At 39.8% G+C, this 57671-nt stretch carries 48 protein-coding genes, 1 tRNA gene, 2 pseudogenes and 1 riboswitch (2 of these 52 cut by a window edge); of the genes and pseudogenes, 22 read left to right on the top strand and 29 right to left on the bottom strand.

What is annotated here, in order from left to right; translation table 11 throughout:
• From gltB to AC1M87_RS06325, 10 genes and pseudogenes are all read right to left on the bottom strand, one after another.
• Positions 1-1680: the 5' portion of a glutamate synthase large subunit gene (gltB, locus tag AC1M87_RS06370; protein WP_481593251.1), read on the bottom strand. It extends 2796 nt beyond the left edge of the window; only the first 1680 of its 4476 coding nucleotides appear in the window; the start codon lies at positions 1678-1680; its stop codon lies beyond the left edge, outside the window.
• A 413-nt stretch (positions 1681-2093) separates the two neighbouring features.
• Positions 2094-2939: a hypothetical protein gene (locus tag AC1M87_RS06365; RefSeq protein ID WP_481593250.1), complete on the bottom strand. Its 846-nt coding sequence runs from the start codon at positions 2937-2939 to the stop codon at positions 2094-2096.
• 14 nt (positions 2940-2953) lie between these two features.
• The gene (gene aroB / locus AC1M87_RS06360) at positions 2954-4033 is read right to left on the bottom strand and encodes a 3-dehydroquinate synthase (RefSeq protein ID WP_179998859.1); all 1080 of its coding nucleotides are present in this window, start codon (positions 4031-4033) and stop codon (positions 2954-2956) included.
• Positions 4034-4058: 25 nt separating this feature from the next.
• On the bottom strand, positions 4059-4601 hold the full coding sequence (gene aroK / locus AC1M87_RS06355) for a shikimate kinase AroK (protein WP_035263975.1): 543 nt from the start codon (positions 4599-4601) through the stop codon (positions 4059-4061).
• A gap of 36 nt (positions 4602-4637) precedes the next feature.
• Positions 4638-6371 (bottom strand): annotated as a pseudogene (locus AC1M87_RS06350) (type IV pilus secretin PilQ); the annotation flags it as partial.
• Positions 6372-6728: 357 nt separating this feature from the next.
• A pseudogene (locus AC1M87_RS06345) lies at positions 6729-6950 on the bottom strand (AMIN domain-containing protein); the annotation flags it as partial.
• Between the two features lie 196 nt (positions 6951-7146).
• Entirely contained in the window at positions 7147-7674 is a 528-nt protein-coding gene (locus AC1M87_RS06340) for a pilus assembly protein PilP (protein WP_035263973.1), read from the bottom strand.
• A complete protein-coding gene (locus AC1M87_RS06335) occupies positions 7674-8402 on the bottom strand; it encodes a type IV pilus inner membrane component PilO (protein ID WP_179998861.1) in 729 nt (242 codons plus the stop codon). Before AC1M87_RS06335 ends, AC1M87_RS06340 begins: the two co-directional genes overlap by 1 nt.
• Positions 8399-9025: a PilN domain-containing protein gene (locus tag AC1M87_RS06330; RefSeq protein WP_179998862.1), complete on the bottom strand. Its 627-nt coding sequence runs from the start codon at positions 9023-9025 to the stop codon at positions 8399-8401. The genes AC1M87_RS06335 and AC1M87_RS06330 overlap by 4 nt, the downstream gene beginning before the upstream one ends.
• Positions 9025-10083 (bottom strand): pilus assembly protein PilM, encoded by a 1059-nt coding sequence (locus tag AC1M87_RS06325; RefSeq protein ID WP_035263966.1) that lies wholly within the window; start codon positions 10081-10083, stop codon positions 9025-9027. Before AC1M87_RS06325 ends, AC1M87_RS06330 begins: the two co-directional genes overlap by 1 nt.
• A 168-nt stretch (positions 10084-10251) precedes the next feature.
• On the opposite strand from AC1M87_RS06325, the gene ponA reads away from it, so the two are divergent.
• A complete protein-coding gene (ponA, locus tag AC1M87_RS06320) occupies positions 10252-12777 on the top strand; it encodes a penicillin-binding protein PBP1a (RefSeq protein ID WP_481586733.1) in 2526 nt (841 codons plus the stop codon).
• 32 nt (positions 12778-12809) lie between these two features.
• Here the strand turns inward: ponA and AC1M87_RS06315 are convergent, their stop codons facing one another.
• The 9 genes from AC1M87_RS06315 to AC1M87_RS06275 all read right to left on the bottom strand — a co-directional run bounded on the left by AC1M87_RS06315 (position 12810) and on the right by AC1M87_RS06275 (position 23248).
• Positions 12810-13619 (bottom strand): putative RNA methyltransferase, encoded by an 810-nt coding sequence (locus AC1M87_RS06315; protein WP_481593249.1) that lies wholly within the window; start codon positions 13617-13619, stop codon positions 12810-12812.
• A 71-nt stretch (positions 13620-13690) separates the two neighbouring features.
• Complete coding sequence (gene mraY / locus AC1M87_RS06310) at positions 13691-14809, bottom strand: phospho-N-acetylmuramoyl-pentapeptide-transferase (RefSeq protein WP_092767279.1); 1119 nt, start codon at positions 14807-14809, stop codon at positions 13691-13693.
• Positions 14810-16213 (bottom strand): UDP-N-acetylmuramoyl-tripeptide--D-alanyl-D-alanine ligase, encoded by a 1404-nt coding sequence (locus tag AC1M87_RS06305; protein ID WP_481593248.1) that lies wholly within the window; start codon positions 16211-16213, stop codon positions 14810-14812.
• A gap of 9 nt (positions 16214-16222) precedes the next feature.
• Positions 16223-17719 carry a UDP-N-acetylmuramoyl-L-alanyl-D-glutamate--2,6-diaminopimelate ligase gene (locus AC1M87_RS06300; RefSeq protein ID WP_481593247.1) on the bottom strand — a complete coding sequence of 499 codons (1497 nt, stop codon included), beginning with the start codon at positions 17717-17719 and terminating at the stop codon, positions 16223-16225.
• Positions 17720-17726: 7 nt separating this feature from the next.
• Positions 17727-19556 (bottom strand): penicillin-binding protein PBP3, encoded by a 1830-nt coding sequence (gene ftsI, locus AC1M87_RS06295; protein WP_481593246.1) that lies wholly within the window; start codon positions 19554-19556, stop codon positions 17727-17729.
• Between the two features lie 9 nt (positions 19557-19565).
• Complete coding sequence (gene ftsL, locus AC1M87_RS06290; protein WP_035263955.1) at positions 19566-19910, bottom strand: cell division protein FtsL; 345 nt, start codon at positions 19908-19910, stop codon at positions 19566-19568.
• Positions 19910-20833, bottom strand: a complete 924-nt coding sequence (gene rsmH, locus AC1M87_RS06285) for a 16S rRNA (cytosine(1402)-N(4))-methyltransferase RsmH (RefSeq protein WP_481590426.1) — start codon at positions 20831-20833, stop codon at positions 19910-19912. Before rsmH ends, ftsL begins: the two co-directional genes overlap by 1 nt.
• 184 nt (positions 20834-21017) lie before the next feature.
• A complete protein-coding gene (locus AC1M87_RS06280) occupies positions 21018-22034 on the bottom strand; it encodes a sulfate ABC transporter substrate-binding protein (RefSeq protein ID WP_481589159.1) in 1017 nt (338 codons plus the stop codon).
• A gap of 239 nt (positions 22035-22273) precedes the next feature.
• Positions 22274-23248 carry a sulfate ABC transporter substrate-binding protein gene (locus AC1M87_RS06275; protein WP_481591513.1) on the bottom strand — a complete coding sequence of 325 codons (975 nt, stop codon included), beginning with the start codon at positions 23246-23248 and terminating at the stop codon, positions 22274-22276.
• 404 nt (positions 23249-23652) lie between these two features.
• On the opposite strand from AC1M87_RS06275, the gene AC1M87_RS06270 reads away from it, so the two are divergent.
• The 5 genes from AC1M87_RS06270 to AC1M87_RS06250 all read left to right on the top strand — a co-directional run bounded on the left by AC1M87_RS06270 (position 23653) and on the right by AC1M87_RS06250 (position 26704).
• Positions 23653-23967 carry a DUF4179 domain-containing protein gene (locus AC1M87_RS06270; RefSeq protein ID WP_481593245.1) on the top strand — a complete coding sequence of 105 codons (315 nt, stop codon included), beginning with the start codon at positions 23653-23655 and terminating at the stop codon, positions 23965-23967.
• Between the two features lie 127 nt (positions 23968-24094).
• Positions 24095-25603, top strand: coding sequence for a glutamate--tRNA ligase (gltX, locus tag AC1M87_RS06265; RefSeq protein ID WP_481589160.1), 1509 nt, complete (start codon positions 24095-24097; stop codon positions 25601-25603).
• 114 nt (positions 25604-25717) lie between these two features.
• Positions 25718-25793, top strand: a tRNA-Glu gene (locus AC1M87_RS06260).
• 105 nt (positions 25794-25898) lie between these two features.
• Positions 25899-26240 carry a zinc-ribbon domain-containing protein gene (locus AC1M87_RS06255; RefSeq protein WP_481593244.1) on the top strand — a complete coding sequence of 114 codons (342 nt, stop codon included), beginning with the start codon at positions 25899-25901 and terminating at the stop codon, positions 26238-26240.
• Between the two features lie 158 nt (positions 26241-26398).
• Positions 26399-26704: an SEL1-like repeat protein gene (locus AC1M87_RS06250; protein ID WP_051586493.1), complete on the top strand. Its 306-nt coding sequence runs from the start codon at positions 26399-26401 to the stop codon at positions 26702-26704.
• Between the two features lie 51 nt (positions 26705-26755).
• Here AC1M87_RS06250 and ettA read toward each other — a convergent pair whose 3' ends face one another.
• Positions 26756-28417, bottom strand: coding sequence for an energy-dependent translational throttle protein EttA (gene ettA / locus AC1M87_RS06245; protein ID WP_481593243.1), 1662 nt, complete (start codon positions 28415-28417; stop codon positions 26756-26758).
• A gap of 298 nt (positions 28418-28715) precedes the next feature.
• Between ettA and AC1M87_RS06240 the strand changes: the two genes are divergently transcribed.
• The 4 genes from AC1M87_RS06240 to AC1M87_RS06225 all read left to right on the top strand — a co-directional run bounded on the left by AC1M87_RS06240 (position 28716) and on the right by AC1M87_RS06225 (position 31969).
• Entirely contained in the window at positions 28716-29993 is a 1278-nt protein-coding gene (locus AC1M87_RS06240; RefSeq protein ID WP_035263942.1) for an O-acetylhomoserine aminocarboxypropyltransferase/cysteine synthase family protein, read from the top strand.
• A gap of 241 nt (positions 29994-30234) precedes the next feature.
• Positions 30235-31122, top strand: coding sequence for an SDR family NAD(P)-dependent oxidoreductase (locus tag AC1M87_RS06235; protein ID WP_179998874.1), 888 nt, complete (start codon positions 30235-30237; stop codon positions 31120-31122).
• 116 nt (positions 31123-31238) lie between these two features.
• Positions 31239-31538 carry a hypothetical protein gene (locus AC1M87_RS06230; protein ID WP_035263939.1) on the top strand — a complete coding sequence of 100 codons (300 nt, stop codon included), beginning with the start codon at positions 31239-31241 and terminating at the stop codon, positions 31536-31538.
• A gap of 113 nt (positions 31539-31651) precedes the next feature.
• A complete protein-coding gene (locus tag AC1M87_RS06225; RefSeq protein ID WP_092767300.1) occupies positions 31652-31969 on the top strand; it encodes a hypothetical protein in 318 nt (105 codons plus the stop codon).
• Positions 31970-32027: 58 nt separating this feature from the next.
• Here the strand turns inward: AC1M87_RS06225 and AC1M87_RS06220 are convergent, their stop codons facing one another.
• Together AC1M87_RS06220 and AC1M87_RS06215 are read right to left on the bottom strand one after the other, a co-directional pair.
• Positions 32028-34223, bottom strand: a complete 2196-nt coding sequence (locus AC1M87_RS06220; RefSeq protein ID WP_481593242.1) for a bifunctional SulP family inorganic anion transporter/carbonic anhydrase — start codon at positions 34221-34223, stop codon at positions 32028-32030.
• Positions 34224-34418: 195 nt separating this feature from the next.
• Positions 34419-36785 (bottom strand): Tex family protein, encoded by a 2367-nt coding sequence (locus AC1M87_RS06215; RefSeq protein ID WP_481593241.1) that lies wholly within the window; start codon positions 36783-36785, stop codon positions 34419-34421.
• Between the two features lie 482 nt (positions 36786-37267).
• Here AC1M87_RS06215 and ompR point away from each other — a divergent pair, with 482 nt between their 5' ends.
• The 3 genes from ompR (at position 37268) to AC1M87_RS06200 (ending at position 41326) form a co-directional block, all read left to right on the top strand.
• Positions 37268-38032, top strand: coding sequence for an osmolarity response regulator transcription factor OmpR (gene ompR, locus AC1M87_RS06210; RefSeq protein WP_035263934.1), 765 nt, complete (start codon positions 37268-37270; stop codon positions 38030-38032).
• A 107-nt stretch (positions 38033-38139) separates the two neighbouring features.
• Complete coding sequence (locus tag AC1M87_RS06205; protein WP_481593240.1) at positions 38140-39600, top strand: ATP-binding protein; 1461 nt, start codon at positions 38140-38142, stop codon at positions 39598-39600.
• Positions 39601-39808: 208 nt separating this feature from the next.
• A complete protein-coding gene (locus AC1M87_RS06200; protein WP_092767310.1) occupies positions 39809-41326 on the top strand; it encodes an acetyl-CoA hydrolase/transferase family protein in 1518 nt (505 codons plus the stop codon).
• A gap of 397 nt (positions 41327-41723) precedes the next feature.
• Here the strand turns inward: AC1M87_RS06200 and phoU are convergent, their stop codons facing one another.
• Both phoU and abuO read right to left on the bottom strand, forming a co-directional pair.
• Positions 41724-42449, bottom strand: coding sequence for a phosphate signaling complex protein PhoU (gene phoU, locus AC1M87_RS06195; RefSeq protein WP_035263928.1), 726 nt, complete (start codon positions 42447-42449; stop codon positions 41724-41726).
• 96 nt (positions 42450-42545) lie between these two features.
• The gene (gene abuO / locus AC1M87_RS06190; RefSeq protein WP_481593239.1) at positions 42546-43886 is read right to left on the bottom strand and encodes a multidrug efflux outer membrane protein AbuO; all 1341 of its coding nucleotides are present in this window, start codon (positions 43884-43886) and stop codon (positions 42546-42548) included.
• A gap of 279 nt (positions 43887-44165) precedes the next feature.
• Here abuO and AC1M87_RS06185 point away from each other — a divergent pair, with 279 nt between their 5' ends.
• The 7 genes from AC1M87_RS06185 to AC1M87_RS06155 all read left to right on the top strand — a co-directional run bounded on the left by AC1M87_RS06185 (position 44166) and on the right by AC1M87_RS06155 (position 50856).
• Complete coding sequence (locus AC1M87_RS06185) at positions 44166-45218, top strand: hypothetical protein (protein ID WP_481593238.1); 1053 nt, start codon at positions 44166-44168, stop codon at positions 45216-45218.
• Positions 45219-45258: 40 nt separating this feature from the next.
• Positions 45259-45378: riboswitch (TPP riboswitch) on the top strand.
• 87 nt (positions 45379-45465) lie between these two features.
• Positions 45466-47361, top strand: a complete 1896-nt coding sequence (gene thiC, locus AC1M87_RS06180) for a phosphomethylpyrimidine synthase ThiC (protein WP_481593237.1) — start codon at positions 45466-45468, stop codon at positions 47359-47361.
• A 73-nt stretch (positions 47362-47434) separates the two neighbouring features.
• Positions 47435-48061 carry an NUDIX domain-containing protein gene (locus tag AC1M87_RS06175; protein WP_481589168.1) on the top strand — a complete coding sequence of 209 codons (627 nt, stop codon included), beginning with the start codon at positions 47435-47437 and terminating at the stop codon, positions 48059-48061.
• 3 nt (positions 48062-48064) lie between these two features.
• Positions 48065-48871: a 3',5'-cyclic-AMP phosphodiesterase gene (gene cpdA, locus AC1M87_RS06170; RefSeq protein ID WP_481589169.1), complete on the top strand. Its 807-nt coding sequence runs from the start codon at positions 48065-48067 to the stop codon at positions 48869-48871.
• Between the two features lie 206 nt (positions 48872-49077).
• Positions 49078-49599 carry an RNA polymerase-binding protein DksA gene (gene dksA, locus AC1M87_RS06165; protein ID WP_481593236.1) on the top strand — a complete coding sequence of 174 codons (522 nt, stop codon included), beginning with the start codon at positions 49078-49080 and terminating at the stop codon, positions 49597-49599.
• A 59-nt stretch (positions 49600-49658) separates the two neighbouring features.
• On the top strand, positions 49659-50522 hold the full coding sequence (gluQRS, locus tag AC1M87_RS06160) for a tRNA glutamyl-Q(34) synthetase GluQRS (protein WP_481593235.1): 864 nt from the start codon (positions 49659-49661) through the stop codon (positions 50520-50522).
• 79 nt (positions 50523-50601) lie between these two features.
• Positions 50602-50856 carry a zinc-ribbon domain-containing protein gene (locus AC1M87_RS06155; RefSeq protein ID WP_481593234.1) on the top strand — a complete coding sequence of 85 codons (255 nt, stop codon included), beginning with the start codon at positions 50602-50604 and terminating at the stop codon, positions 50854-50856.
• A gap of 16 nt (positions 50857-50872) precedes the next feature.
• Here AC1M87_RS06155 and ftsW read toward each other — a convergent pair whose 3' ends face one another.
• The 5 genes from ftsW to AC1M87_RS06130 form a co-directional block, all read right to left on the bottom strand.
• Positions 50873-52069, bottom strand: a complete 1197-nt coding sequence (gene ftsW, locus AC1M87_RS06150; protein WP_035263915.1) for a putative lipid II flippase FtsW — start codon at positions 52067-52069, stop codon at positions 50873-50875.
• Positions 52070-52079: 10 nt separating this feature from the next.
• A complete protein-coding gene (murD, locus tag AC1M87_RS06145; protein ID WP_481593233.1) occupies positions 52080-53435 on the bottom strand; it encodes a UDP-N-acetylmuramoyl-L-alanine--D-glutamate ligase in 1356 nt (451 codons plus the stop codon).
• Positions 53436-53585: 150 nt separating this feature from the next.
• The gene (locus AC1M87_RS06140) at positions 53586-53834 is read right to left on the bottom strand and encodes a DUF6587 family protein (RefSeq protein WP_481593232.1); all 249 of its coding nucleotides are present in this window, start codon (positions 53832-53834) and stop codon (positions 53586-53588) included.
• A gap of 24 nt (positions 53835-53858) precedes the next feature.
• Positions 53859-55715 (bottom strand): ferrous iron transport protein B, encoded by a 1857-nt coding sequence (gene feoB, locus AC1M87_RS06135; protein ID WP_481593231.1) that lies wholly within the window; start codon positions 55713-55715, stop codon positions 53859-53861.
• The gene (locus AC1M87_RS06130) at positions 55712-55963 is read right to left on the bottom strand and encodes a FeoA family protein (protein ID WP_092767423.1); all 252 of its coding nucleotides are present in this window, start codon (positions 55961-55963) and stop codon (positions 55712-55714) included. The genes feoB and AC1M87_RS06130 overlap by 4 nt, the downstream gene beginning before the upstream one ends.
• A gap of 170 nt (positions 55964-56133) precedes the next feature.
• Between AC1M87_RS06130 and xerD the strand changes: the two genes are divergently transcribed.
• A complete protein-coding gene (gene xerD, locus AC1M87_RS06125) occupies positions 56134-57051 on the top strand; it encodes a site-specific tyrosine recombinase XerD (RefSeq protein WP_092767326.1) in 918 nt (305 codons plus the stop codon).
• Between the two features lie 109 nt (positions 57052-57160).
• Positions 57161-57671 carry the 5' portion of a DsbC family protein gene (locus AC1M87_RS06120; RefSeq protein WP_481593230.1) on the top strand. The gene runs 305 nt beyond the window's last position, so 511 of the gene's 816 nt are visible here — the first part of the coding sequence; it begins with the start codon at positions 57161-57163; its stop codon lies beyond the right edge, outside the window.

Raw genomic sequence — 57671 nt, 5'->3', positions numbered from 1 at the left:
TCGATCCGCATGCTCTGGACCTTGTTCAAATACATTTTGTTCACGACCCAAACATGTTTCTAAAGACATTACGATCGATTCACGTAATGGATCGATTGGTGGGTTAGTTACTTGAGCAAACTGTTGACGGAAGTAATCTGTTACATGGCGTACTTGACGAGACAATACTGCCATCGGCGTATCATCGCCCATCGAACCTACTGCTTCTTGACCACTTTCAGCGATTGGACGTAATAACTGATCTCGCTCTTCAAATGTCACCATAAACATTTTTTGAGCTGCTTTTAAAGCATCGCCTTTTAAGCCTTGATCACATAGATATTCTTCTAGCTCTGGGCTGCCTTGGATACGCACTGAATTTTCACGCAACCATTGACGATAAGGACGCATTTTTTTCAGATGATTACTGACGTCTTTAGTATCCAGCAATTTACCAGTGAAAGTGTCAATGACTAAGATCTGACCTGGTCCAACACGACCTTTAGATACTACGTCTTCTGGTTCATAACCCCAGACACCAATTTCTGATGAAAGTGTGATGTAACCATTCTTAGTAATTACCCAACGTGCAGGACGTAAGCCATTACGGTCAAGCATACAAATCGCATGACGACCATCTTGAATCACAAGACCTGCTGGCCCATCCCATGCTTCCATATGTTTAGAGTTGAACTCATAGAATGCACGTAAATCAGCATCTAAAGTTTCAACGTTTTGCCATGCTGGTGGAACGAGCATGCGTAGTGCACGGAATAAGTCCATACCTCCACCAACCAAGATCTCGAGCATGTTGTCTAAACTTGAAGAGTCAGAGCCAGTACGGTTTACGATTGGGTTAAGCTCAGTTAAACCTGGCAAGAGCGGGTTTTCAAACTTTGGTGTACGTGCCATCGCCCAGTTACGGTTTGCTGTAATGGTATTAATTTCACCATTGTGCGCTAAGTAACGGAAAGGTTGTGCCAATGGCCAACGTGGCAATGTATTGGTTGAGAAACGCTGATGGAACACCACAATGTGAGATTCCAAACGTGGATCAGCCAAATCTGTATAAAAATCTGCAATCGCTTCAGGCATCATTAAGCCTTTATAAGAGATCACAGTTGAACAAAGTGTTGTAACGTAGAATGAACTATCTTGACTTAATTTTTGTTCAGCACGACGTCGAGCCAAGAATAACTTACGGTTAAACTCAACTTCTTCAACACCCATTGGACAGTTAACAATTACTTGTTCAAATGCTGGCAAAGACTGCATCGCAATTGAGCCTAATGCTTCATTATTGGTTGGCACTAAGCGCCATGCAATTACACGCAAACCTTCTGATTCAATTTCTTTAGTCAGCACTTGTTTTGCATGTGCAGCAATTGCAGGATCTAGGCTAAGAAAAACTGTACCTACTGCAAAAATTTCACTGAGTGTAATATCACTTAAACGTTTTGCTTCTTCACGGAAGAATTGCTTAGGCATAGCCAACAGTAGACCACATCCATCACCCGTCTTACCATCTGCAGCAATACCACCGCGGTGCGTCATACAACTTAAACTATGAATCGCGGTCTTGACCAAGTCATGACTCGCATCACCTTGCATATGGGCGATTAATCCGAAACCACAGTTATCTTTAAACTCATCCGGTTGGTATAGACCTTTAGCGGGAGCTACAGTATTAGGCGATGGCATGTGCATAGCGTACCCTTCTTCAACATGGCCCTCATTGGGCAAAACTTATCTATTCTTCAAATACGATTTCTTTATAAAACAAAGACATGATTCTGTATGTCTTTCGTTATTGAACGTCTTTTCTGATTTAATTTCACAAATGTACGAGACGATTTGCACCCATTTAAAGCAGATCAATTTGACTAAATCGCACACTAAATTAAGGTCTTCGCTCCAAAATAGGGACAATTTACTTAATCAGTGCACCAATAAAGCAAAATCTATGCCAATATTTATTTATTCCGTGCAAGCGTTTTATTTCAATTATTTTGTCATTATTAACCGAAAAGGCACCAAATTAGAACCACTTTATCGCACCAATGATGTGCAAATTTATTATGCTTTCGTTTAATTTTGCGCCATTTTATACCATTTTAATTAAATGGATCACTAATTTGAGCCTCTTGATTCCGTTTATCCGTATTATTCTTTGAATTATCGCTCGAAATAGGGTCAACATTCGATTGCGAACGTCTCACATCAACCACATTTCCTGACTGATCTTTTCTTGTAATAGTCACATTAGTTGTTGCCTTAGCAGGATCAACCACAGGGGTTGGCTTAGGACGAACCAGCAAGGACTCATCAATCAATGGCACAGCCGCAGGTCGTAATTTAACTTCGTATAATTTTGCAGTTGTCAGTTCTTCAGATCCCATGTCATTGACTTGACCCACAAACTGATTAAAGCCAGCAACTTTAGGCGCCACAGAAGGTGGTAACTTTAAATCCAATCCATTTAAAGTTGTCTTAGCAGCACCTTCCCCCATAAACAGCCCATAACCCAAAATGTACTGTTCGACTTGGTCTTCACCACTCAAACGAAAATAAATGTATGATTTACGATCAGTTTGCTTATTAAGAAAACTTTTAATTACATCTTCATTGGTAACGCGAAATAGTTCGATAAAATAATTATTTTTATTGTCTTGAATAAACTTTGTGCCTCTAAATTCAGGCAAATGGTTTCCTGAAGCAACTTTACGCGCAGTTAATTCTAAAGGTCGCACTTGATCAGTCAGCCCACCCAAATAATTTGTTGCTGCCACCTTTTCTGGTTGAATCTGAACTTGAGTTTCTTCAAGTTGCTTAGACTGAGCAACCAACTCTTTGCTATCTGTCAAAATCCAGAATACAAAAGATGCGACTAAAAACAGTATGCCACCGATCAACCAAATATATTGTTGCGCTGTGCGTGGGGATGAGTGGCGTACCGTCATGAGAAAACCTAAGATTATGCTTGATTACGTAAAATCGCTTGTTTCATTAATTCCACATCAAACTCTTTGGTAATTACTGCTTGCCCTAGCGACTTCAAGAGCACTAAACGTAATTGACCGTTCAGGACTTTTTTGTCATGAGACATATATGCCAAAAATTCATCAAGTGGAATTTGAGGACATTTTATCGGTAATTTCGCACGTTGAATGATAATTTTTGTACGTTCAAGGTCAGCTTCTGTGATCCACCCCATTAAATAAGATAAATCTGCCGCCATCACCATTCCCGTCGCCACAGCCTCACCATGTAACCACTCACCATATCCCAGATAAGATTCAATCGCATGTCCAAAGGTATGACCTAAATTCAGTAATGCACGCTCACCCTGTTCTTTCTCGTCATTGGCTACAATTCGCGCTTTGTGTGCACAAGAGCGGTACACTGCTTCAGCAAGTAATTCTGGATGTTGTGCAACGAGACCATCCATGTTTTCCTCAAGCCATGCAAGAAAATCAACATCTCCTAATAGGGCATACTTAATGACTTCAGCCAAACCTGCTGACAACTCACGCTCAGGCAATGTTTTAAGTTGCGCCATATCCGCAAGTACGACCTGTGGCTGCTGGAATGCGCCAATCATGTTTTTGCCTAATGGGTGGTTGATTCCAGTTTTACCACCAACGCTCGAATCGACTTGCGATAGCAGCGTGGTCGGGACTTGAATAAAATACACTCCGCGTTGGAAACAAGCTGATGCAAATCCAGCCATGTCACCAATCACCCCTCCACCCAAAGCAAGCACTGTACAATCGCGGTTAAATCCTGCCTCAAGCAAGGCATCAAAAATTAAATTCAAATGTTCAATATTTTTATAACATTCACCATCAGGTAGAACACATGTCCCAACTTTTTTACCTAAACCTTCCACAGCTGATACATAGTGATCTAAATACAGCGGTTTAACCGTTTCATTGGTGACAATCATGACCTGTTGCCCATGAATATAGGGTTCAAGTAATTGTTGCGGATCTAAATCACTACCAATGAAAATAGGATAACGGCGTTCACCGAGTTCAACGAATAAGGTTTGCATGATGTTATAAGCCAATAAAACAAATTTAATTCAATTCTTTTGCGACAATCACATTAAGAATACGTTGTGCCAAATCACGCGCAGCACCTTGATTCGTTTCAATAATATGATGTGCAACTTCACGATACAGCGGATCACGAATATTCAATAATTCACGTAATTTCTGTTCAGGATTTTCGACTTGTAATAAAGGTCGATTTTTATCACGGTAGGTTCTTTGAAGTTGTATTTCTACGGGAGTATAAAGATAAATCACAATACCTCGATCTTTTAGATAAGATCGATTAATCGACTGAGTAACTGCGCCGCCACCCGTCGCAACAACTAAATTTTGTTTTGATGTTAAATCATCAATTACCAGTGACTCACGATGTCTGAATCCCTGTTCACCCTCTTTCTCAAAAATCCATGGGATGGTCGCCCCAGTTTTTCTTTCTATCTCATGATCACTATCAAGAAACTCTCGATGAAGTAAATCTGCAAGATGTCGACCAACGGTTGTTTTACCAGCTCCCATGGGCCCTACCAAATAAATATTCGGTAGGGTTTCAAACTCTTTGCTTGGCAAGGAGTCACCTATTGAATTGCTTTCATTGAAACTATATTAATTGTTTCTAGTTTGCCTGTCATTAACAATTCTTGGTGTCACAAAGATTAATAACTCACGCTTATTCTCTGTTTTACTGTCTTTACGGAATAGACGACCAACAGCAGGAATATCACCAAAGAAAGGCACCTTGGTTTGGTTAAAAATCGTTTCTTGCTCGAAAATACCACCTAACACCACAGTTTCACCGTTGTTCACAAGCACATTGGTATCAATTTGATTTTTATTCAAAATGATTTCACCATTCTGTGCATAACCTGCTGGTGAATCACTGGTAATATTCAATTTCATTTGAATTTTACCATCAGGTGTAATACTTGGCGTTACCTCTAAGCTTAACAATGCTTCTTTAAAGGAAGTCGTCGCCGTTGCAGCACCACCTGCAGTTTCAGTGGTTTGGTAAGGAATTTCCTGACCCGAAGCAACTTTCGCTTGCTGCTTATCAGCAGTGAGAACTTTTGGTGTAGAAATAACTTCACCGTAGCCATCAGCTTGTAGTGCCGACAACTCAAGGTCCAGCATAAAATCAGACATATTGATTAAACCAAATGCAATTTTACCTGCAGCCCCAGCCACACCTAAATCCACATTTAAGTTATCAGGACGTTGAATATTATAACGACCATCCTCACTTGGTGATTTTAAATCCCACAGCGTTTGATCACTACCACCAACCAAAAGATCATTATTGGTTGCAACACCTTTCGATACTACCCCCCATTTCACACCCATTTCTTTAGTGAAATCTGTGGTCGCACGTACAATACGAGCTTCGATCATGACTTGTTTTACAGAAACATCCAGTAAATCAATCATCTTGCGAATTTGATCAATTTTTTGGACTGTATCATTAATGATCAATGTATTGGTACGTGGATCAATTGAAACTGTACCACGTGGACTTAATAATGACCCGACACTATCCCCCAATGGGTCAGTTGTTGAATTTGTATTATTACCATTAGATGAACGGCTGTTACGACCTTCAGTAATCAACTTTTCAATATCTTCAACTTTGGCATAGCTCAATTGAATATATTCGGTTTGCAATGGTGCCAATTTCACACTTTGTGCAATGGCTTTCGCCTCTTCTTCTTCGGCTTTAATCAATTCTGGAACAGGTGCAATCCAAATCACGTTTCCGTTGCGACGCTTATCCAAGTTCTTGGTTTTCATTACAATATCAAGCGCTTGATCCCAAGGCACATCTTTTAAGCGTAATGTAATATTCCCTTGAACTGAATCCGAAGTCACCATATTAATGCCGGTAAAATCAGCCAACAATTGTAATACGCGGCGCACTTCAATGTCTTGGAAGTCGAGAGAAATCTTATTACCTGTATATTTCGGTGTACGATTTTGGCTGCTTAAGCCTTTTTTCTCTTCTGGGCGTTTTAGACTGATCGTTAACTTACCATCTGTTTGATAAGCCATATATTCGAAGCTACCACTCGACTGAATGGAAATTACACCATTCGACTTATCATTATAAGCGTCTACTGTAGAGACAGGCGTCGCAAAATCATTAACGTTTAAACGGCGCACCAAATGCGATGGAATTTTGTTACCGAGGAAACGCACCACAACTTTGCTACCTTGCTGTTGTACATCCACTGGTGTATCTGCTGTTTTTAAATTCAGTACAACTTGTCCCTCACCTGCACTACCGCGCTCAAAACCAATTTCTTGTAGTCCTTGTTCTACTGCTTGATAAGCGACAGGTGCTGGCGCTGTATACGCAACAGGCTGCTGATAAACAGGAGCTACTGGAGGTGGTACAGGTGCTGCAACTTGCTGACTAACCACTGATGTAGGTGGAGCGGCAGGTCTTAACACAGTAGGCGTTGGTGCAGTTGGTTTCAATACCTGCTGTGCTGCAACAGGAATCACAGGTGTTGGAGTTACAGGTGTCGTTGCCACAGCTGTAGCCGCAACAGGTGTAACGTTATTCGTCAGATTAGGACGTATGACTGGCTTTAAAACACTTGGTTTAGTCGTTGGTTCTGCTGCTTTGGCTTGTGTAACCACTGGCGCCGCTGGTGTTGCCACTTTCGCAGAGTTCGGATTATTTATTTTTAAAATAAAGGTATTGCCTTCAACACGTGTCGTGTAGCTACCTTTCTGCGTTAAATTGACAGTTAACCGTGAACGCTGATCATTAGAAATGACTTCAACTGAGTTTGCTTCAGTGGTCGACACAGGTATTTTAGTATTCGCCAGTGTTTGACCTGCCTGCATAAAATCCAAAACGAGTCGAGATGGATTTTCCAATTGATATGACTGTGGCTGTGGAGGTAATCCGTTAAACATGACACGGATTTCTGTTCCTTGACCTGGCACCTGCAAAGGCACAATATTGGTCATCGTAGTTTTAGCCGCCGCTGCCTGCATAACAGCTATAGAAACAGTGGTCATAGCGAATTGACGAAGAAAACGGTTCATATACTGTCGATCCCCACCCCAAAAATTTTGCATACTCTTTTTCATTGTTATTCCTTAACTCGTCTTAACCAACAGGCCCAAGCAACACTAAGCTTCTTGGTCTTTCGATATAACCATCTCGACCATCTGAAACAATTTCAATCAGATCGATTTGAGTCGGCGTTATCTTCACGATGCGCCCTTGGTTCATCCCCATGTAATTACCACGTTGCACACGCTCAATCTCACCATCAGGGGTTTGAATCAAAGCGAGAATCTGTCCATTGTTACGTTTTAAACTTCCTTTAAAGTTTAACGTTTCCAATGCATAGCTTTCTAAAGGCTGTGGTTGACGATTAAAATTAGGATAAACACGTTTACCCGACATGATTCTTAGCTCTGTTGCCAATGAGTTTGGCAAGAATGGACTTCGAAGTTGATGCGCCGAGTAAAGAAAATTTGGAACTGGATTAAATACAGGTGCCGGTTCTATCGGTAAAGGTGGTTGGCTACGAATATTCGCCATTTCTTGATTGACCGCATCAATACGCGAATCACATCCCACCATAGTCGCTGCAATAACTAATCCGCACAAAAGCTTAAATGATTTCATTATTGTCCTCCTGCTGGCATATCAGCTGGTGGAACAACCGCTGAACCTACCGTATCTTCAGTCGATGCAACATAACGATATGTTTTGGCTTTTAATGAATAATTGATCAGTGGAATATCAGATTTTTTATCTGTACTTGGCGTCGCTGTAATCACAAAATCATGCAAAGTCACGATACGCGGTAAAGACGCAATTCCACTCACAAAACGCCCAAATGAATGATAATCACCTGTCGTTTCTATCGAAATTGGCTGCTCAATGAAGAATTCTTGAGCCACTTCATTTTCGAGACGGATATTTTTAAATTTGAGTCCTGAATTCACACCTGTTAAGTTGATGTCCTCAACTAAACTTGGAATTTCTGTTTCTTTTGGCAATTGTTGTAATTGCTCATTGAAATTCATTTCCATTTGTTGCAACTGTGCTTGGTATTGCTGCAAATTACGGAGCTTAGAATCCTTTTCTTTAAACTCTGTCAGTAAATTTACCTCTTGTGCTTTAGCAAGATCAATGGATTCAAGTTTTGGTTTAATCACCAAAAAGTAACCAATAGCACAAACAAATAGGAAAATAAAAATCCAACAGGTAATTTTTACAGACAGTGGCCAACTACCGTAGTTATTGGAGTCCAAAGTATTAAATTGCTGAAAGAACTTTTCAACAGTCATGGACTTCTTTTTAGGTGCAGTGACGTCTGAATCAAAATCATTTAAATCATTACGACTCATGGTGCACCTCCCACATTATTCGCGTCCATATCTGATGTCGGTTGAGCAATTGCACCCAAGTCGACAGTCACGATAAATGTACCGTATGACTCTTCAACTCGAGGGATTACCGAACTTGGTGCTTTTTCCTTCACTTCTGGCGCAGCCAAGAATGAATTCATAAATGCATTTCGGTACCACTGGGAAGCTTCTAAACCACGTAATAACTCTGCTACCGCATTCGGGCTTTCAGCTTTACCTTCGATGGTAAATTTATTACCAGTACGGGTAAATTTCGTCAGATACACCGTTTCAGGAACAACACGTACCAATTCATCTACTAAACGCACAGTAACAGGTCGTTGACCTTCAAGACCTTGAATCAGTTTCATCCGCTCAATCACTGCATTTCGACGTTCTTGCAATCCTTCCAAGGATTTTAATTGAACGTCTAAACTTTGATTGGTGCTTACAATAAGTTGGTTTGCTTGTTCTTGGTCTTGCAATTTATGATTCAAGAAGAACCAAGCTGCTAAAACCGATAAAATCGCAAGTAATACCACTGCGATACAGATATAAACAAATTGCTTTTTTCGCTGTTCTCTTAGCTCTTCGCGCCAAGGGAGTAAATTAATTTTAGCCATTAATCAAAACTCCTCAATGCCAAGCCACACGCCACCAATAATGATGGTGCATCATTTTCTATTTTTTTCAGGTCGATTTGAGGAGAAAAGCCCATTTGTAAAAATGGATTAGCAATAGTGACGCGATATCCCAATTTTTGTTGCATCATTTTTGCAAGACCTGGGATATTGGCATTACCACCCGCCAATAAAATATGATCAATCTCGTTAAATTGAGAAGAAGAGAAAAAGAACTGTAATGAACGCGCTGCTTGTTGAATCACTGCATCAAGGAATGGCATTAAAACTTCTGTTTCAAAGTCATCTGGTAAGGTGTTGTCTTTTTTAGCACGCCCAGCTTCATCATAAGATAAGCCATAACGATTTTGCACATCTTGAGTCAATTGCTTACCGCCAAACACTTGTTCGCGCGTGTAAATAATTTTGCCATTTTGCATAACTGATAAAGTCGTCATGGTATGACCAATATCAAGAACACCAACAAGATTTGCACCAATCGGCAATGTATCTGCAAAGACTTCAAAACTACGTTCCAGTGCATAGCTTTCAACATCGGCAACTTTTGGGGTAAGGCCGACCAAATCCAATACTTCAATACGAGAGTCCACGTTTTCAGTACGTGTCGCAACGAGTAGAACGTTCACTCTGTTTGGATTGTTTAATCGCTCAGGAAGCACTTCAAAGTCTAAACTGACTTCGTCAAGTGGGAATGGGATATATTGCTCAGCATCCATACGAATCTGAACTTCACGCTCATCATCGCTCATGTCGGCATCCATCTCGATGACCTTGTGAATCACCATAGATGTAGGTACCGCAAAAGCAGCATTCGTCGATTGCGGATTTGCAATATTAATCGCGCGCTCTAAAGCATCAGCCACGTTATCCTGATTGAGGATGTTTTTTTCAACAACACTCCCATCAACCAATGGACTTAACCCGTAACTTTCAACCCAATAGCGACCGTTTTTAACTGATAGCTCTAATAGCTTAACAGAGGTCGAACTAACATCTACCCCCACTAACCCCTTATTTGGCTTACGATATAGTCTAAGCACAATGCAATTCCTATTATTTTTTTGTCCCCAACAACAGCACAATACAAACTAACTACACTTGGTCTAATTTTTTTGCGGATATAATAACTCAACTAACATTCTGTTAAATGAGAAGCTATACTGACCTTCTATTAGTTTGCCTTTAGCACCTATTAAAACTTACTTGTTATGAAAAAGCTATCTTGTTGTGGACAGATTCACCCTTTTTTTTTGCTGATTATCATTATCTTAGTCACAATTCCAATGGGCTTTTATGGAATGTATCTCTATATTGCACCATCTTTGCCAGAGATGACTGCTTTTAAGAAGGCTCCATTATTAAAACCGCTGCAAGTTTATACAGCAGATAACCAATTAATCGCAGAATATGGTGGCAAACTTTCTGTTCCAGTTGAATATGAGCAAATCCCACAAGATTTTATTCATGCTTTTTTAGCTGCAGAAGACTCTTCTTTTTTTGAGCATAGCGGTATTAGTTTTAAAAGTTTAGGACGCGCAGTCAGTGAATCGATCACGGGTTCTGACATTCAAACTGGTGGTTCTACAATTACCATGCAGGTGGCTAAAAACTATTATTTAACACCAGAACGAACTCTCAAGCGCAAACTCACCGAAATTTTCTTAGCACGTAAAATTGAACAAAAATTATCAAAAGAAGAAATTCTAACTCTCTACGTCAATAAAATTTTCCTCGGTAAAAATGCCTATGGTATTGCCGCAGCAGCAAAAATTTATTACAACAAGAATTTAGACGATCTTTCAATTGCCCAAATGGCAATGATTGCAGGATTACCTAAAGCACCCTCTAAGTATAATCCTGTGGCCAATCCTGAACGTGCGTTAGAACGTCGCAATTGGATTTTAGGTCGTATGCTACAGTTGGGTTATATCAGTCAAATTGAATATGAAGATGCAGTATCAGAGCCTATCGCTTTGGACATGCCTGATCGCGGTATTAACAATAAATTCCCTTATGTCGGTGAAATGGTTCGTTCTGAACTCGTCAAAAAATTTGGCGATCTCGCGATCGATTCAGGATATAAGGTTTACACCACTATTGATTACAATCGTCAAGCCTTTGCCGAAGAAGCAGTTCGTGTTGGTTTAGAAAGTTATGACCGTCGTCATGGATGGCGTGGTCCAGAAGCCCATGACAAACCCTTAAAAGACTTTGTACCATTTGCAAACACCTACCCTGCTGAAGTCACTAAAGTTTTAAGTAATTCTTTTGAAGCAACTTTACAAGATGGTTCATCAGTCACTGTTCCTTGGTCTGGCATGTCTTGGGCGAGACGCTATCGCAATGCCAATAGTGTGGGTGGTGCACCGAGCAATGCCTCACAAATTGTAAAAGTCAAAGATATTGTTCGTCTACGTCCAAATCAAAATCGTAGTATGTGGTCCTTGGTACAGGTGCCTCGTGTACAAGGTCAGTTAATTGCACTTAACCCAAATGATGGTTCCATTGTCGCGATCGTTGGTGGATATAATTTTTATCAATCGAAATTTAACCGTGCACTGCAAGGTTGGCGTCAACCTGGCTCTATTATCAAACCATTTGTCTACTCGCTTGCACTTGAACGAGGTATGACGCCGCATACCATGGTTAGTGATAATCCCATTACCATTGGTAAATGGTCACCACGCAATTCTGATGGGCGCTATCTGGGGATGATTCCATTACGTCGGGCTTTATATTTGTCACGTAATACTGTCTCTGTTCGCCTTTTACAAACAGTCGGTCTAGAACGTACTCGCCAATTGTTTATGGATTTTGGTTTGCAGGAAGATCAGATTCCACGTAACTACACGATTGCATTAGGAACACCTCAAGTACTCCCTGTGCAAATGGCAACAGGCTATGCCGCAATTGCCAATGGCGGTTTCCGCGTGCAACCTCACTTCATTAGCCGTATTGAGGATGCTTACGGCAAAGTGATTTATCAAGCCAATCCAGAATACGCATGTATTTCATGTATTAAATCTCAGAAGCAAGATACAACCTCTGCTGAAGCAACAACACCAGACGACGAAATTATTGAAGTTACCAATCAGTCTTTAGAGGATAAGCAACCCACTTTAACTGATGAAGAGCGTAGCCAATATCGTCAAGCACATCGAATTTTAAAATCCAGCTCAGCATTTGATATGGCGAATATTTTACGAGACGTAATTCAGCATGGTACTGGTCGCGCAGCATTAAAAATTGGTCGTGGTGATTTAGGAGGTAAAACAGGAACAACTAATGATGCAAAAGATGCTTGGTTCGCTGGCTTTAACGGCAATTTAGTCGCAGTTTCATGGGTAGGTTTCGACCAACCAACTACACTAGGTCGTCGTGAATATGGGGGTATCGCTGCTCTTCCAATTTGGAGTGACTTTATGGAGAAGTCTCTTGCCAATACACCATATGCTTGGGTAAGTTTAGATAAAAATGCAAAAGCTCCTTTAACTCGAGAACAACGTGGTCGTGTACATACATTAAACCATGAGCAAAAAGATAAAACTCCACCTTTAGCTCGTCCAATTTATCGCCCTGCTCCAGTGGTAGCACCAACGAATGATCGCGATTTTGATGATCTACCAGATAACGATCAACCGTTAACGCCGACGTCGTCGACACCACCGGATATGAATTCAACACCACAAGTTAAACGAGATTCAATCGAAAATTTGATTAATCAAGTTCAATAACCAAAATAAAGCCCTCTAAAAGAGGGCTTCTTTTAACTTTTCTTTTTTAAAATATAGATCTGAAACTCTGCACTCAGTTCAAATTTTTCAACTTGCTCTAATTGGTCACGCCGTTCAGGTTTGGCCTTATAAGCATATGGCGTCATTGCGATAAGACACTTTAGGTCATTTTGGTTCAACACCAATGGTGCCTGAATTAAGCTTTCATCAATTAACTCAAAGTGCTCGCTCAACTGTGCTACAAATTTATGTGGCTCATGTGCCTTTACTTCTTCAAATAGTGCTTCTCGCATTTTATATAAATGTTGTGGACCTGGGGTAACAACCATTAAATACCCCGATGGTTTTAATACACGTAATATTTCCGCCTCGGGAATAGGACTAAATAAACTGGTACATAAATCGATAGTCTCGCTTAAAACAGGCAACACAGCCCCCGTACCCACAACCCAAGTGACATTTTGATTTAATTTTGCTGCTACCTGAACTGCAGTTTTAGCAATATCCACCCCCACAACTTGTATCGCTTCAGCTTCCATTGCATTGGTGTAATATCCTTCACCGCAACCAATATCTAAAAGATTTTCAATACGTAATTCTCGGATTTTAGCAACGACAGCTTGCTGTAATGGCGCATAAAATCCCGCTGATAAAAACGACCGTCTAGCTTGAACAGACTCAGGGGTATCCCCTGGATTTTTACTATGTTTATGCTGTACGACATGCAAATTCACATAACCTTGCTTTGCAATATCGTAACTATGATTATTACTCTTGCAGCGCCATGTTTTCCCCTCAAGTGCCAATGCCTCGCGACAAACAGGACACATCAACAGATTCATCATTTTCTCCAAAAAATTTTAGCGATGAAAAAAAGTCGGCATAAGCCGACTTGATCTCATTTGATTCTTGCTTAGCGCAATTTTAAGGTCATTAGACCTAAAACTACTAGCATAATTGTGATAATCCAGAAACGGATGACCACCTGTGTTTCACGCCATCCTTTCTTTTCATAGTGATGATGTAACGGCGCCATAAGGAAAACACGTTTATTTCGCATACGAAGCGAACCGATTTGTAAGAATACAGAGACTGCTTCGACTACAAATACACCCGCCATAATTGCAAATACAATTTCCTGACGTACCATCACCGCAATAGTTCCCAGCATCGCTCCAAGCGACAAGGCACCAACATCCCCCATAAATACTTGTGCAGGATGCGCGTTATACCAAAGGAATGCTAAACCTGCACCTATCATTGCAGCACAAATAACAACGAGTTCAGATGAATATTTCACATAGGGAATATGTAAATAATTTGCAAAACGAACATCACCCGCCAGATAAGCAAATACCCCTAAGCCCGCCGCAACCAATACAATTGGCATAATTGCAAGACCATCTAAACCGTCAGTCAGGTTAACCGCATTAGACGCACCATTAATCACTAAATAAGTAAATATAATAAAGCCGATCCCTAAAGGGATTACCGATAAAGGAATTGTAAGATCTTTAAAGAAAGGGATCAGCAAATCCAACATATTCGCAGTGTGTACAGGATTAGTTTGCTGAGTCGCAATTACGTAGAGTGATATCCCTGCACCTAGAGAAGCGACAGATGTCCAAAAAAACTTCTTACGTGCTGGCAAACCTGCATTGTCTTTATAACGGATTTTAATCCAGTCATCAGCCCAACCTACGGCACCAAATATCACCATCACGCCAAGCACAATCCAAACATAAGGGTTTGAAAGGTCTGCCCAAAGTAAAGTTGAAATCCCAATAGAAAGCAAAATAAGGAGACCACCCATGGTTGGTGTTCCCATTTTTTTGGCATGGTTTTCCGGAGCGAAAGAACTTACCGCTTGGCCATATTTTAAAGCTTGTAACTTACGGATCATAACAGGACCAAGAACTAGGCCTATCGTGAGTGCTGTCAAGACACTGAGCAGCGCACGTAATGTTAAATAACGAACCACTTGGAACGAGCTGTGATAGCCGGAAAGTTGTTCAAATAACCATAACAGCATTTAGAGTTTCTCCATCAAATCTGCCATCAACGTTTCCATATGGGTATAACGAGAACCTTTGAATAAGAAACTCATTTTTTGCGGTTGATGTGTTTCGATTAGACTAATTAAAAATGGTAGAGCTTGCTCTTGATTGAGGAAAGCTTGTAACTTTTTCCCGTACTGAGTACTACGTGCGCCTTCCTGTGTTGCTGGTGCAAACTCACCAACAGCAACGACAAAGTTGAGTCCGCGAATCGAAACCAAATCTCGCCCGAGTAAATAATGTTGTTGAGCAGCAGTCGGACCTAACTCACCAATATCCCCAATCACCATGACACGAATACCTTCTTGCTGTGCAAGCACTTCACCCGCTGCACGCATCGACGTCGGATTGGCATTGTATGTATCATCGATAAATAAAAAATCATTTTTTTGAATAAAATTCAAACGCCCCTTTGCACCCACAGCTTGTTCTAAACCCGTGACAATATCATCCAAGCTGATATTTAATGACAATGCAAATGCAGCAGCTGCCAAAGCATTTTGAACATTATGCTCACCAGCAAAAGGTAAATCCACGGGTTGGACACCTACAGGCGTATGCAATTTAAATTGTGCACTTTGTGGATTCAGCTGAATATCTGAAGCATAGACATCGCCACCTTCTCCAAAACTTAAGATTTTTATTGTTTTTACACTTTGACGGATCTGGTCTATATAATCATCAGCTGCTGGCACGATCGAAGTTTCTGAAACATGACTATAGATTTCAGATTTAGCTTTACAAATTCCGTCACGCCCACCGAACTCACCAAGATGAGCTGTACCAATATTAATAATACCCGCAACATGAGGTTGAACGAGCTTCGAGGTATAGTCAATTTCTCCTTGATGACTTGCTCCGAGCTCCATCACTGCATATTCATGATCTGGTCGAAGCTCCAATAGCATCATAGGCACACCCAGATCATTATTGAGATTACCTCGCGTGATCAATGTCGGTGCTTTGCGAGCAAGAATACTACCAAGCATTTCTTTAGTCGTGGTTTTGCCGCTACTACCAGTCAGTGCGATAACTTTTAATTGCGCATGTTGAGCGCGACGAAATGCACCAAGCATACCTAATGCTAATCTCGTATCTGTTACCACCAACTGACAAATATCAATGTCTAAAGGCCGCTCAACAATCGCAATCTGACAGCCTCTTTCAGCCACTTGTTGAACAAACTCATGCGCATCAAAACGCTCACCTTTCAGGGCTAAAAAAGCATCCCCCGACTCCGCATGACGTGAGTCTGTCAAAATACGCTTTACTTCTCCAGTCGGTTTTTTATCATTCAACCAATACCCTTGAGTTGCAGCAACAAGATCAGACAAAGTCCATGGGTCAAGTGTCGCAGTACTTGTAGTAGATGTGTGCATAATGATTCCTTAGTCTGCTGGATAAGATGCTGGCTCAGTCGCATGCTGACCTTTAATGGCTGCTTGGACTTCTACCACATCATCAAACCAATGACGAACACCATCAATCTCTTGATAATTTTCGTGGCCTTTGCCTGCAATCACAACAATGTCACCTGCTTTTGCTGTTTTCACTACAAACTTAATCGCTTCACGACGATCATGAATTTCATGAACCTCTCTGTTCGAAAATTCAATTCCAGCCTTCATGTCAGCAAAAATTTGTTCTGGGTTTTCAGTACGTGGATTATCTGAGGTAAGCAATACAACATCTGCATGATCTAAAGCAGCCTGTGTCATTAATGGTCGTTTACCGCGATCACGATCACCACCGCACCCAAACACAGCCCATAATTGCTGTGAAACATGACGTTTTAATGTTTGAAGAACCTGAATTAATGCATCAGGAGTGTGCGCATAATCCACGACAAACAAACGATCTTGATCACGCAATACTTGCATACGCCCTGGCGCGCCTTTTAGCTGAGGAACTAAAGCGACTAACTGAGATAAATCTAAACCTGCCTGTTCAACAGAGATTAAGCTCGCAACCACATTTTCAATATTAAAATGACCCAATAACGGACTATGCACTAAATAGCTTTGGGTCTTGGTCACCAATTTAAAATGAACACCGTCTAAACTATATTGAATCTTTTCAACACGGTAATCCGCGGGTCGAGTGGTGGAGTAAGTCAAAATTTTAGGTTTTGCTGAATTTTGCTCCGCCGCTTTAAGCATGATATTTGCGTAAGCATCATCGATATTGATGATTGCAACTTTAAGACTCTCAAACTGAAATAAGCGTGATTTAGCTTCTGCATAGGCCTCTAAAGTCTTGTGATAATCCAAATGATCGCGACTTAAATTACTGTAAGCTGCAATTTCAATTGCCGTTCCATTGAGACGCCCCTGTTCAAGACCATGGGAGCTTGCTTCAATAGCAGCAAACTCAGCTCCCTGCTGAACATAAGTATGCAATTGATTTTGCATATGCAACGCATCTAACGTGGTATGTGTAGATGCTTCAAGGTGAGGTAAAATCCCATTCCCTGTCGTCCCCATCACCGCGCATGGGTGTTTGCTTAACACCAATAGCTCTGCAACAAGCCTTGAAATGGTCGTTTTACCATTGGTTCCCGTGACAGCCAATACTCGAAGTGGATTTACTGGCTGTGTCTGTTGCAAATAATCTTTCTGCCATTGTCCCATGAGCATACGCACATTCGGAACGATTAAACTTGGCGTTAAACCTAAATCTTGTTCTGAAATAATAGCCAAAGCACCAAGATCCAGTGCCTTCTGTGCATATTCTGCAGTTTTTTCAGGTTGAGAAAGACTGGTCAAAGCAATAAACACTTGTCCCGCTTCAACTTTATGACTATCCAACTGGAAGCCATTAAATGCTTGTTGCATCCATTCTGCTGGATGATCTACAGCGTAGATTTGTTGAAATGTAATCGACATTCATCACCTATGGAATGGATTTTGGAGTATCTAAGGGTTTATCCAACGGTACGTTTAATAGTCTCAGCGATTCCTGCATTACTTTTGCGAAAACAGGTGCTGATACAGTTCCACCATAATATGTGCCTTTTGGATTTTCGACCACGACGACCATCGCCAAACGTGGATCACTTACAGGTGCAACACCTGCAAATAAAGCTCGATATTCATTGGTCGAATAACCTTTACGGTCAGCACGTAATTTGTGTGCTGTACCCGTTTTACCTGCAACACGATAACCTGGTATTTGAGCACGAGTCGCTGTACCGCCTGGTAATGTTGCTGTCTCCATCATTAACAAGACTTGATCCGCAATTTTAGGATCAAGCATTTGTTCACCTTCAGGAGCTTCATCCAACTTGTACAAACTTAAAGGAACTTTCTTCCCTTTATTTGCCAGCATGGCATAAGCGTCTGCCAATTGCAGTACCGTGGCATTGAGACCATATCCATAGGACATGGTTGCAACTTCTGAAATATTCCATTTACTTGGCGGTAAGATCAGACCTGGACTTTCACCAGGGAATTTAACAGCCGAACGCTGTCCAAAACCAAGACGCTTATAGAACGTTGGTAAAGTCGGATAAGGCAAAGATAAGGCAATTTTCGCTACACCTACGTTGGAGGATTTTTGAATAATGCCACCTAAAGTAAGCGCTCCATAATTATGCGTATCACGAATTGTATGATTACCGACACGCATCGACCCTGGGGTGGTATTAACGACTGAGTTTGCAGTGTACTTACCACTTTCAAGCGCCATCGCCACCGTTAATGGTTTCATCGTCGAACCTGGTTCAAACGAGTCAACTGCACCGCGATTTCGCATTGCATCTTTATTGGATAAACTTTTTTTATCATTCGGGTTATACGACGGCCAACTGGTCATCGCTAGAATTTCACCGGTTTTGACATCGACCGCAATTGCTGTAGCAGAACGTGCATTATTTGCCACACCTACCGCGGTAAGCTCTCGATACATAATGTATTGCAATCGAGAATCAATACTGAGTGTAATATTTTCCCCAGCTTCAACTTCTTTAATAACTTCTGGAACTTGAACACGGTTACCATGCTTATCACGTACAATTTTCTGTTCGCCATTGACCCCTGCAAGCCGCTTATTCAGCTGCATCTCCAAACCTTCAATCCCTGTTCCCTCGGTATTGGTTAAACCAATGATTTGAGAGTTGGGTTGTGGTTGTGGGTAATAACGTTTATATGATTTTTCAGAATATACGCCAGCAAAATTGCGTTGTGCTAACAGAGCCGCTTGAGCAGGTGGTACTTCTTTTTTCAATACTAAATAACGTGAACGAGCTCGATCTTGAACACGCTTTTTGAGGTCAGCTCGATCCAACCCAACTGCATCTGCTAGCTCATCTAAATTCAGGTTTTCCTGTGGTAACTGATTTTTTAATTTACGACTGGTTGGATTCTTTTTTAACTCTTCAGTGATTTCATCAAAAGTTGCTTTAGTTTCAAAATAATGTTGAGGATCAATCACCACCTTCATAATCGGTGTGCTAATTGCTAATGGCACACCATTACGGTCGCTAATAACCCCTCGCATCGCACTTAATTTTTCAGTACGTAAAATTTTTGCGTTGGCTTTATTTTGCAAAAAGTCTTTGTTCACAATTTGAACATAAAAGGCACGTGCAACCAATACCACAAAAAATGTCAGGACTAAGCCCCACATTAAATAGAAACGCCACATATCTACAGCAACGGTTCTTTTCTGTGTAATGGGCTGCTGTTTTTTACGTGTTTGTTTTGTTTTGATTTTATCAACCATTCAGCGTGCCTATTGATTTTTCGCGGTTTCAGCAGGAAGTGAAATCACCACAGTCTGTGATGTTGGTGGTGAATACATACGTAATTGTGTCACTGCACGTGTCCCAATCTGTGCAGTCGCTCCAAATGTCTGTTGCTCAATAAGTAGACGACCCCATTCAGCATTGATGTCTTCAAGCTCACGCATATGCGTATTGAATTCACGAAAATCTTGACGATAAGAATAGACCTGATAGACCACCATAAATGCGCTCACCATGACCATAGCGGTTAAAATGCTATAGATCAGTATTTTTTTACGCACCAAGGGCGTTGCTACAGGTTCCTGTTGTTCTACGTCTTTTTCCTTTTTCATTATTCGCCTTTAAAATTTATACGCTCTGCAACTCGCAACCAAGCACTTCTAGAACGCGGATTTTGTTTCACTTCTTCTTCACTCGCGCGTACGCGATCAATTTTTTTCAAACGACGAGTTTCTTTAGGTTTCTGAGGTAAGCCCCAACCATCATCCTCAGCTAAAGTCGACTCTTTTTGAATAAATTGTTTAATAATTCGATCTTCTAAGGAATGGAAACTGATGACCGCTAATCGACCTCCATTATGAAGCATCTCCAGCGCTTCAGGTAAAAAAGCATGCACATCTTCTAATTCTTTATTGATTTCAATTCGAATTGCTTGAAATGTACGTGTCGCAGCATGCTTATTTTTTTCCCATTTCGGATGGGCAACTTTTACAATTTCAGCCAATTGACCTGTAGTCTCAATATAACCTGCTGCTTTAATCGCTTTCGCAATGCGGCGGCTATATCGTTCTTCGCCATACTGAAAAATAATATTCGCTAAATGCTCTTCATCTACTTCCACCAACCATTGCGCTGCAGTTAGGCCCTGAGAGTTGTCCATTCGCATATCCAGTGGACCATCTTTCATAAAGCTAAAACCACGTTCGGCCTGATCAAGCTGTGGTGATGACACACCCAAATCTGCCATAACACCATCGACAGTTTCAACACCGCGTTGATTTAGGGCTGTTTTAATATCTGCAAAACTTGCATGAATAATGGTAAATCTTGGATCTTCTTGTTCTAACTGAGCAGCCACAGCCAAAGCCTGCGGATCTTTATCAAAGGCATAGACACGAGAATGTTCATCTAATTTAGACAAGAGAAGTCGAGTATGACCTCCTCGACCAAAGGTGCCATCTACATAAATCCCTGTATTACGCCCACCCAATAGGGCATCTACAGTTTCATGAAGTAATACAGAAATATGCGACATAATAACGTTTCAGAACATCTAAAAATTTAACTGCACATTATTACCTTGTTTTAATAAAGCTCCAAACGACTTTTTGTAGGTAAATTTTACTTTCTATAGGCAAAACCGTTTCATTCACTGGAATGTTCAAATAAAAAAGCCTCACTTGGAGGCTTTTTTATTAATTTTCAATTACTTCAGTATATTAACGACGACTGTTATAAATCTGATCAAAAATCGCACCATTCACAAAATGTGCTTGTTGTGCTTTTGCCCAACCACCGAAAACCTCATCAATGGTGAATGTTTTTAACTTAGGAAATTGTTTTGAGTATTTTGCTAACACTTCAGCATTACGCGGACGATAGAAATGCTTAGCAGCCATCTCCTGACCTAATGGTGAATATAAATAGTTGATATAGCCAGTTGCCAACCATTTATTGCCATTTTTATCTACAGTACGATCAACGATGGCAACAGAAGGCTCTGTCAAAATAGAAATAGATGGATAAACAATATCAAACTGATCTTTGCCCAAGGCTTTTTGAGTGACCAGTGCTTCATTTTCCCAAGTGAGCAACACATCGCCAATTTTACGCTCAGCAAATGTCGTCATAGAAGCGCGCGCCGCAGAGTCCATCACTTTGACGTTATGGTACATCTTGCCAACAAAGTCTTTTGCTTTCGCTTCATTACCACCTGGTTGTTTGAGTGCATAACCCCAAGCTGATAAATATACCCAGCGTGGTAGTCCACCTGTTTTAGGGTTTGGTGTTATGATTTCTACACCCGGCTTAACAAGATCTTGCCAATCCTGAATTTTTTTAGGGTTACCTTTACGCACCATAAAAACAATGGTTGATGTATAAGGTGCAGAGTTATAAGGGAACTCTTTTTGCCATCCTTTATTGATTTGACCCGATTTCACGATCTCTTCAATATCATTTGCCAAAGCCAAAGTGACAACGTCGCCTTTCAAGCCATCAACCACAGAGCGTGCTTGTTTACCTGAGCCACCATGAGATTGTTTAAAGTTGACTTTCACTCCAGTTCTTGACTGCCAATATTGACCAAATGACTGATTAAACTCATCATAAAATTCACGAGTCGCATCATAAGATACATTCAGGAAATCACGTTGTGCTGCTTGAGAAGATACGCTGAACGATAAACCTGTTGCGAGTAAGCCCGCTGTAAGCAAGGCTTTAAATTGAGTTTTCATAGTCAAAAAATCTAGATATACATAATTAATCTAAATATATGAAATAAAATCATATTCATCAATTTAATTTGGACATGTGATTTACGTTATATTGCTACCATTTTTCTTTCAAGATTATGAATTAATTCATAAATCATCTTAAATACAGTCTATATTCAAATATATAGTATTTTATGGATTTCTTATAATTAAAAATGGATAGCATATCGCTATCCATTCACATAAGTTCTAAAAATAGATTATTTTTCTGCTGAAATTTGGTCGTAAATAGCGCCATTTACAAAGTGCGTTTGCTGCGCTTTCGCCCAACCACCAAATACTTTATCGATGGTAAATAATTGTACCTTTGGAAATTTAGTACTGTATTTAGCTGCGATTTTTTCATTACGTGGTCGAAAATTATGTTTAGCAGCTAATTCCTGCCCCAAAGGTGAATACAGATAGTTAAGATATCCTTTTGCGAGATTACGATTCCCATTTCTATCTACGGTTTTATCTACGATGGCAACAGAAGGCTCAGCTAGAATTGAAATGGATGGATAAATAATTTCAAATTTATCTTGCCCCAAACCTTGCGTCGCTAAGAGCGCTTCATTTTCCCAAGACAGTAAAACATCACCAATTCCACGTTCAGCAAAAGTCGTGAGTGATCCACGGGCTCCTGAATCTAACACTTTGACATTTTTGTATAATCGTTTGACTAACTCACGAGCTTTGGCATCATTTCCGGCAGGCTGTTTAAGTGCATAGCCCCATGCAGATAAATAAATCCATCGTGGCGCACCACCTGTTTTTGGGTTCGGGGTAATGATCTCAACACCTGGTTTGACTAAATCATTCCAGTCTTTGATATTTTTTGGATTGCCCTTTTTTACTAAAAAAACAATGGTAGATGTATAGGGTGCTGAATTATTGGGAAATTCTTTTTGCCAATTTTTATTGATATAACCTGCTTTTACAATTTCTTCAATATCATTTGCAAGTGCCAAGGTCACAACATCTGCTTGTAATCCTGTTGCTACAGCACGTGCTTGTTTCCCAGATCCACCATGAGATTGCTTAAATTGCACGTCTTGACCAGTACGTTTTTTCCAAAACTCACCGAAACTTTGGTTATATTCTTGATAAAATTCGCGAGTGGGATCATAAGAAACATTTAAAAATGATGTATTCGCCTGTGCAGTCATACTGAACAACAATGCCCCAATACTCATTGTGCCCAATAATTTATTGAAAAAGTGCTTATTCATTAAAATCTCTTTTTTATTACATTTATGAATTGCACTATATTTTTTATTTACTTCAGTCACAATGTATTCAATAGACGAATTAAATCATTGTAAATATCTAAATTTTATATACATTTTCTTCATATGAATTGCATTTTTATCACTTATACTCTCTTTAAAATTTACCGCATAACATCATATCTTCACCGAATCTCCATATTTTATTGATAAAAAGAGGCAAAATTTATTTCAGCTACAGGTTGAGTAACTTAAGGATTGTTGAATAAAAATTGTAAGAAAGTGTGATGCATTTGTACTTTTGTGAATTTTATGTTTAAAATGTAAACCTAATTACTCTTACAATAAATTCAAAATAGGGGAAAATTGAAATGAATTTGTGCTATTTACAAGCGTTCAGCTTAACTTTATGTGTTTTTGGTATGAGCCAGACACATGCAGCAGCGTTACAAAACCCTGCTAAATCACTACAAAACTCTAGTGTTGCTGAAAAGTCTTTAACACCTATCGAACGCGCATTGACTCAACAAAAACGTGAACGTGCTGAGAACAAACCTTCTTCAGAGATGGATCAGATTAAAGTGATCACCTCTATTAAGAATGCTCCAACGCAAAACTTTCTAGCATCGCAACACCAACAGTTTTCGCGTTTTTTACAAAGTTTATTTCCTCAGCACACATCTTAAGCACCATTTTTCTCAATCTCCCCAATTGAGCCAAATTTAGCCCAGTCCGATTTAATGAATTAATCATTAAGCCACTGGGCTTTTTGCTATAATAAAACCAATTTTTATTTGATAACTTTTTCTGGCTATGACAGTTCGTACTCGTATTGCACCATCTCCTACAGGTTTCCCCCATGTAGGTACTGCTTATATCGCATTATTTAACCTATGCTTTGCTCAACAGCATGGCGGTGAATTTATCTTACGTATTGAAGATACAGACCAACTCCGTTCAACACCTGAATCAGAAAAAATGATTCTCGATTCATTGCGCTGGTTAGGTTTAAATTGGTCAGAAGGTCCAGATGTGGGTGGCCCTCATGCGCCATATCGTCAATCTGAACGTATGGATATTTATAAAAAATATGCGTTAGAACTGGTTGAAAAAGGTCATGCATTCTATTGTTTTGCCACTGCTGAAGAATTAGATCAAATGCGTGCAGAACAACAAGCACGTGGTGAATCTCCTCGTTATGATGGTCGTGGTCTAAAACATACGCCAGAAGAAGTTGAAAGACGTTTAGCGGCTGGCGAACCGCATGTTATTCGCATGAAAGTACCTGAAGAAGGGATTTGTAAATTTAATGACTTACTGCGTGGTGAAGTAGAAATCCCATGGGCACAAGTTGATATGCAAATTCTGCTGAAAACCGATGGCCTACCAACTTACCACTTAGCAAACGTTGTTGATGACCATTTAATGGAAATCACTCACGTGATTCGTGGTGAAGAATGGATTCCATCTGCTCCTAAACACCAATTGCTTTATCAATATTTTGGTTGGGAAATGCCTGTGCTTTGCCACATGCCACTTTTACGTAACCCTGATAAATCAAAACTATCTAAACGTAAAAACCCAACTTCAATCAATTACTACAAAGATATCGGTGTATTACCAGAAGCATTATTAAACTATTTGGGTCGTATGGGTTGGTCAATGCCAGATGAACGCGAAAAGTTCAATTTGGCTGAGATGATCGAGAATTTTGACATCCAACGTGTATCGCTTGGGGGTCCAATTTTCGATGTAGAAAAACTCAATTGGTTAAACGGGCAATGGATCAAAGCACTTAGCCCTGCTGAGCTTTTAGATACTTTATTGGCGTGGAAGGCAGATCGTGCCAAGTTAGAAGAAATTGCAGCGGCAATTCAACCACGTATTAACCTATTGTCTGAAGCAGTGAATTGGTCAGCACATTATTTTAATCACTTCCCTACACTGTCTAAAGCACAATTCGAAAGTAAAAAGTTATCTGAAGAGCAAGTTCGTCAAAGCCTACAATTTGCAATTTGGCGCTTAGAAAGCTTATTTACTTGGAATAATGACACTGTTAGCCAAACGCTAATGGATTTAGCTGCACAAATGGAAATTAAATTACGTGACTTTATGCCTGCGTTCTTTATTGCCATTGCGGGTTCTACTGCTTCAACGCCAGTGATGCAAACCATGGTGACCATTGGTCCTGATTTGACTTTTGCTCGCCTGCGTCATGCACTCGAAATCGTTGGCGGTCCAAGTAAAAAAGAGCTTAAAGTATGGGAAAAATTGAATGAAAGCTTAAAATTGCCGAAAAATGATGCAGTTGATGAAGCTTAATTAAATTTTTTATTGACGCATGAGTGTTATATCCCTAATATAGCGCTCACACAGATTGAGCACTTAGCTTGATACCTAGATTGCTTTTATAGCATTAACTGTGTTGCCTCATAAGTCCCTATCGTCTAGAGGCCTAGGACATCGCCCTTTCACGGCGGTAACCGGGGTTCGAATCCCCGTAGGGACGCCAAATTCTAAAAAACCACTGACCTCGATCAGTGGTTTTTTTTCATCTATACATTTTTGATTTTAGTTTCGATGTTATAGAATTAAGCAAAAGAAATACGGAGCGCTCATGCAGTACCAATGCCCTAAATGTCAAAGTCGTAAAATTCTTCCTTTAGCAAGTGCCAATGCACCTGCTGTACGACCAAATGTTCCTAAAAGCTTAATTATCCTCGTACCCACTCTATTTTTACTCCTATTATTGGTCATTATTAGCCTTGTATTGATGATTTTTAGTAATGGTGCTGGTGAGACACTTCAAATTGCAACTGTGATCGTATTTTTAATTGCAGTGATAGCGGGTGTGATGTTCTGGAAAGATTTACCAGATTTCAAAATTTCGATGCAAGCCTTCATGCAATCTCAAAAGAAATGGAAATGCCGTGAATGTAATCACGAATGGGAAAATTAATTGTTTATTTTCATCAGTCCTAAAAGCTCATTTGAGCTTTTAGGACTTAAAATTAAATAAATTTAAATTTTATATATGAGTAGTAGACAAAACCTTCAAAAGAGCATAATTTAATGAAATAGATCTCATTTTTGCATGGATAAGCAAGGAGAACCATAATGATAATAAAACTATTTCAATCACTATTCTTTGATCTAAAACGTACTCGAACGGCTAATTTATCCAATCTCGAGCCATCCACATCCTTAAACCCTCGAAATCAAATGTGGTTATACCTACGTGATGCATTACGTGGGAATGCTGAAGCACAATATCAATTAGGTCTGAGTTACTTAAATGGTGAACTAGGTTTGGATCGAAATTATCAAATTGCTGAAAAATGGCTGAACCAATCAGCGAATGCTGGAAATGAAAATGCAAAAAGAACTCTACTTCAAGCTTATAGTCTTTTAGCATTTTCATAAAATTAATTCATAAAAAAACCAGCCTGAAGGCTGGTTTTTTATTAGATGGAATTAACCACCAATTTTGCGATATTTTTGGCGCTTAGCCACTAGATCATCGCCATCGCGTTTACGACGGTATTCTTCGAACTCAGCATAGTTTCCTGTGAAGAATTCTGGTGTTTCACCTTCGAATGACAAGATGTGCGTTGCAATACGGTCTAGGAACCAACGGTCATGCGAGATGACCATTACAGTACCTGGGAATACTAAAATTGCATCCTCAAGCGCACGTAAAGTTTCGATATCCAAGTCGTTCGATGGTTCATCGAGAAGGATAACGTTTGCGCCCATTTGTAGAATTTTCGCAAGTTGTAAACGGTTACGCTCACCACCTGACAATTGACCTACACGCTTCTGCTGATCTTGGCCTTTAAAGTTAAAACGACCAATATATGCACGTGATGCGATTTCATATTCACCAATACGTAAGATATCTAAACCGCCAGAAACTTCTTCCCAAACCGTTTTATTGTTATCTAAGGTGTCACGAATCTGACCCACGTAAGCCACTTTAACTGACTCACCTAGCGTTACCGTACCTGTATCAGGTTGTAATTCACCTGTCATCATACGGAATAGTGTGGTTTTACCCGCACCGTTCTCACCCACGATACCCACGATCGCACAAGGTGGAACAACAAAAGATAAATCTTTGTAAAGCGTACGATCACCAAACGATTTGCTGATACCTTCAACTTCCACAACCTTGTTCCCTAGACGTGGACCAGGTGGAATGTAGATTTCAGACGTTTCGTTACGTTGTTGGAATTCACGAGAGTTAAGCTCTTCAAAGCGTTCCATACGTGCTTTATTTTTCTTTTGCTGACCTTTTGCATTAGAACGAACCCATTCAAGTTCTTTTTTCAATGCTTTAGCAAAAGATTCTTCTTGCTTCTGTTCTTGCTCTAAGCGGGCATTTTTCTGCTCTAACCAAGAAGAATAATTACCTTGATAAGGGATACCCATACCACGGTCAAGCTCAAGAATCCACTCAGCAACGTTATCCAAGAAATAACGGTCATGCGTAATCGCAACGATTGTACCAGGGAAATCTTTTAAGAAACGTTCCAACCATGAAACAGATGATGCATCCAAATGGTTCGTCGGTTCGTCAAGAAGCAACATGTCTGGTTTAGACAAGAGCAAACGGCAAAGTGCCACACGACGGCGCTCACCACCTGACAATTTAATGACATCAGCATCCCAAGCTGGCAAGTTTAAAGCTGCCGCTGCTTGTTCAAGCTGGTTATTTAAGTTATGCGCATCCCAAGTTTGAATAATTGCTTCAAGCTTTTCTTGCTCTTTTGCAAGTGCATCAAAGTCGGCATCTTCAGCTGCATATTCAGCGAAAACTTCATCAAGACGAGCTAATGCATCAAGTGCTTCACGAACGCCATCTTCAACGTTGCCACGAACGTCTTTTGTTTCATCTAATGGCGGCTCTTGCTCAAGGTAGCCGATCTTGATACCTGGTTGTGCACGAGCTTCACCAGAGAAATCTTTATCTACGCCAGCCATAATACGAAGCAAGGTAGATTTACCTGCACCGTTTAAACCAAGAACACCAATTTTAGCGCCCGGGAAAAATGATAAAGAGATGTCTTTAAGGATTTCGCGCTTAGGCGGAACCATCTTAGAGACACGGTTCATCGTGTAAATATATTGGGCCACGTAGGACTCCTCTATAAAAAAAACAAAATCCGCTGTAAATACAAATCGCGGACAAATAATTAGGGAGCATTATACGATGAATACGATAAAAACATAAGCCATACGCCCGAACTTGCAAGGAATGTTACAAGATTATTTTTTCATCAAATTCACCATTCAAAGTGCACAAGAATATGGCTTTTAAATGAGCAACATATGAGAATTTTAGATAACTTTTTCAATATTTTATAAATTTTATAATATGATTAGGGTGCTATATTCTCATTGAACAATTTTTAAACCACAAGAAGATCTCAAAATGACATATAAGGACGAAACCCTCGCCATCCATGCTGGATACTCACCTGAACCAACGACTAAAGCAGTTGCGGTACCCATTTATCAAACGACGTCTTACTCATTTGATAATACGCAACATGGCGCAGACCTATTCGATTTAAAGGTCTCTGGGAATATTTATACACGGATTATGAACCCAACGACTGCTGTGCTTGAACAACGTATTGCAGCACTCGAAGGTGGGATCGGCGCATTAGCACTTGCATCAGGTATGGCAGCCATTACCTATGCCATTCAAACCATTGCTGAAGCTGGGGACAATATCGCTTCTGTATCTACACTTTATGGTGGTACATATAATTTATTTGCACATACGCTACCAAAACAAGGGATCGAAGTGCGCTTCTTCGATTATCAAAATCCAGAAAGTTTGCGAGCACTTGTTGATGAAAAAACTAAATTAGTCTTCGTTGAGTCTATTGGTAATCCTCTCGGCAATATTATTGATTTAGAAGCGATTTCTAAGCTTGCACATGAACTTGGCATTCCTGTGATTGTGGACAATACGGTTGCTACACCAGTGCTTCAAAAATCTTTTGAATTTGGGGCAGATATTGTTGTTCACTCTCTAACCAAGTACATCGGTGGACATGGTAATTCGATCGGCGGTATCATTGTTGACAGCGGTAAATTCCCTTGGGGTAAATATCCAGATCGTTTTAAAGCGTTAAATACGCCCGATCCAAGCTATCACGGCGTGAACTATGTCGAAGCGCTTGGTGAAGCAGCTTATATTGCACGTGCTCGTGTCGTGCCATTACGCAACACAGGTGCAGCGATTAGCCCACAAAATGTTTTCTTAATCCTACAAGGTTTAGAAACATTAAGTCTACGTATGGAACGTCATACTGAAAATGCTTTAAAAGTTGCTCAATATTTACAAGCTCATCCAAAAGTAAAATGGGTAAATTACGCAGGACTACCTGATCACCCGCAACATGCTTTAGCTCAGAAATACGTTAAGGGCAAACCTTCAGCAATTCTTTCATTTGGTGTACAGGATGGCTTAGCAGGCGGAACTCGCTTTATAGATGCACTACAATTATTCACACGATTGGTGAATATCGGTGATGCAAAAAGCTTAGCATGTCACCCAGCAACTACAACGCATCGCCAACTGAATGAAGAAGAGTTAAAAGCTGCTGGCGTTTCTACGGATATGGTTCGCTTATCTATTGGAATCGAACATGCTGACGATTTAATCGCCGACCTAGAACAAGCGCTCGCTCAAGTTTAATCTTGGTAATACATTAGAAATAAAGCCTCATGACTGGGGCTTTATCCTCATTTACCATATCGTCTTTTTCAATTATTTTATTCGTATTACCACAATAAAAAATTAGAGCATTTACTCTAACTTTTACAATAAATTCATAAACTTATGCCATGGTTTATTTTCATTTTTCCACTATGCTGATTTGTATGACACGTTTAAAAATACGTGTTCCACAATTCATTGCATTTACAGGGAGAATGAAGTGAATAAAAAATTAGAACAGCGTTTTAAAAAACGTGTCCATGGAAAAAATATTCTGATTACAGGCGCGTCCAGTGGTATCGGTTTAACTGTTGCACATCAATTGGCTGCGGCAGGTGCGCATGTATTATTGGTGGCACGAACTGAGGAAACTTTACAACAAGTAAAATATGAGATTGAGCAAAAAGGGGGAAAAGCTGACATTTTTCCTTGTGATTTGAATGATATGAGTTCAATCGATGCTGTAACGCAACAAATCTTCAATAGCGTCACACATATTGATATTTTAATTAATAACGCAGGTCGTTCGATTCGCCGTGCAGTCCATGAGTCCATCGACCGTTTTCATGATTTTGAACGCACGATGCAACTCAACTATTTTGGTGCTGTTCGCCTCATTTTAAATGTCCTTCCACATATGATAGACCGTGAACGTGGACATATTATTAATATTAGTTCAATTGGTGTATTAGCCAATGCTACACGCTTCTCTGCATATGTCGCTTCAAAAGCTGCATTGGATGCATTTAGCCGTTGCCTATCAGCTGAAGTCCATGCGCATAATATCGCTATCACCTCGGTCTACATGCCTTTGGTCAGAACGCCGATGATCGCTCCAACTAAAATATATAAATACGTGCCAGCACTTTCACCGAATCAAGCTGCAGATTTAATCGCTGGTGCTATTGTGAACCGTCCAAAAAAGGTAGCGACTGGTCTTGGAAAACTTGCATCAATTACTTATGCGATTGCACCTGATATTAATAATAAATTGATGTCGATTGGATTTAATTTATTTCCAAGCTCTACTGCTTCTGTCGGTCGCCAAGAGAAATTAAACATTGTACAGCGTGCATATGCCCGACTATTTCCTGGCGAACATTGGTGATCGAACAAGTTAATTTAAATACTTTGTGAAATGATCTTGTTACATTTTCACTGTGTGATTTTAATTATTCTTTAAGAATTAAACGCCATGATCAAAACATAAAATAGGAGTTTGTCATGGCTCAAATTTATTTTTTTAGATTATTTTTTCTAGCAGTTGCTGTTTTGATTTTTACTCAAATCATGAGCATGATTATTCAGCAACATTACTCATTCGACACCTTATTACAGCTAGGTTTATTTTTAATTTTGCTTGAGCTGGGATTCAACATAAAACCAGCCGATGCTCAAAATAAAACTGAATTGGATCAACAGCAGATGAATCATGCCAAAGCACCAAAGTCTTATGCATATCATTTGTCAAAAATAGGTTTAGGCACTATTGCATTCAGCTTGATCTTACCGAATCTTATTTAGTGCTAATCATGATTGGGTTCAAATCTAGGCGTAAAAAAAATTTTGAGATCATTCGTTAGGCGGCAGAGTTATGTTATAAACCTTGCATCTTATTGATTTTATGCTTTGTACTTATGCGTGGTTTAGCTTTAGTGCTGCAATGTGCAGCCATCGCATTTGCGATATTCCTCATTTATCAAGTTACTCTCGGTTTTTATACTCAAGAATTTAAAGTTTTAGACGTTGTTGCTGATGTGGGCACTATTCTCATCTGTATCGATCTTGCCGTATTCTTGTGGCATAGCCGCCAAACTAAAGCTGCCAACCTACAAGACTATGCACAAAAGATCGAACAATCAGTTCCAAAATTCGTAAAAATTTCACGAAAATTAGGTCATCTCGGGATTTTATTGATCTTAACCAGCTGGATTGTCCCCATGATTAATGGATAAATTAAAAACCTCCCATTTGGGAGGTTTTTAATATCACTTACTGATGAAATGAGATCATTTAAGATAAAAAGTTGACTTGACCAGATTTCACATCATAGATTGCGCCAACAATCCCAATCTCTTTACGCTCAATCATGTCTCTTAACGTGTCACTATTTTTAATAATATAATTAATATTATTTCGCACATTTAACACAGTTACAGCATCAATAAAATTGGTTGTAAGTTGATAATTACTCATATCATTTTTGACTGTTTCCGCCGCCTGCATAATCGGCTTCAAAAAATGCTGAACGTTCGGTGTATCTTTTAGTTGACTCAAATCCACCTTTTGCTCAAATAAATGACAAGCAGATCCTACCGCACCACAGTCCGTATGCCCCAATACCACGATCAGTTTTGAACCTTTGGTTTTACATGCAAACTCTAAAGAGCCCACGACTTTTTGACCAGCAATATTTCCAGCAATACGCAAACTGAATAAATCACCGATTCCTACATCAAAAATGCGCTCTGTCGGTGCTCTAGAATCCATACAACCCAACACTGCAGCAATAGGATGTTGCCCTGCATTTGACGTAACTTGAATTTGGCGAGCAATATTATGGTGTAAACGCTGATGATTAATAAAACGCAAGTTCCCGTCTTTTAGCATCTGTAAAACTTGATCAGGACTGAGCTGTTTTTGGAGTTCTTGCGTACTCACATCAAGATCGAGCTCGTCCTCTTTTATTTCAGGATAATGTGCTTTAAAACCTTGTAAATTAACTTTTATCCCCTGCTTTACCGCCACTTCACTTTGAAAGTCCTTAATAATTTGATAGATATCTGGATCAATATAATAGGTATTGGATGCATCGATTAGCACATTTTCATGCGGTTTAACTTTTTCTAAAGCGGTGACGAGTGCGGCACGATTTAAAAAACTTAAATTCGGTGCTAATTCAATACGGGTAAGTGAACCATGCAAGTGTTTTTCATGGATCACACGTACACCACGGTGTAAATGACTCTGTAAGATAATCAATAAACTGATCACTAGACCAATCATGATGCCTTTCAGTAAATCAGTTGCAATGATTGCAACTACCGTGACAATAAAAGGTAAAAATTGTTTCCAACCTTGCGCATAAATCCGTTTAAATAGGCTTGGTGTTGCCAATTTAAATCCAGTCAAGATTAAGATTGCTGCCAATGAAGATAGCGGTATCGCATTGATTAATGGGGTGAGCGCCACCACTGCAACAATCAGTAAAAAACCATGAAAGATTGCAGAAAATTTGGTTTTAGCCCCACTGGTTGCATTCACTGAACTACGAACAATGACTGAGGTAATCGGCATACCACCGATCAATCCTGACATAGAGTTTCCAACACCCTGTGCAAATAATTCACGATTCGGTGGTGATGAGCGCTTTTGTGGATCCATCTTATCGGCAGCTTCTAAATTCAATAGTGTTTCAAGAGAAGCTACCACCGCTAATGTAATTGCACCCGTATAAATTAAACTATTATTCCAATACGAAAAATCTGGAAACTGGAAAATCGTTTCTGAACCAGAAAAGATATTCGGAAGATTAATCAATTGTTGAGGGTTTACTGCATATGGAGAGCCGATTTTCAACATGATAAAGTTAAGAAGTCCAGCAAATATCACCACAATCAAGGCTGAAGGCAGCGGCAGTTTTTTTAATTTACTACTATCCCACAGTAGGATTAACGCAATACAACTTAGACCAATTAATCCTGAGCCAATATCAATATGACTCAGTACAGATAGAATTGACCATTGATCAATCAAAACAAAGCCTTTGACATCCAAACCAATCAATTTAGGTAATTGACTGATAATCAGTAGCAGACCAATCGCGGCAAGCAATCCCAAAATCACATTGGTGGGTACGAAATTTGAGAAAACACCTAACCTAAAAATACCAAATAATATTTGTAAAATTCCAGCTAAAAACAATGTGAACAAAAAGGCTTGATAATTACCTTGTAGTAATTCAATTTGGGTCAATACAATCGCCACTAAGCCTGCAGCGGGACCAGATACACTGATATGTGAGCCACTAAAAAAACCAACAACGATTCCACCAATCACGCCAGCAATAATGCCTGAAATGAGTGGTGCACCTGATGCATGAGCTATGCCCAAACAAAGCGGAAGTGCAACAAGGAAAACAACCAGACCTGAGAGCAAATCACGACTATAAAATCGAGGTTTCAGCTCTTTATTTTGAGATATACTCATGTTTAATTTCTCTTAATTATATGACTTATAAAGTTAAAAATAATTTTGAAGTGAATTGATTATTAAGTTTTTCTTATTGTTTTATACCATCTTAAAGTTTACATTTAAAATAAATCACCTTGATGTTCTTCATTTATTTAAAAACATAAGCATAAAAAAACCTCCCATATGGGAGGTTTTTTACCTGATTAAAGATTACTTCGAACCTTTAACCCCTGCTTGTAATAATAATGCACCTAAACCACCAATCTTCTGTTCTTGTGGTTTCTGCTGCTGAGGTTTTTTCGCATGTTGTGGGCGATCACCCTGTGGACGTGCTTGCTGAGGACGCTTCGCGTGTGGTTTACGCTCACCACGTTGCTCTTGCTGGCCATGAGTTTCACGACGTGGCTGGCGCGGTGCCTTCGCAGGTGCTTCAGATCCTGCAGGGCGCATCGATAAATTAACACGATTACGTTCCACATCAACTTGTAACACACGCACTTGAACAATTTGCCCTGGTTTCACAAACTTATGTGGATCAGAAATAAATTCATTCGCTAGTTCTGAAATATGAACTAAACCATCTTGATGAACACCAACATCAACAAATGCACCAAAGTTCGTTACATTGGTCACTACACCTTCAAGCTCTAAGCCTTCAGTCAGTTGTGAAACCTCAGTAATGTCATCACGGAACTTCGCTGTACGGAACTCTGGACGTGGATCACGACCTGGTTTTTCAAGCTCCGCCAAAACATCTTGGATCGTTGGTAAACCAAATTTGTCATCAACAAACTCTTCAGGTTTAACCTGACGAATGATTTCAGTATTACCAATAATATCTTTTACAGTGGTCGCTTTCGCTTCAACAATCTTGTTGACTAAACCATAAGACTCAGGATGAACTGCTGATGCATCCAATGGTTCTGAACCATCTTGAATACGTAAGAAACCTGCAGCTTGCTCAAAAGTACGCTCACCTAAGCGTGGTACTTTTTTCAAATCTTGACGATTATCAAAACGACCATTCTCTTTACGGTAGTCTACAATTTGCTGTGCTATAGATTTGTTTAATCCTGCGATGTAACCCAAAATCGCTGAAGATGCTGTATTTACATCTACACCGACTGAGTTCACACAGTCTTCCACTACAGCTTCGAGCGTTTTTGCCAAGCCTGTTTGATTCACATCATGTTGATATTGACCTACACCAATTGATTTAGGATCAATCTTCACAAGTTCAGCCAATGGATCTTGTAAACGACGCGCAATAGATACTGCACCACGAATCGATACGTCTAAATCTGGTAATTCTTGTGAAGCCAATTCAGATGCTGAATATACTGAAGCACCTGCTTCAGATACAGACACGCGCGTTAATTTAAGATCAGCATGAGCAGCCATCATTTCCGCAACAACAGCTTCTGTTTCACGACTCGCGGTACCGTTACCAATAGCAATTAGCTCAACATTGAATTCACGGCATAAACGTGCCAATTCATTGATCGACCCTTCTTTATCTTCTTTAGGTGCGAATGGATAAATCGTGCTGTGTGCCAATACATCTCCAGATGCATTCACGACAGCCAATTTCACACCTGTACGGATACCAGGATCCACACCTAAAGTAGTACGTGAACCTGCTGGTGCAGATAAAAGTAAATGACGTAAATTTTCTGCAAATACTTGCATTGCTTCTGCTTCAGCAGCCAAACGCTTTTCTGTCAGAAGTGAATGCTCAATTGTAGGCCGGACTTTGCCGAGCCAGAATAATTTTGCAGTTTGCTTCAGAAAATCTTGACGGGCTTGAGGTTGAACTTGATCAAGATTGTATTCAGTTTCAATGCGCGCCAAAGGAGCATCATTTTCACCATCAACTTTTAGACCGAGTACATTCTCTTGACGTCCACGTAACATTGCCAATAAGCGATGTGATGGAACTTTGTTTAAATTTTCAGAAAAATCGAAGTAGTCACGGAATTTTTTACCAACTTCTTTTTTCTCTTCACTAGCAACTAAGCTTTTTAACACTGCTGTTTTTGCAAACATCGCTTTAAGCTCTGTCGTGAGTGCAATATTTTGTGCCCAGTCATCAATGAGAATATGCTGAACAGCGTCTAATTGACTCTCTAAATCAGGATAATCTTCATGATTAAATCCTGCTAAAGCTTCTGCAGGTTCAACATTTTCATTATAGATTTTTTCAGCGATTGGGCCTAAACCAGCCTCTTTTGCTTTAAATGATTTACTCGTACGTTTTGGACGATACGGTGCGTAAATTTCTTCTAATGCATTTTTTGTTTCAACGGCATTGACGCGAGCTAACAAATCATCCGTGAGTTTATTTTGTTCTTTCAGTGATTCAATGACCTTTTCACGGCGTTCAAATAAATCACGAAGGTAAGTTAATCGGGTATCCAGTTGACGTAACTGCGTATCGTCTAAGCCTTGAGTTACTTCTTTACGGTAACGTGCAATAAATGGAACACTAGAACCTTCATCAATCAGCTTAATGGCAGCTTCTACTTGGTTTGGACGTACGGCAAGTTCACTTGCCAACTGCTGAACTAAGTCAGTCATCGTGTTAAATTCCACAAGGATAAGGACTAAAAGTTAGTGATTATAAAGACCGAGACTATAAAATCCACAATTGTTTTGAATATTTGCAATGAAATTTTAAATAAAAGTCTCAATTTTTCTAGTTTTATCTCCCAGAGAAAAATCTTCAGGTGAAGTCTCTGATCAATTATTTGAGTGTAATGCGTCATTGTGTCATCACTTTGACAATGAACTAAAACATTTAACTCTTTAAAATCACTTTATTTTTCTGATTTTGATGTAAATTTCTTGCTTTCAATAGCACTTCAAATTAGCTTCATATTGAATAGCGATTTTATTTTAAATTATTTGCCTAAAAACAGGTCAATACATGTTGTGATTTGGTTTCAGAACACACTTAAAATTGTAATTTTGAGCAATTTGATACATAGTCTTAACAAGAACTTAGGCATTATACTGAGACAAATGAATATTTATAAATACAACTTTTAAGGGAGTGCATCATGAGTTTAGTTGTACCTGCTGAAAATACTGATGTAGTACACAATGACACTGACAGAGTTGAACGCATTCTGGTCGTCGACGATGATGTGCGTCTTCGTACCCTTTTACAACGGTTTTTAGAAGATAAAGGTTTTGTGGTTAAAACCGCACATGATGCCACGCAAATGGATCGGTTATTACAACGTGAACTTTTCTCGCTCATCGTTTTAGATTTTATGCTTCCTGTAGAAGATGGTTTAAGCATTTGTCGTCGTTTAAGGCAGTCTAACATCGACACGCCTATTATTATGCTCACTGCACGTGGTAGCGACTCTGATCGTATTGCAGGGCTTGAAGCAGGTGCTGATGACTATCTACCAAAACCATTCAACCCAAATGAATTGTTAGCTCGTATCCGAGCTGTACTACGTCGACAAGTGCGTGAGGTTCCTGGGGCACCAAGCCAAAATGTTGAAGTGGTTTCATTTGGTCCTTGGTCACTCGATCTATCGACTCGAACATTGACTCGTGAGGGTCAAGTGGTGACCTTGACTACTGGTGAATTCGCAGTACTCAAAGCATTGGTGCAACATCCTCGTGAACCGTTGACACGTGATAAATTAATGAATTTGGCGCGTGGTCGTGAATGGGGAGCAATGGAACGTTCTATTGATGTTCAAGTCTCTCGTTTACGTCGTTTAATCGAGGAAAATCCGGCGCGCGCACGCTACATTCAAACGGTGTGGGGTGTGGGATATGTATTTGTACCAGATGGTGCAGAATAATTTTTTAAACAATGGACTCCGCCATCAATGATGTCGGGGTCTTTATTTTATGTATTAAACAATTACATGCACTTATTCTTTTTCAGCCCAAACTCTCAGGTTAGACCGTGAAACTTGATCCTATTGACCCACAAAAATTTAATGAGTTTGTTGCGTATTCAGAGCGAAAACGAACAAAATGGGAACGCTTTCTTGACAAAATCAAGCCGCGCTCCGCTGCAATGCGAACAACAGTTTTGGTTGTTTTTGTGGTGTTCTTTAGTCTGTTTATGTCACTTTGGTTTTTTTGGAAAACCCTCTATTTACCAGAGATTCAACAGCATGCACGCTACCTTGCGGTTGAACTCGAAATTATCAACAACCCCGACCTTCGAATTTTTCATGGTGACACTGAACTTGATGTTGACACATGGTTAAAACAGCGTGTTGGAATTGAATACGTTACAGACCCTGCTGCGTTCCCCAACCAGCGCGATAAAGTCATTGCTGAATTCTTTACGAACCAAGTTGAAAAACGTTTGGCCAAAGAACTCGACGTACCTGAAGTGACTGTCTATTTCCAATTTAAACCCAGCCCACGTATTTGGATTCAAACCCCAGAAATGAACGGGAATTGGGTTCAAGAGCCGTTAAAAACTTATGCGAATTATAGCCCCGAATTGATTTTGGCATGGTTTCTTGGCGTACCGCTGATTTCAGCCATGATTATCTTAACTTTAGTGAGACAGCTCAATCGCCCACTACGCCGACTGCAAAATGCAGCAAATAGCTATAGTAAAACTGGAAAAGCCCCCTATCTTGAGACGAACCACGGACCTTTGGAAATCCGCCAAGTCAACCAAGCCTTTAATCATATGATTTATACATTGGAGCTCACTGAACGTGATCGTCAAATTATGTTGGCTGGGATTTCACATGATTTAAGGACCCCGCTCACTCGAATTCGACTGAGTGCCGAAATGATGTCAGATGATGACTTCTTGAAAGAAGGTTTAATCTTTGATGTGGATGATATGGATGCCATTCTTAATCAGTTTATTTCTTACATGCGTGATGGTTCAGATGAAGACCTAAAAGAAACCAATATCAATACCCTTTTGCAAGAATTAGTTATTCAGTTTAAACCCCTGGATATTCGCTTTGAACCAGAAGAACTCCCACTGATTACTGCACGTTCGCTTTCCCTCAAACGCTTAATTGGTAACTTAATTAATAATTCTAAGCGTTATGGTGCTGAACCCATTGAGCTAAGTGCGAAAGTTGAGGGAGATCATCTAAAAATTTGTGTTGCTGATCACGGTGATGGAATCCCAGAAGATCAAATTGAAGACCTTATGCAACCTTTTGTACGTGGCAATGAAGCACGTACCATCCAAGGGAGTGGTCTTGGTTTAGCCATTGTGAAACGAATTGTCGATATTCATGAAGGTGAATTAAAAATTCATAATCGTCCTGAAGGAGGTCTTGAAGCTATCATTCTACTACCCCTTTTAACACCTCAAGCTGCTGATATTTCAACCAATAGCACCTTAGATAAAATCAGGCAAACCATCACCGAACGATTTTGATGAATGGTGAATAGTTGAACGGTTGAATTGGTTTAATTATTCACCACAATGAAAATTAAAAATAAAAAACAATATCTTACAAACCATAATATATCTTTATATCCGCATTTTTTGAAAAAATTAGACCTTAGCCTAACAGGTATGCAAAATGGCTCGCTTGATCGGTACAATCGGTGCCAGATCCAGAATATCAAGAGAAGAGTAAACCATGTCTTTAGATCGCATTCGTTTAGAGTCACTTCATGAAAAAGTCATTTCAGCTGAACAAGCTTCAACGTTTATTGAAGATGGCATGACCGTAGGTATGAGTGGTTTCACGCGTGCTGGTGAAGCTAAAGCAGTTCCATTGGCATTGGTAAAACGCGCTCATACAAACCCTTTAAAGATCACTTTAATCACTGGTGCGTCTTTGGGTAATGACTTAGATAAACAGTTAACTGAAGCTGGCGTATTGGCTCGTCGTCTACCTTTCCAAGTCGATAATACTTTGCGTAAGGCGATCAATAAAGGCGAAGTAATGTTTATTGATCAGCATTTGTCAGAAACTGTTGAACAAATGCGTAATAAACAATTGAAAAAGCCTGATATTGCTGTAATCGAAGCTGTAGCAATTACTGAAGATGGTGGCATCATTCCAACGACTTCAGTAGGTAACTCAGCAAGCTTTGCAATCTTTGCAGAAAAAGTAATTGTTGAAATTAACACAAATTTAAGCCCAGCATTCGAAGGCTTGCACGATATTTATATCCCATCTTATCGTCCGACACGTCAGCCGATTCCACTCACTCAAGTCGATGAGCGTATTGGTACACATGCAATTAATATCGATCCTGCTAAAATTGTTGGCATCGTATTTAACAGCGAATTCCATGATTCTCCATCAACAGTCACTGCACCAGATGATGAGACTCAAGCAATTGCAAACCACTTAATCGAATTCTTTGAAAAAGAAGTGGCTGAAGAACGTCTTCCTAAAAATTTAGGTCCATTACAAGCAGGTATTGGTTCAATTGCGAATGCGGTATTAACGGGTCTTAAAGAATCGAATTTTGAAGATCTCATCATGTACTCAGAAGTACTTCAAGACTGTACTTTTGAATTAATTGATGCTGGTAAAATGAAATTCGCTTCTGGCTCATCAATTACACTTTCTGCACGTTATGGTGAAAAAGTATTCAATAATCTTGAGCAATACAAAGACAAACTTGTATTACGCCCTCAAGAAATTTCAAACCACCCAGAATTGGTACGCCGTTTAGGGATTATCGGGATCAATACTGCGCTTGAATTTGACATCTACGGCAATGTGAACTCTACGCACGTATGTGGTTCAAAAATGATGAATGGTATTGGTGGTTCAGGTGACTTCGCACGTAATGCGCATATCGCAATCTTCGTGACTAAATCAATCGCTAAAGGCGGTGACATTTCATCTGTAGTGCCGATGGCATCTCACGTAGATCACACAGGTCATGACGTAGACGTTCTTGTGACTGAACAAGGTCTTGCTGATTTACGTGGTCTTGCACCGCGTGAACGTGCACGTGCAATCATCGATAACTGTGTTCACCCATTGTATAAAGATGCATTAAACGACTATTTCGATCGTGCATGTGCTAAAGGTGGACAAACTCCTCACCTACTTACAGAAGCGCTCTCTTGGCATTCTAATTTCGAAGAAACAGGTCATATGTTATCTGCACCTGCTGAAGCAAAATCTGCATAAGTATGACTTAAAAAAGCCCTGAATATCAGGGCTTTTTTTATTTCGAAAGATTCTAAAATACTTTTAGATCATCATAATAGTTGACATAAACTAATGAAATAGGCAGGATTGGTTAGGACACTAAAGTGTGATAATGTTTACATTTTACAAATATTAAATTACACAAAATCACACTTTTGCAGCTGAACTTTACACATAATTTGAATATTATTATTTCATAGCAAGATTATGAGTGAACAAATAATAATAACAGCGTACTGTTTCATCAGTTTTCCTTCCTAGATTTCCCCCAAAATCTAGGAATTTTTTTGTCTATATGTTTTACAGAACTCAAGTTTAGTGTCCACATAAAAAAACCTCGATATTCGAGGTTTTTGTGTATGATATGAATTCTATTTTAATGATTACCTTGAACTTTTTCCTCAATCTCTTCCACACTGGTGTGTCGTACGTCATAGCCTTTAGCCATATAAATCACTTGTTCAGAAATATTTCGCGCATGGTCACCAATACGCTCCAAAGAACGCAGCACCCACATGACATTCAGAACACGAGAAATATGACGAGGATCCTCAATCATGTAGGTCATTAATGTACGTGTAGCAGATTGATATTCACGATCGATATCTGCGTCAGCCAACAATACTTTAAGTGCTTGCTCTGCATCAACACGTGCAAATGCATCCAATGCATCATGAATCATTACTCGCACTTGATTACCGATATGACGTGTTTCCATATAACCACGAGGTGATTCACCTTCTTCACATAGATTTTGGGCTATACGTGCAATTTTAGCTGCTTCATCACCAATACGTTCTAAATCGGTATTGGCCTTGCTCATTGCAATCACCATACGCAGATCACTTGCAGCAGGATGGCGACGCACTAAAATCAAAGTCAAACCTTCATCAATTTCACGCTCATAGCGATTTACCGTATTATCCTGAAATTGGACATCTACAGCTAAATTCACATTTGTATCTAAAAGAGCATGAATGGCATTAGCAACTTGTTGCTCAACCAAACCACCCATCGCCATAAATTTGGTATGGACATCTTGCAAATCTTCGTTAAATTGAGAAGAAATATGGTGGCTAAGTACAGGATTATTAGAGCTCAAAGTCTTATTACTCCACACAGCGTGAATGGATTGAAATTTTTGCCATATTAAAGCATATCAATTGTGAATATTTGATGACAAAACAATCAATTTATTCTATTTTTCAACTAACCATGCATTCATTTGACGAAGCTCATTTTCATTCAATTGACCCACAGAAGCCTTCAACCTCAACACATTCAACACATAATCATATTGAGCATTCACAAAATCTAATCGCGTTGCAAAAGCATTTCTTTGCGCAAGCAACACATCAACCATACTTTTAAGCCCTTCATCATACTGAGCTTGGGATGCTTTCGCGACTAATGCTGAAGAATCCATGGCAGCTTTGCGCGCTTGCAATGTAGCACTATCCATATCAATTTGTAGGTAAGATTTTTTAGCATCTGTGGTTGCTTTACGTATCGCAGCTTCTAATTGGCGTTCCGACTTTTCAACATTTTTTGTCGCTTTATCAATATTAATTTTAGTTCGCCCACCGGTATAGGCATTCCAGTTCATTTCTACACCCACCTGATCGAACCGTCCATCACTCGATATAGCTGTTTGTGGTGACTGTTCACTATATCCATAAGTGGCTACGGCTTCGACTTGAGGATAAAGCGCCGCTTGCTCTACACGTCGCTGATCATTGGCATATTGACGTTGCAAACGCGCTTGTAGAATTTCAAGATTCTGTTCTTGAGCTAATTTAGTCCATTCACTCATGATATTCGGTACAGGCTTTTGATACTCGAAATCATCACTTAAAACAGCGAGCTTTTCTTGGTAAGGTCCAATCAACTGAGCAAGTTGCTCTTGTGCCAAGATTAATTGAACACCTGTCGCAATTCGATTTGCTCGCGCATTTTGATATTGTGCATTCGCTTCGCTCACATCGCTTTCAGCAACTAAACCTTCTTTGAGTTTGGCATTCATCATATTGAGCTGCTCGAATAATGCTTTTTCTTCTTGAGCGTTAGTGAGCGTTAAAGCCTGTTGACGTAGTACATTAAAATAAGCTTCAGAGACATTTAATATATGTTGTTGCTGTTGCTGTTTTAAAGTGACTTCACTCAGTTGAACTGAGGTTTTTACCTGTTTATATCCCTGCCAAGCATCCATTCTGAAAATGGGTTGTCGTGCAGTAATCGCAATTTGACGAGTGGTCGATGTCGATGCCAACAGGTCAGAACTATTAAAAAAAGGATTCGATTCTGTACTTGAATGATTTACATCTTGGTTTTTACGCGTCACATTTCCTGAAACAGTTACTGTCGGCAGCAAATTACCTTTTGCTAAACCTATATTTAACTGATCAGCCTCATACTGCAAAACGTTGGCTTGCCAATTTGGATCGGTTTGCTTTGCTCGCTCATAGGCTTCAACGAGGTTCAATGCAAAGCTCATCGGGCTAAGCGCAATTAAACTGACTGCAAGTAGAGTTTTTTTCATGATAATGACTTCACAGTACCTTAAGCATTTGAATAACAAGTAATTAGAATAGGTTGTTGCAAATATAATCTTTAATCGAGCTTTTTACGTATCAATTTTATTATTTTTTCATTTAATCCGGAGAATTATTTTGAATTATGCGCATTGATGTATGTTTTTTATACATTATTTTAACGCTTGATTGCGAAGCAACTACAATAAATTTCACTGTACGGTTTTAAAATAAGTGAAAATCTATTTGCGCCTCATTTCACACTTTAACTGTATTTTGATATCTCAATGAAGTCATTTTTGCACACGTTTAAGCCTATTCGTCAATTATTGACTCTTATGGTCGTAAGTCTTGGCTTAACTGCGTGTCAAAAACCGATTTCCGAAGAAATACCTACTGAATCTCCAAACCCAACCCAAAACCAGAACACCACACCTGATCTCAACCTCATTTGTCAAAAACTCAAAAAAGAAATGCTCGGGATAACTGCTCAACGGACTACATTCGCCATTGAGCAAATCAATCAAGATATTCGACTTTGTCTTCCCTTAATGCCATTTCAGGAACAGAAAGAATTGATTGGTTTGGCAGACATCATGTATAGAAATTTCTTAAGTTTAGATCGATCACCTGAACAGCAGAAAGCTTTTGATTTATATGCTCATGACCAGTCGCAATTTCCGACGATTCAACAATCACAAATTGAAAAATTACATCCACGAGATCAATATTTACTTCGGCATAAGGGTCAAGCGTATATTGATCTCGTCGATATTAACCACCAAGCAACCTATCAAAGAAACCCATATTATTTAGCACGAGTATTTGCCCCCTATTTCCCTGAGGCAGAACAAGCATTTATGCAAGAACTTGCTGAACAAAATCAGCAAGCACAATTTGAAGATCCTCATTTTCATCTTGAAGCACAAGAGATTTCTAGACGTGCCCAGTATTGGGAAAATTATCTAAAAAAATACCCTCAAAGCAGTTTCCGTTTAGATGCAGAGTACCTTTATCATTTTTATTCAAATCTATTATTTAAAGGTCTCAAACATGATCCTGTTTCTCATGATTTTGAAGGACGTGTTGAAATTGCACCCGATGCTTTAGCTGAAATCGAACAACTCGCAAATATGAAAAATAGTCGTTTAGCAGATCAAGCGAGACTTTTCTTAAAATTTATCGAACTGGATTCACAACAAAAAAGTAAATTAACTTCAAATCAGACTGATCAAAATCCGCAAGTTCTTATACAGCTAAGTCACTATTTAAACTTAAAAACTGTTGATCTTGAAAATCGTCGTAATTGCTTTAAAGACGCAATTTGTTATACATCATAGTCTGATGACTTTAATCTGACTTTATATGTTAATATTTTGGCATCGCTTGACGGAGCGCGAGTAATAACTCGCTGAGATCACCTAAAACATTGTTTTGATGGTGAGTACCGTTGAACCTGATCAGGTTAATACCTGCGTAGGAATCAAGCCATCTAAAAACTTTGTTCTAGGTTATTCATTCAGGATAATTCCGCCACCGTTTTTGGTCGTGCTTGATTCGTTGATGTCATTCATAAGGATCATTGCAATGAACCAATTAACGAATCTTTCAAATACAGATCTCTCTGCTCAACATGAGCAAGATGCTCAAGATCTCACCCGCATTTTACCAGCGTCAAAAAAAGTCTATGTTCAAGGTTCTCGTCCAGATATTCGCGTACCCATGCGTGAAATTGCACTCTCCGATACACCAACGGGCTTAGGCGGTGAGTATAATCCTGCCATTTTGGTGTATGACACTTCAGGTGTTTATACCGACCCTGAGATTCAAATTGATTTAAATCGAGGCCTACCAAACCTCAGAGATACATGGATTGAAGAGCGCGCAGATACAGAACAACTCGCGACATTAAGCTCAAAATTTGGGCGAGAACGTCTTCAAGATATTCGTACAGCTGGCATTCGTTTCGCACATATCCAGAAACCTCGTCGAGCTAAACCAGGACATAACGTCACGCAAATGCATTATGCTAAGCAGGGTATTATCACGCCTGAAATGGAATACATTGCGATTCGAGAAAACCAAAAGCAACGCGAAGGTGTGGATATTCGCCAACATGTTGGTCAAAACTTTGGTGCAAAAAATTTATTAGAAATTACACCTGAATTTGTACGCCAAGAAGTCGCTGCAGGTCGTGCCATTATTCCTGCCAATATCAATCACCCTGAACTCGAACCGATGATTATCGGACGCAATTTCCTAGTGAAAATTAATGCCAATATTGGCAACTCAGCACTGGGTTCATCCATTGATGAAGAAGTGGCAAAAATGACATGGGCAACACGTTGGGGTGCTGACACCATCATGGATTTGTCTACTGGTAAAAATATTCATGAAACACGCGAGTGGATTATTCGTAACTCCCCTGTACCTATTGGAACTGTTCCGATTTATCAAGCATTAGAAAAGGTGGATGGAATAGCAGAAGATCTTACATGGGAAATTTTTAAAGACACTTTAATCGAACAAGCTGAGCAAGGGGTTGATTACTTCACGATTCATGCTGGTGTTTTATTACGCTATGTTCCTCTCACAGCCAATCGCTTAACGGGCATCGTTTCACGCGGCGGTTCAATCATGGCACAGTGGTGTCTTGCACATCATAAAGAAAATTTCTTATACACCCATTTTGATGAAATCTGCGAGATCATGAAAGCCTATGATGTCTCATTCAGCTTAGGTGATGGTTTGCGCCCTGGGTGCATTCAAGATGCCAATGACGAAGCCCAATTTTCCGAACTACGTACATTAGGAGAATTAACCCATCGAGCTTGGGAACACGATGTGCAAGTCATGATTGAAGGTCCTGGTCATGTTCCTATGCATATGATTAAAGAAAATATGGATTTACAACTTGAGGTTTGCAAAGAAGCACCTTTTTATACATTAGGACCATTAACAACAGATATTGCACCTGGTTATGATCATATTACTTCAGCAATTGGTGCAGCCATGATCGGTTGGTATGGAACAGCGATGCTTTGTTACGTAACACCTAAAGAGCATTTAGGTCTACCCAATAAAAAGGACGTCAAAGATGGCATTATCACCTATAAAATTGCAGCACATGCTGCAGACCTCGCCAAAGGACACCCAGGTGCTCAAGTCCGTGATAATGCGCTTTCAAAAGCACGTTTTGAGTTTCGTTGGGAAGATCAATTTAATTTAAGTTTAGATCCTGATACGGCACGTAGTATGCATGATGAAACCATGCCGAAAGAGGCACATAAATCAGCGCATTTCTGTTCGATGTGTGGACCTAAATTTTGCTCAATGAAGATTACCCAAAATGTGCGTGAATACGCTCAAAATCAGCAGTCTGACAACCTAGATCTCAAGTTAAATCAAGAGATTGAATCAGGTCTCAACGCCATGAAAAATGAGTATCATAAGCAAGGACAAAAGTTGTATCAGAAGCTGTAAAAATTAAAAAACCTGTTTTTCTTTAATGCAATCTCAGTTAGGATGAAATAAATTTTTGTCCTAACGTATACGAATGAAAATTCTTGAAAAAGCTACTTACAATAATAAAGATTTTAAGGTCCATTCTCGCGAATCCCTTTATCAAGGATTCATTCGTATAGAGAAAGTGAGCATCACACATCGTTTATTTGGTGAGAATACTTATACCCCAACAATTCATCGTGAATTAGTGCATCGAAAAGAAGCTGCTGGTGTACTCATCTACAATGATGCACTCAAGCGCTTTGCACTGATTGAACAATTCCGAATTGGTGCAATCGATGATCCTATCTCCCCATGGCAACTAGAAATCATTGCAGGCGTATTAGATGGCGATGAATCACCTGAAACATGCATTCAGCGTGAGAGTTTAGAAGAATCTGGTTGTGAAATTCGTAATCTGGAACATTTATTTACCTTCTACCCTTCTGCTGGTGCGTGCGATGAAGTTTTTCATTTGTATGTTGCAGAAGCAGATCTTCCTGAGCAAGGCGGTATTCATGGTATGCCAGATGAAGGTGAGAATATCCAACTGCATATCTTAGCTTATTCAGATCTTGAACAATTATTGGCATCCAAACGATTGTGTAATGCACCTGTCATCATGGCTCTGCAATGGCTCAAACAGCACATTGCCACTACCTCTATAGCGCTGAGGTAATTTATGACGCCTTTAATCAAACAGAATAAAAATGATCAGCTCATTATCCAAATTACCGATACTCATCTCATGGATCATCCTGACACGCCGTTTGTTCAGATAAATCCTGAACAAAGTTTTCATGCAGTGATCAATGATATTTTAAATCGCTATCAAGACATTGATGCGATTATTCATACAGGTGACTTGGCACAGGTACCACATGAGGCAACTTATCACCGATATTTGAGTTTCATGAAAAATTTGAATATTCCGTTTTATCAAATTCCAGGGAATCATGATGATGCCGAATATTTTCCTTTTGCAGCGCCTGATCCTATACCGGCCGTGTTAACTTTCGAAACGTGGAAAATCGTCCTATTAAATAGTGCTGTGCCCCACAAAGTAGATGGTTGGATTAAAGCAGAACAATTGAATCATTTATCAATGATTCTTCAGGAAACACAGCAGCACCCTGTCATTTTGGCGTGTCATCATCACCCACTTGAAATGAAGTCCAAGTGGATTGATCGACACATCTTAAAAAATTCAGATCAATTGACCCAGATCATGGCAGAGTATCAACACATTCAAGCAGTGATCTTTGGACATGTGCACCAAGATTCGTTGAATGTTTGGAAAAATATTCAATTTTTATCAACGCCCTCCACCTCCGTTCAGTTTAAACCAAAGACTGAAGATTTTGCCTTTGATGACCTTGCACCAGGCTATCGCAGCCTACTACTGAAAACTGACGGTAGCTTTGAAACACGTGTTCATCGCCTACAAAATTTCGCGCAAAATATTAATAAAGAAATTTCAGGTTATTAGCTTTTCTTTTAAAGTGTTTTGGATTAAGTTATCTGTCCGAATGGAATCTGAACAGTCCAAAACAGATATTCATAGCTTTCATCTTTGATAAAAAATCTATATGATGACGCCCCCGATAGCAACAATCTATCGGAAGCGATAAAAACACTTGCATATCACCATATTTTTTGCGTACGCAAACACGCATATGATGAGGAATGCCCTTTATGGCGAATGACAACCAAAATCAAGTCTTGGAAGAAAACAACGTAGTTACTGAAAAAGTAAAACGCGTGCGTAAGACCAAGCCAAAGACTTCCGAAGGCGGTACTACAGCGAGTCTATTTGGCATCGAGCCTTATCAGCCGAAAAAAAATGAAGAATACATGTCTGAAGGTCAACTTGAGCATTTCCGTCAAATTTTATTGGCATGGAAAGACGAGTTAATGTCAGAAGTGGATCGAACATTAAATACAATGCAAGATGAAAATACTGCATTGCCTGATGTAAATGACCGTGCAACGCAAGAAGAAGAGTTTGCGATTGAGCTTCGTACTCGTGACCGTGAACGCAAGTTAATTCGCAAAATTGAACAATCTATCGAAGCAATCAAAAATGATGACTATGGTTTCTGTGAAACCTGTGGGATCGAAATTGGCTTGCGTCGTTTAGAGGCTCGTCCAACAGCGACGCTTTGCATTGATTGCAAAACTTTAGCTGAAATTAAAGAGAAACAAAATAACGGTTAATCATGTTATTTAATAATCCTTCCCTAACCCCTCCTTTGATAAAGGAGGAGGACAACAGGATGGCTTATGTGGGTCGGTTTGCGCCATCGCCAACCGGCCCTCTTCATTTTGGATCACTCATTACAGCTGTTGCAAGCTATTGTGAAGCAAGATCTCATGCAGGCAAATGGGTTGTACGAATTGAAGATACAGACATCCCTCGCATATATCCTGGTAGTGAAGAACATATATTGTCATGTATTGAAGCTTTCGGTTTCGAGTTTGATGACGAAATTATCTTTCAAAAAGACCGTTTAAACATCTATGAATCTGTCTTAAATGATCTTCAACAACGTGACCTCACCTATGCCTGCCAATGTACACGCAAAATCTTAGGCTCTAATCATATCTATAGCGGTACTTGCCGCGATTTAAAACTACCACACGATCAACAAGCCATTCGGGTTAAAACATCAGACGAGTTGATTTGTTTTGAGGATCTTTTACAAGGTCAGCATTGCTCTAATTTGACCAATGAATTAGGAGATTTTGTTCTTAAACGTCGCGACGGTATTATTAATTATCAGCTCGCCGTGGTTGTGGATGATTATCTACAAGGAATGACTCATGTTGTGCGTGGTGCTGATTTGCTGGATAACACTGAACGACAAATTTGGTTAGGGCGATTATTGGGCTACCCTGAACTTCAGTATATGCATTTGCCCCTAGCAATGAATAAAGATGGTACAAAGCTTTCTAAGCAAAATTTAGCTGTAGCACTTGATCTCACCCAAGCCCCCCAACTCTTGAACAAAGCTATTCACGCATTAGGACAAGATCCAGTTGATCTAGATCAACCAAATCGCATGCTTCTACAGGCAATTCAACAATGGGGTCGTAAGAAAATTCCAGTTGGCACCACCATACAAGGTGTTTTTGAATAGTGTCCATACAGAATCATGCTTGTTATTCCGCTGAAAATGTTTTTGAATTCCATTTAGATAGATTAATCAGGAGTTCATTATGTTTTTTATTTTTGGGGTAGGACCTAAAACCCTCAAAACGGAAAAAGGGCAATTTCTATGCCCAGTCTGTCGTACATATAGCAATTACGAAATTAAACAACAACGCAATTATTTTTCTTTATTTTTTATTCCATTGATTCCACTATCAAAACCCAAATCTGGTCAAGTCACCTGTTTAAACTGTGGCACACATATGCCAACGATGGTGTTGCAGCAAAATAGTACTCCACCATCATCAGATTTGAATGCTTAAGATACAATCGTGTATTTTAAAAGCTAGATACTTCCTTGGCCTGATTCTTTTCTTGGGTTGTTGCTTCAATTTTCAGCATTAAACTGACCATGACAGCACACATAATCAGAGATGAACCACCATAACTAATAAATGGTAAAGTTAAACCTTTTGTTGGGAGCAGCCCCATATTCATGCCAGCATTTACCATAATTTGCAGAACAAAAATAATGCTAATCCCGTAAGCCAAATAACCCGCTCTCAAGAATTGATGTTGAATGGCACGATGCCCAATTCGAATACACGCACCCACCATAAGAAATGACAGTGCGAGAACAACCGTAATGCCCATGAAACCGAACTCTTCTGCCAAAATAGCCAACATAAAGTCCGTATGCGCCTCAGGGAGATAAGACATTTTTTGAATACTATGGCCTAAGCCTACCCCTAACCATTCACCACGTCCAAAGGCCATAAGCGCATTTGAAAGCTGATAACCAGAACCTAAAGGATCTGCCCATGGATTGGTAAAAGACATTAAACGCTCGAAACGATAAGGCTCGAACACAACCAGCACTACAAATGCCATGATAATGGCACCCAATGCAATACCAAACTGGATTAGTGGCGCACCTGCAAGAAAGAACACCCCTAACATCGTTAAGGCAACCACTACCGTTGCACCTAAGTCAGGTTCAGCAATAATCAAACCAACTGTACATAGCATTACTGTTGCTAATCGTGCCAGCCCTTTCACATTATTCCGCACTTCTTCTGCCCGACGGACAACATAATCTGCAGTAAAAATAGCCATCATCACTTTCGCAGCTTCAGTAGGCTGGAAGGTAAATCCTGCGATTCGAATCCAACGCGTCGAACCGTTCACTTCCGAACCGACTAATAACACCGCGACAAGCAATGCCATAGTCATCATCCATAACGGAAATGTGTTATTAAACCAGGTATTTAACGAAACACGATAAACCAAAATTGCTGCGACAAACGCAACCACGATGGATATGGCATGGCGGATGACATAGTGGAATGGATTTTCATGCAATCTTTCTGCGTAAGGCATAGAAGCTGAACCAACCATCACCGTTCCAATACAGAGCAGTGCAATCACACAAAAAATTAGAACATTCCTTGATGTAATTTCACTTGGAATACGTGGTAACCAACGTTGGTAAATTTTATTCACTTTATCAATCGTTGTCTGAGCTGACTCAGCCATATCTTCGTCCTTATTGTTCTTCGTGCAGCGCATTCACACAAGCAACAAATTGATGTCCGCGTTGTGGATAGCCAGTAAACATATCAAAACTTGCACATGCCGGCGAAAGCAATACCACATCATGTTGCTGTGTATTTGCTTGACATAATTTTACTGCTTCTTCTAATGATGTAGCGTGAAGAATTGTGGTTGTGCCTTGAATTGCTTGTTCAATCACTGGCGCATCTTCACCAATGAGTACCGCGAGTTTTGCAAATTCCGTTAATGATTTTCTTAAAGCAGTAAAATCTTGCCCTTTACCTTGACCACCTAAAATGATGGCAACTTTAGCTTTCTGTCCTGCGATCGCCGCACCTAAGCCGTCTAATGCTGCTAAGGTTGCCCCAATATTTGTACCTTTTGAGTCGTTATAATAACGAACACCTTGCACTTCTTTGACAAATTCGCAGCGATGTTCCAACCCCTTGAAGGTTTTCAAAGTTTCCAGCATGACCTCTAATGGTAGACCTATCGCTTCACCTAAAGCTAAACACGCAAGTGCATTTGCGACATTGTGTGTCCCTTGAATATACATCTCAGAACTTTTCAATAAACGTTCACGCCCCCTTGCTAGCCACATCGTGCCATCAGTATCTCTGAGTACACCATACTGATTCATATCTGGTGCATTGAGCCCAAAACTCTGCATTGGCGTTGCATCAGGTACTAAGGGACGTGTCAAAGAGTCATCACGATTGAAGACCACTTTCTTGACACCTTGAAAAATACGATGTTTGGCCGTGTGATATCCCATCATATCGCCATGACGATCGAGATGGTCTTCGCTCATATTTAAGACGACAGCAACTTCAGCATTTAAGTTCGATGTAGTTTCTAATTGGAAACTGGATAGTTCTAAGATATATAGCTCTGGATCATCTTTGGTTAAATCTAAGGCTGGACGTCCTAAATTCCCCCCTACAGCGACTTTTTTGCCTGCATCTTTCGCCATTAAGCCGATCAAGGTGGTCACTGTGCTTTTTGCATTAGAACCTGTTATTGCAACAATAGGCTTTTCAGTCGCACGTCGTAAAATTTGAATTTCACTGACAACAGGAATGCCTTGTGCAAGTGCTGTTTGAATCACTGGCAGTTTAAGATCAAGCCCTGGACTGATAATAATTTCCTCAGCAGACAACAACATTTCTTCGTCAAATTTCCCAAAGCTAGTTTGGACTTCAGGTGGAATTTGATCATGTCCAGGTGGAGAGGTCCTCGAATCTGTTACTGCAACGTGATAGCCTTTTTCATGTAGAAAATTTACCGCAGCAACACCCGAAATTCCGAGTCCTGCGACAACTTTTAATCCACCACGCTGTATTAACATTTCTGCCCCATATTTTAGTCTAATTAGAAACTGCCGAAATGTTAGCACTTTGCTGCTTTGAATGCTTTTTTTGATTTCATAATCTTGACATTATTTTGTGTCCATGCGTAAAAAAACCGCCAATTTAGGCGGTTCTTTTGTTGAAGTAAACTACTTCCATTTCACAGCTTGAGGGTTTAACTTGGGTGTTTCCTTGTCTGAAACAGGACAAGCGCAATTTCCGCCACAACCAGCAGTCATTTTGGGTTTAAGCCACTTTGATAGTGCCTTCCACCCTTTTCTTTCCGTGACATCTGACAGTTTCATAAAGACTGAATTTGACGTCTGTGGAAAAACCTTTTTGAACACGACCAATGCACTCCAAAGGACCAATGCCGTAATAATTAGAATTTCAATCATCTCAGTCTCCTCAACTCTTCAGATTTAAGCTAACACGCTGGTCGCGACTTGATAGGTTAAAAACGACATAAAATACGCTAAACCAACTAAATAGATGGTCATAAAGCCAACTGTCTTCCAAGAACCTGTTTCGCGTTTCACTGTCGCTAATGTCGCCAAACAATGTGGTGCATAAATGAACCAGACCAAAAGTGATAATCCTGTTGCTAAAGACCAGCCCAAATCCCCACCACTACTAATCAGTGATGCCAAGCCTTCCGACATCGCATCCTCATCAACAGCAGACAAAGCATACACGGTGCCTAAAGCAGCAACGACAACTTCACGCGCAGCCATGGCTGGAATTAAGGCAATACAAATCTGCCAATTAAAGCCTAATGGCGCAAAGATTGGTTGCATCAAATGACCTAACATCCCCGCAAATGAATAATCAATCGCAGGTAATGTTGCACCCTCTGGTGGTTGTGGGAATGTGCACAAGAACCATAATAAAATAGAGAGCGCAAAGATGATTCCACCGACTCGCTTCAAAAAGATTTTTGCTCGATCAAGCAAGCCAATCCACACGTTTTTCAAATCTGGAAAACGATAGCTTGGAAGTTCCATCAATAACATATGTTGAGATTTATCTTTTTGGAAAAACTTCAACACAAACGATACGATCAGTGCACTCACAATCCCTGCCATATATAGACCGAACAGCACTAAACCTTGAAGGTTAAATAGTCCCCAAACCGTTTGAGAAGGCACAAAAGCTGCTATCAACAACGCATAGACGGGTAAACGAGCTGAACAAGTCATCAATGGCGCAACAAAGATCGTGGTCAAACGGTCTCTTGGATCACTAATAGTCCGTGATGCCATGATTCCAGGAATTGCACACGCAAAACTCGACAGTAATGGAATAAATGCACGTCCCGAAAGACCTGCTTTATACATCAACTTATCAAGTAAGAATGCCGCTCGGGGTAAATAACCTGATTCTTCAAGCACCAAGATAAAGAAGAATAAGATGAGAATCTGAGGCAAAAAGACAACTACACCACCTGCACCCGCGATAATTCCATCAACCACTAAACTATTGAGTAATGGATGTGCAATATTCTCACCAACGACTTCACCCAACCAGCCAAAGAACGTCTCAATACCATCCATGAAGGGTGCCGCCCAAGCAAAAACTGCTTGGAAAATGATGAACATCATCACCGCTAAACTGAATAGACCAAGTACTGGGTGCAGAAAGATTTTATCGAGAAAAACTGAACGTTTATCATCAAATTCAACAAATTGAACGGCATCTTTGACAATCGCTTCAACTTTGTCGTGATCAGATCCTTTCAAACCTGTCAGCTCAGTTTGAGGAACAGCATATTTGCCATGATCTAGCGCATTCATCAGGTTTTCAATACCTGAGCGACGCACAGCAACTGTTTCTACAACTGGAATGCCTAAGCGCTCAGAAAGCTTTTGGGTATTTATTTGCATTCCACGACGACGAGCTTCATCCATCATGTTAAGTACGAGTAGCATTGGACGACCCAATTGGATCAACTCCAAAACTAAACCAAGGTGCAACTTCAGATTGGTTGCATCAACAACGCATAAAAATGCATCTTGATGACCTTCTTCCGCAATTTTCCCATAAACAACATCACGGGTGATTTCTTCATCTGGACTAGTTGCGTCTAAACTATACGTTCCTGGCAAGTCTAAAACACGAACCGCTTTACCTGAGTTTAGCGTGAAGTGACCAATTTTTCGCTCAACGGTTACACCTGCATAGTTACCTACTTTTTGGCGTGTTCCAGTCAAATGATTGAATAATGAAGTTTTACCACAGTTAGGATTACCAACAAGGGCAACACGCAACGCATCGCTCATGCCGACACTCCTTCTATTTCAATTTTTTGTGCTTCATTTTTTCTTAAGGCAAAGCGAGTAAAACCCACTTGAATGAGAATTGGATCACCGCCAAACAGTCCTTTCGTAATGACTTGTACTTTAGTTCCGGAAACAAATCCTAGCGTTTCTAAACGACTTGCCACCATATCTGTAGAAGTACCATCTACAGTGCGATGCACTTGCGTAATGATGGCAGATTGTTTGACTTTCAAATCAGATAAACGCACCGTACCTAACCCTAAAAAATTTTGAACAGTATACATACAAATGAGAATTATTACCGCACTCTCATCAAGAATGATTCGCATCTTCTTATAACACATCGACATGCATAGAAAATTACACTACATTAGATAATCTCAATTAAATCAATCGAATTTCCCAATCGAATATCCCTATGATTAATAAGAAACCTCGAGTTCCTGCACCCATTCAAATTCCAGAACAACTTTCGTTCTTACACGGATTTCGAGATTATTTAATCGCTCAGTCTGTTAGCCCACACACCCGAAATGCCTATCTCACAGATTTAGTCCAATGCAGTACTCTGTTAACCAGCCCCATGACCTTATGGTCACATGATGATATTTCAGATGTACTGATTGAGCTCACCAAACAAGGGAAAAGTCCTCGATCAATTGCTCGCACTTTATCGGCACTTCGGTCTTTCTATAAATTTTTAAGAGAGCAAAATTTAAGAACAGATAATCCTATAGCCGCACATAAAACACCCAAGTTAGGACGAGCGTTACCTAAAGATTTATCTGAGCAAGATGTTGAATCACTCATTCAAGCACCAGATACAAACACAGCGTTAGGCTTGCGTGATCGCACGATGTTTGAAGTCCTTTATGCTTGTGGTTTACGCGTGAGCGAACTGATTAATTTAAGAATAGATCACATCAATCTCAATCAGGGTTTTTTGCGAATCTTGGGCAAGGGAAATAAAGAACGTTTAGTTCCTTTGGGGCAAATTGCTGTGGAATGGATTGAAAAATATTTAGCAGAAGCTCGTCCACAACTCTATAAAAGTGCTACAGATTACTTATTTCTGACCCAACATGGCGGGATTATGAGCCGTCAAAACTTTTGGTATGCCATCAAACGTTATGCCCTCCAAGCAGGTATAGCGACAGAGCTATCCCCCCATACATTAAGACATGCTTTTGCAACTCACCTGCTCAATCACGGTGCAGATCTCCGAGTGGTACAAATGCTCCTCGGGCATAGTGATTTATCGACAACACAAATTTATACGCATGTTGCACAAATTCGCATGCAACAGCTTCATGCTCAGCATCATCCCCGTGGCTAAGTCATCGATCTGAATTTTGTAGCACTGAGCTATAATTTACGATTTGAGAATATTTTTTGTTATGCTTAGCGCAGTAAAAATAATGCTGAAAACTTTAAAAGGGTTGTTTATGTTATTTACCCGTTCGAAAATTTTATTCGCTTCTACCCTTGCAACGACGCTTTTTATGAGTGCATGCTCCAAATCTGAAGACACACAAAAATCAGATGGTACTTTAACGGCAACTGCTCCAGCAACCGGCCAAGCATCAAATTTAACTGAGCGAAATGCGCAACAACGCTTGATTCAAAAGTTAGAGAAAAATTTTAAAACCGCAAATATCAATGCCAAAATTATCGACATTAAACCAACCGAAGTACCAAATCTTTACTGGGTCAATTTAGAGGGTATGACTGCGGTATACACTACTGCAGATGGTCAATATATTTTCCAAGGTGATTTACTACGTTTAGGTAATAAAAAAGTTGAAGATATTGGACAATCCTTCCAGTCGGCATTGAGTAAAGGGTTACTAAGCCAGTTAAAAGCTGAAGATCTCATTATTTATCCAGCTAAATCTAAAACCAAACATATCGTTTACGTTTTTACAGATATCAGCTGCCCTTACTGCCATAAATTGC

The sequence above is a fragment of the Acinetobacter sp. 24-47-62 genome (genome assembly GCF_056779765.1).
This window is presented reverse-complemented; position numbering and strand designations above follow the sequence as displayed.

Coding starts and splice junctions, on each gene's coding strand:
- AC1M87_RS06365 (WP_481593250.1), bottom strand. CDS start 2,939: ATGACGGTACGCCACTCATCCCCACGCACAGCGCAACAATATATTTGG.
- aroB (WP_179998859.1), bottom strand. CDS start 4,033: ATGCAAACCTTATTCGTTGAACTCGGTGAACGCCGTTATCCTATTTTC.
- AC1M87_RS06340 (WP_035263973.1), bottom strand. CDS start 7,674: ATGAAATCATTTAAGCTTTTGTGCGGATTAGTTATTGCAGCGACTATG.
- AC1M87_RS06335 (WP_179998861.1), bottom strand. CDS start 8,402: ATGAGTCGTAATGATTTAAATGATTTTGATTCAGACGTCACTGCACCT.
- AC1M87_RS06330 (WP_179998862.1), bottom strand. CDS start 9,025: ATGGCTAAAATTAATTTACTCCCTTGGCGCGAAGAGCTAAGAGAACAG.
- ponA (WP_481586733.1), top strand. CDS start 10,252: ATGAAAAAGCTATCTTGTTGTGGACAGATTCACCCTTTTTTTTTGCTG.
- AC1M87_RS06315 (WP_481593249.1), bottom strand. CDS start 13,619: ATGAATCTGTTGATGTGTCCTGTTTGTCGCGAGGCATTGGCACTTGAG.
- mraY (WP_092767279.1), bottom strand. CDS start 14,809: ATGCTGTTATGGTTATTTGAACAACTTTCCGGCTATCACAGCTCGTTC.
- AC1M87_RS06305 (WP_481593248.1), bottom strand. CDS start 16,213: ATGCACACATCTACTACAAGTACTGCGACACTTGACCCATGGACTTTG.
- AC1M87_RS06300 (WP_481593247.1), bottom strand. CDS start 17,719: ATGTCGATTACATTTCAACAAATCTACGCTGTAGATCATCCAGCAGAA.
- ftsI (WP_481593246.1), bottom strand. CDS start 19,556: ATGGTTGATAAAATCAAAACAAAACAAACACGTAAAAAACAGCAGCCC.
- ftsL (WP_035263955.1), bottom strand. CDS start 19,910: ATGAAAAAGGAAAAAGACGTAGAACAACAGGAACCTGTAGCAACGCCC.
- rsmH (WP_481590426.1), bottom strand. CDS start 20,833: ATGTCGCATATTTCTGTATTACTTCATGAAACTGTAGATGCCCTATTG.
- AC1M87_RS06280 (WP_481589159.1), bottom strand. CDS start 22,034: ATGAAAACTCAATTTAAAGCCTTGCTTACAGCGGGCTTACTCGCAACA.
- AC1M87_RS06275 (WP_481591513.1), bottom strand. CDS start 23,248: ATGAGTATTGGGGCATTGTTGTTCAGTATGACTGCACAGGCGAATACA.
- AC1M87_RS06270 (WP_481593245.1), top strand. CDS start 23,653: ATGAATTTGTGCTATTTACAAGCGTTCAGCTTAACTTTATGTGTTTTT.
- gltX (WP_481589160.1), top strand. CDS start 24,095: ATGACAGTTCGTACTCGTATTGCACCATCTCCTACAGGTTTCCCCCAT.
- AC1M87_RS06255 (WP_481593244.1), top strand. CDS start 25,899: ATGCAGTACCAATGCCCTAAATGTCAAAGTCGTAAAATTCTTCCTTTA.
- AC1M87_RS06250 (WP_051586493.1), top strand. CDS start 26,399: ATGATAATAAAACTATTTCAATCACTATTCTTTGATCTAAAACGTACT.
- AC1M87_RS06240 (WP_035263942.1), top strand. CDS start 28,716: ATGACATATAAGGACGAAACCCTCGCCATCCATGCTGGATACTCACCT.
- AC1M87_RS06230 (WP_035263939.1), top strand. CDS start 31,239: ATGGCTCAAATTTATTTTTTTAGATTATTTTTTCTAGCAGTTGCTGTT.
- AC1M87_RS06225 (WP_092767300.1), top strand. CDS start 31,652: ATGCGTGGTTTAGCTTTAGTGCTGCAATGTGCAGCCATCGCATTTGCG.
- AC1M87_RS06220 (WP_481593242.1), bottom strand. CDS start 34,223: ATGAGTATATCTCAAAATAAAGAGCTGAAACCTCGATTTTATAGTCGT.
- AC1M87_RS06215 (WP_481593241.1), bottom strand. CDS start 36,785: ATGACTGACTTAGTTCAGCAGTTGGCAAGTGAACTTGCCGTACGTCCA.
- ompR (WP_035263934.1), top strand. CDS start 37,268: ATGAGTTTAGTTGTACCTGCTGAAAATACTGATGTAGTACACAATGAC.
- AC1M87_RS06200 (WP_092767310.1), top strand. CDS start 39,809: ATGTCTTTAGATCGCATTCGTTTAGAGTCACTTCATGAAAAAGTCATT.
- abuO (WP_481593239.1), bottom strand. CDS start 43,886: ATGAAAAAAACTCTACTTGCAGTCAGTTTAATTGCGCTTAGCCCGATG.
- AC1M87_RS06185 (WP_481593238.1), top strand. CDS start 44,166: ATGAAGTCATTTTTGCACACGTTTAAGCCTATTCGTCAATTATTGACT.
- thiC (WP_481593237.1), top strand. CDS start 45,466: ATGAACCAATTAACGAATCTTTCAAATACAGATCTCTCTGCTCAACAT.
- AC1M87_RS06175 (WP_481589168.1), top strand. CDS start 47,435: ATGAAAATTCTTGAAAAAGCTACTTACAATAATAAAGATTTTAAGGTC.
- cpdA (WP_481589169.1), top strand. CDS start 48,065: ATGACGCCTTTAATCAAACAGAATAAAAATGATCAGCTCATTATCCAA.
- dksA (WP_481593236.1), top strand. CDS start 49,078: ATGGCGAATGACAACCAAAATCAAGTCTTGGAAGAAAACAACGTAGTT.
- gluQRS (WP_481593235.1), top strand. CDS start 49,659: ATGGCTTATGTGGGTCGGTTTGCGCCATCGCCAACCGGCCCTCTTCAT.
- AC1M87_RS06155 (WP_481593234.1), top strand. CDS start 50,602: ATGTTTTTTATTTTTGGGGTAGGACCTAAAACCCTCAAAACGGAAAAA.
- ftsW (WP_035263915.1), bottom strand. CDS start 52,069: ATGGCTGAGTCAGCTCAGACAACGATTGATAAAGTGAATAAAATTTAC.
- murD (WP_481593233.1), bottom strand. CDS start 53,435: ATGTTAATACAGCGTGGTGGATTAAAAGTTGTCGCAGGACTCGGAATT.
- AC1M87_RS06140 (WP_481593232.1), bottom strand. CDS start 53,834: ATGATTGAAATTCTAATTATTACGGCATTGGTCCTTTGGAGTGCATTG.
- feoB (WP_481593231.1), bottom strand. CDS start 55,715: ATGAGCGATGCGTTGCGTGTTGCCCTTGTTGGTAATCCTAACTGTGGT.
- xerD (WP_092767326.1), top strand. CDS start 56,134: ATGATTAATAAGAAACCTCGAGTTCCTGCACCCATTCAAATTCCAGAA.